Here is a 57,671-nt window from a genome sequence, read left to right on the forward strand (position 1 = left end):
TCTTCCGAAAGGAGCGTCAATTTTATTAGAAAAACCATCATATTTATACTCTCTCAATGTTTTTCAATCAGCAGGAATACGTTTAATTGGAATGCCATTGGATGAGAGAGGGCTAGATGTGTCATATATTGCGAAATATAAGAAGCAATTTAATGCTTCTATTTTATATACAATCCCTTCTTTTCATAATCCAACTAATTTTAGCATGGATACGAAGAAGCGGACAGAAGTGATGGAGATATGCAATGAGATTGGATTGCCTATTATAGAGGACGCAGTGTATCAAGACTTATGGTTTGATGCTCCTATTTCGAAACCTTTAAAAGCATATGATAAAAATGGAATCGTACTACATATTGGAAGTATGTCTAAAGTTATTAGTCCGGGATTAAGAATTGGATGGATTGTTGGGTCTGAGCCTGTTATTCAAAGATTGGCAGACATAAAAATGCAAACAGATTATGGATCGAGTTCTATATCCCAGCAATTTGCAGCGGAATGGTTTACAAATGGATTGTATGATGAACATTTACAGTTTGTAAGAACTAAGTTGAAAAAACGCAGAGATTTTATGTTACAAATGTTAGAGAAATATTGCCATGATATAGCAACTTGGTATGAACCAGCAGGTGGTTTTTATATTTGGTTACATATGAATATCCCCGTTTCAAATCGTAGCTTATTTGACAAAGCTTTGAAAGAAAAGGTTTTATTAAATCCAGGTACTTTGTATGATAGAAGTGCAAATCAATTTTTGCGTTTATCATATTCATACGCAACGTTAGAAGAAATTGAAATAGGTATAAAAAAACTTGCACAACTAATGAAAAAGTAAGAGGAGAAAGTAATGAAACAATATGTAATTTGCCAAATTATCAATGGAGAAAAATATTTAGCTGCTTATGCGGAGACGAAGCAGGAAGCAATTGAAAAAGCAGAATTGTTAGGATTACGAACGGGAAATCGATACACCGTTATTACTGCAGAGGAAGCAGAAGGGTTAACTTATCCTTAAACAACGTATAATAATGATGCAGAAAGTAAATAAGCTTAGTAATATATTATTACTAGGCTTATTTTTTTGAAAGCGTTATGTGTTCTCGTATAAAAGATAATAATATTATGAGTCAAGTTGACGGAAATAACGATTTGATTTTCGATCCTGATTTCCGTTTCTATAGTTATCAATATATTGTCTGAAGTTCCACGATTGTAAAAACTTATTTGCGGCGTTATAACCAGAATTGTATAGCCACTCTTTTTCTTCCATTGTTAACTCAAAGTTTGTACTAGTAATGGACCCTGTTGGGATTGTAATTGTTCTTGCTTTTGATTCCTTGTCTAAATGACGTAAATCATGGGCTTGCATCATTGTTTTAAAAAGTCCTTTGAACATGGAGATCGGCTCGTTGTAGTGGGCTGGCTCAGCTTGAATCTCATCTTTTACGAAATGAAACCCAAAAGTCGGCCAGCGGGGAGAGGTAGGGGAGTCGAAAATCCAAATTGGATAATTGCTTAAAATTCCTCCATCAACCATATAACAAGGCTGCTTCCATTTTGGGGTTCTCCATTTCACCGGTTCAAAAAAGAAGGGGATTGTACTACTCATTCGTACAGCTTTAGCAATAGAGAAGCGATAATTTAAAAATCCGTAGTTTGGTAAATCATCGGGAAAGATAACCATTTTACCATTACTTATATCAGAAGCGATAATTTTAAGCTTATTTAAATCAGGTAAATCTGTAAATAAATGAACTCCTTTTTTTCGAAGTAATTCTTCAATCCATTCTTCTATAAAAATATTAGAGTAAATACCAAGAGTAGTCCATGCGCTTAATCCTTTTCCGATAAATGGGATTCTGTCAATAAAGGTTTTCTTCGTAAATTTATTATAATCAATATTTGTTATAATCGTTTTTAGCTCTGAGCAAGAGTATCCTGCTGCTAGGAGCGCAGCGATAATCGAACCAGCTGATGTTCCAGCTACACGTTCCCATTCATAGCCTTTTTCAGCTAACGCGCAAATTGCCCCTACATGCGCAATTCCGCGTACACCGCCTCCTTCAAAAACACCATCAATCTTCATAAAGCATACTTCCTTTCACATAAAAAATTTGAAAATGGCAAAAAAGCACGTATTGTACGTGCTTTTTTACAATAGTTTTTAAATTTACTAGCAGCCTACAAAGCCGCCCCAACAGCTAGCTCCGATGATGATTAGAAGGATGAATAAAACGATTAATAAAGCGAAACCTCCATAACCACATCCACCACAACTACCGCCGTAACCGCCGTAACCGTAGCCGCCGCAACTATATCCGTAACCCATGTGGAATTCCTCCTTATATTAAAAATAAAAATGAACGAGGGGAAAATGTACTGGAAGAAATAATGAACTATCGTGTTTGTAGGAACAATGTATACTATGCTTTTTTAAACTTGTTCGCGTATGAAGGAAGAGCCCGTTTTTTCGGAGGCTTGTTGTTTTTATAAAGAATGGAGTATAATTTTTGTGCGATGATACAAATAAGTATGTAAATATAAGGAGAATGTATGAATAAACAAATTGAAGTATTAATTGATAAATATGGGCTGACGCATTTAAAAGAGGAACTTATGAATACTGTATTTCCTTGTATAAAAGTTGTGCCAAAGCAGGAGGAAACAGTAGCGATAGGTAGTTCGAAAATGGGAGGGGTTCCTGACTTGCCATTTACATTTGAATATCCAACGCATAAAGGAAATCCGTTACAGTTTATTGCACAATTTAATTTAAAGGATTTACAAAATGTTGGTATAGATCATAATCTTCCTAAGACAGGGATGTTATATTTCTTTAGCGTTGAAAATTACTTTGAAGAAGATGTGAATCCAACCGAAGCGGGACGTGTACTTTATTATGATGTTCCTGTTGAGCAATTACGGAGAGCGGATGAATTGCAAACGGATTATAACCAGTGTGCAACTACTTTTGAACTGACATATAAATTGCCAGAGCTTTTCATTGAAGATGAGAATGATTCAGATCGTTTCTTACAATTACTTGAAGAGCTAATCCCAGATAACTACGATAACCATCAAATATTTGGTGAGCCATTTTCTGTACAAGATGAGGTATTGTACGAAACTGGACAGTATATGGAAATAGACCCGCAGCAAATGACGCTTTTATTCCAAATTGACTCAGATACTAAAAATTGTAATATGATGTGGGGAGATTTAGGGATGCTTTATTTCTGTATTGGAAATGAAGACTTGAAAAATCGACGTTTTGAAAATGCATGTTGTGTATTACAAACTTGTTAAGGAAGAAGGTTGTTCTTATAAAAAGAACAGCCTTTTTACAATGTTAAATATGCATAATCTCATATGACCTATACGAAAAAGTATTGTATACTCTGAAACTATACGATACTTTTTCGTATAGTTATAGAATGTAAGGAGTGACATGATGGGAAAGACAAGTAAGTATGTGACAGCTGCCGCACTTTGTTCAACGATAGTAATGGGAGGCTTACAGGCTTCATCTGTATCTTATGCAGCTACGAATTCAACTGTAGCGACATCACAATCAGATGCAAAGTTGTTAAATGATTTTAGAAAAGAATTAAAAAAACAGGTTGATAATCGAGAAGAAAATATTACAATCACATATAAAACGAAAGATAGAAATGCTAGAAATGTGATGGACCAATTGCACGGCGAGTTTAATAAAGTTGTAGATGCAGATGAGTATGTAAAATATAATGTAGCGTCTACTAAATATTCTATTAAAGGGTTACCAGGAAACTATACGTTTACACTGCAAGTTAAGTACCGTGAATCAAAAGAGCAAACACAATATGTAAAATCCCAGGCGAAAGCGATTATAGGCTCGATTGTAAAACCAGGAATGGATGAGCATGAGAAAGTAAAAGCTATTCATGATTACGTTGTAAAACATGTATCGTATGATACGTCTTATGGAGCATATACAGCATATGAAGCGTTAGCGAATCGTTCTGCCGTTTGCCAAGGATATACGTTATTAACATATGAATTACTAAAAGAAGCGGGTATCCAAAACCATATTGTAACAGGTACAGGAAATGGACAAGCTCACGCATGGAATTTAGTGAACATTGAAAACAAATGGTACCACCTTGATACTACATTCGATGATCCGGTACCGGATAAAGCTGGGCTCGTAACATATTCATATTTTAATATATCTGATGAGCAATTAAGTAAAGATCACGACTGGGATCGTAGTAAATATCCTGCAGCATCTACAAGTTATTTTAATGAATTAACAAACAAAATAAAAGCGGGGAGTTCAAAGACTGCGGCGTATGAACAAATGTTAAAAGAAACAAATTTAAAATATATGTCTACACAATACGGAGCAGAGAATTATAGTGAGTTTAAGAAGAAATTACAGCAACAATTTGCTTCTAAGCCAGAAAAGGTAGAAGTACGATATAAGCAGTCTATGGATGGAACAATGCAAGATATAAAGAAAGTGTTAAATGAAATAAATTGGCCAAAAGGTGCAAAGCGTGTATCTTATCAAGTAGCACCTTATAGTGCGATGGCAGATTATTCATTAGCGACAATTACATTTACGTATTAAGTAATGAAAAAGAGCATCTGTAAAAAGGTGCTCTTTTTACATTTGTTTATCACTTTAAAATATTGGGAATTATGTGATAAAATAACGAGGAGAGGATGTGAATGCTGAATGAACTTCTTCGAAAGTAATATATTTACATTGATATATACTTGTTTAGTAATCGGACTTATCGTTTTGTTTTTCATATCATTTACTTTGTTTATTAGAAGAGTATTACAAAGCAGTGCTGCAAAGAAACACCACGCGATTAATATGAACCAGAAGCTAGATCGAATTATTGAATTGCTTGAAAAAGATAAGAAATAGTGATAAAAGAAGTATGAAAAGGGGAAAGAGAATGGCCAATTATATAAAAGAATTACGTGAAAAAGTAGGACATGATTATGTTTTCTTAAACTTTGCCGGTGGTTGTGTATTTAATAAAGAAGGAGAAGTATTACTGCAAAAAAGAGGAGACTTTAATGCCTGGGGCTTTCCTGGCGGGGCAATGGAAATTGGAGAATCGGCTGCAGAAACTGCAATTCGAGAAATAAAAGAAGAAACCGGGTATGATGTAGAAATAAATGAGCTTATTGGAGTGTATACAAAATATTTTCAATCATATCCAAATGGAGACAAGGCACAGTCAATTGTGATAGTCTTTTCATGCTCAATTGTTGGAGGAGAGAAAAGAACAGACGGTGATGAAACATTGGATTTGCAGTTTTTCCCGTTAGATAAAATGCCGCCTTTATTTTGTAAACAACATGAAGATTGCTTGCAGGATGTATTGGAGAAAAGAGTAGGGGTATATCGTTAACATATAAAAAAGAAGCTAAATGAGATTAGCTTCTTTTTTATGTTTTACTTACTTCCACCAATCATCAAACATAGATGCTGGAACTTGTCTCTTATGTTCGCTCACTGTGTAACGTTTTTCAATTTTTTCTGCAACGTCAGTTGGAACTGCTTTACCTTCTAAATAGTCATCAAGTTGATCGTATGTAATACCTAACTCTGTTTCATCAGCTTGACCAGGTTTTTCATCCAATAAATCAGCTGTTGGCATTTTTAAATAAAGTCGCTCGTCTGCACCTAATTCTTGTAGTAAAGCACGTCCTTGGCGCTTCGTTAATCCTGTTAATGGTAATAAATCTGCACCACCATCTCCGAATTTTGTAAAGAATCCCGTTACAGCTTCTGCAGCGTGATCTGTTCCGATAACAAGAAGGCTGTTTTGTCCACCGATTGCATATTGTGTAACCATGCGGATACGTGCTTTCACGTTACCTTTATTGAAATCTGTTAATGATTCACCTAATAAGTTTTCGTATTGATTTGAGAAAGCATCAACTGTTGAAGCGATATCAAATGCAACAGATTGATCAGCTTGAATAAATTGTAATGCTAATTGCGCATCATCTTCGTCTTTTTGCACTTTATAGGGAAGGCGCACGGCGATAAACGTTGCGTTACCACCTTCATTACGAATTTCTTCAACTGCAAGCTGGGCTAAACGTCCCGCTAATGTAGAGTCTTGTCCGCCACTAATTCCAAGTACAAATCCTTTCGCACCTGTTTTTTTTACATAATCTTTTAAGAAATCAACACGTTTACGGATTTCTGCTTTCGGATCAATTACAGGTTGAACGTGTAATGCTTTCATAATCTGTTCTTGCAATGTCATTATGTTTTCCTCCTATTCATATTAAAGCGATAAATAAGTTTATATGTATATTGGTACATACTTCTATCCTTTATTATTTCGCAAAATTAACGAATATACAATAGGATGTGTGTATGAATATGAATGTAGTCATTATAATGAAACTGCATCGTTTAAGCAATTTTTTTGAAACCTTTCAACAATGTAAGGTTTTTGTCATTTGAATCGATGGAAGCTATTTCCGTATTTTACTAATATAAGAACATAGCTAGTAGAAGGGCGGAGAAGGAATATGAACATTAGAGAACTCGCATACCGAAATGTAACGCGAAATAGACGAACATACTCAGCATATTTTTTAAGTAGTGCATTTGCTATTATGGCTTTTTTTGTTTATTCATTTTTTGCGTTTCATCCGGCGTTAAGTGCTGGAGAATTGGGACAATACGTGTTCATAAGTATGTCGTTTGCACAGTCCATTATTTACTTATTTACATTTTTCTTTATTTTATATTCGATGGGAATGTTTTTAAAAACGAGAAAGCGTGAATTAGGAATTTTAATGATGTTAGGTATGACGAAATATCAATTAAAGCGTCTTATCTTTTTTGAAAATATTATGATTGGGATAGGGGCAATTATTTTTGGAATTCTAGCAGGAATGTTATTTTCTGGAGTATTAATGTTTGTAGCTCCCATGATATTAAAGTTAGATATTTCCTTACCTTATTACATTCCAATGAAAGCCATTGTTGTAACGAGTATTATGTTTTTCGTATTATTTATGATTATTTCATTGTTTAGTGCAGGAATGATCCGGAAGAATAAAATTATGAAATTGTTTAGAGGATCAGCAGAAGCGAAGCCGGAACCGAGAGCATCCATTATTTCTTCTATATTAGCAGTCATATTGCTTAGTGCGGGATATGCAGGAGCGCTTATGTCACACGGTGCAATGGTATTTATCATGATGATTCCTGTTACAACGGTAGTCATTATTGGTACGTATTTGCTGTATAAGCAGTTGAGTGTCTTTATTATTAGACTATGTAAAAAAAGTAAACGTTTCTATTGGACACAGACAAATATTATTACGTTGTCAGATTTAGCTTACCGTATGAGAGATAACGCAAGAATGTTCTTTATTGTAACCATAATTTCAACTGTAGCATTTTCAGCAATAGGTACATTAGTTGGCTTTACATCAATGACAAAGGCGATTATGGAGAGACCAATTGCGTTTCACTATCATTCTAAGCAAGGAAATAGTAATGAATCACAGCATTTGAAAATGATTGACGAAGGATTAAAGAAACATAGTATAGCAGCTTCAAAAACTAATATTTCAACGAAGAAAACGGAAGAGCAGTCGTTAAAAAGCGCCACCTTTATAAAGGAATCAGACTATAAGGAATATGCGAAGTTAACAGGAGAACCCTTTCATGCGGTATCCCAAAAAGAAGTTTTATTTTTGTCAGTCGATATACCAGGACCACCGATAAAGGAAAGAAAAGAAATTACTTTACCACATTTGAGTGAACCTTTACATGTGAAAAAAGTTAATACTTCTTCATTAAGTAAAATATTAAGAGGTAACGTTTATGTAATCTCTAAAAATCAATATGATGCATTACAAGATGGATTTAAAGAGGAAAAAGATTATGTGTACAAAACAGAAGGAACGAAAGATGAAGTTGAGGTTGGTAAAGAACTAACGCATCAGATGAAGCCTTATGAAGAACATACAACGTTTAGTGCAGAAGAGTACGAACAAAACCAAAGTTTACAAATTGCAGGACCAATTCTATTTGTAGGTTTCTTTATTGGTATTGTATTTTTCGTATGTGCAGGAAGCTTCCTTTATTTCCGTTTGTTTTCTGACTTGGAGGATGATACTCGTTTGTTTGAAATGATTCGAAAAGTAGGCTTAACAAGTGGAGAATTATCGAAAGTAGTTACAATTCGATTGGGACTTTTATTCTTCGTTCCAATAGGTGTTGCAACATTACATGGGGCAGTAGCGTTAACTGCACTCGGACAGATGTTTGAGTACTCACTATTTAAAGAAAATGCGATTGTATTAAGTATTTTCATAGGAATTCAAGTTGTATATTTTTTACTGATTCGCTCTCGTTATTTAAAACAATTGAAAGAGAGATTACGTATTCGTTAAATGTGTTTTTTTAACTTGAGTACAAAATTTTCTAAAAAGAGGCAGGTATTACCAAAAAGTGATAAAATGGAAAAAGCGAGGTGAAAAAATTAATAAAAAGTAAGGGAGGAAGTAATATGAAAGCAACAGGAGTTATTCGAAAAGTAGACGAATTAGGACGAATTGTAATTCCTAAAGAATTACGTGATGTATTGGGAATACAAATTAAATCACCGCTTGAAATTTTCGTAGAAGAAGACAAAGTCATTTTACAAAAATATCAACCTTACAATGCTTGTCAAATAACAGGTGATGTTTCAAATCAAAACATATCATTAGCAAATGGAAACATTACTGTTAGTATAGATGGAGCGAAATATTTAATAAAAGAAATAGAAAAGTTTTTAAACAAGAGTGAGGTTTAGTCTTAATTCAAATTATTTTTAAAATTCCATATCATTCTTTAAAAACTATAAAAGGACCATTCAATTGGTCCTTTTATTTATCTCGTAATTTTTCGTTTCTAAAAATTACGAGATAAATAAAGTGAAACTTTAATCAGCCCTCACCAATCGGGCTGCCCATTAAAGCGGGATAAAAGAGTAGTATAAAATTCGTAAGCCTTATTGAGAAACATTTTTAAGGAAGGAAAACGAAACACATAAAACGAATGTTACATGTAAGTGTTTTCAAAAGTGGTCTGAAATGAAAATAATATATTTTCAGGAGGGATTACGATGAATAGTAGTACAGCGAATAAACAAAAAGGTATACAATTGATTCCTTTTACAGTAGATAAGGTGGTTGAACAAGTAAATGAAATTCCGCCAGGTGTACAACTCATTCATGCTCCGCAAGTATGGGAGAAGAGTGCGAAAGGAAAAGATATTGTCGTTGCCGTATTAGATACAGGGTGTGATACGAATCATATAGATTTAAAGGATCGTATTATCGGCGGAAGAAATTTCACGAAAGATTACGAAGGAGATCCAAATATTTATCTTGATAATAACGGACACGGTACTCATGTAGCGGGGACAATTGCAGCGACTGAAAATGGAATCGGTGTTTTAGGAGTGGCACCACTTGCTAAAATGCTAGTGTTAAAGGTTTTAGCAGGGGATGGTTCTGGAAGTTATGAGCAAATTATTGAGGCGATTCATTATGCTGTAAATTGGAGAGGGCCTAATAAAGAAAGAGTTAGAGTCATTTCCATGTCACTTGGTGGCCCGCAAGACGTTCCGGAATTACATGAAGCAATTCAAAATGCGGTAAAGCAAGATGTTCTCGTCGTATGTGCTGCTGGGAATAATGGAGATTGTAATGATAACACGGAGGAACTAGATTTCCCAGGTGCATACTCAGAAGTAATTGAAGTCGGCGCTGTCAATTTAGATCGGAAAATCGCATGTTTTAGTAATTCAAATCAAGAAATTGATTTAGTGGCGCCAGGCGATGAAATATTATCTACGTATCCTGAAGGGAAATATGCGGTATTAAGTGGTACTTCTATGGCGACACCGCATGTCGCTGGAGCACTGGCATTGCTCATAAAGCAGTGTGAAAGGGAATATGGTAGAAAGTTATCAGAACCAGAAATATATGCACAACTTATTAAAAGAACTGTACCTTTAGGATATGAACGTACATCTGAAGGGAATGGTTTATTAGATTTATTAAAAGAATAGAAAATACTAAAAAACATTTCATATTCATATGAGATGTTTTTTAGTATGGTTCTGTCGCATATATAGTGGAATCTAGTCTTGAATTCTTTTTCAAGAAATGTTTGTCGTAGCTACATCTATTTTTTTCGAAGTAGAAGTTATGCATACAATAAAATGGAAAGATTGAGTTACTTACGGGACAATTCTATCGGGATTTTTTTAGACATTCGTCAATTATTACGTATTCTTTGCTCGGTAGTGATATCAAAAAAGTGTGCTTTCGCTAAACTAAAAGCTAATGGAAGTGTATCGTTAGTTTTAATCTCGGAACGAGCGTTAATTCGTGCAATAAAGTTTTGGTTTGAAAGTTTTCCATGAATCATCGTTTCAGCACCTAATAATTCAGCAACTTCTACTGTAATTTCGACTGTGGATTCAGGAGAAGATTGAAGAACGATAGGTTCATCATGAATGTCTTCAGGACGAATACCGAGTATGATTTTTTTTCCATTATACCCTTTTTGCTTTAATGTCTTTAGTTGACCATCTGGTACTTTGAAGCGGATATTTTCCATGTGAAAATAGCTATCTTGTAATGTACCGGTAAAGAAATTCATAGCTGGAGAACCAATGAATCCGCCAACAAATATGTTCTCAGGAGTATCATATACCTCTTTTGGAGTTCCAACTTGCTGGATGAGCCCATCTTTCATAACAACAAGGCGTGATGCCATTGTCATTGCTTCTGTTTGATCATGTGTCACATATATAGTGGTCGTATTTAAACGGCGGTGAAGTTTAGAAATTTCTGAACGCATGCTTACGCGTAACTTTGCGTCTAAATTTGATAGAGGTTCGTCCATTAAAAATACTTTTGCATCACGGACTATAGCTCTTCCTAGTGCAACCCGTTGGCGTTGTCCACCTGATAATGCCTTTGGTTTGCGTTGTAAGTAATCTTCTAGTCCTAAGATTTTCGCCGCTTCCGTTACTCGACGATTAATTTCATCTTTTGGAAGTTTACGTAGTTTCAAGCCAAACGCCATATTATCATAAACAGTCATATGCGGGTAGAGTGCGTAATTTTGAAATACCATTGCAATGTTGCGATCTTTTGGAGCGACATCATTCATACGATCTCCATCAATATAAAACGAACCATCAGAAATGTCTTCTAGACCTGCAATCATACGTAGAGTTGTTGATTTCCCGCACCCAGAAGGACCGACAAATACAATAAACTCTTTATCTTCAATATGTAAATTAAAGTCAGAAACGGCAGTGATTTTATTATCATAAACTTTAAAAATATGATCTAATACAAGTTCGGCCATAAATATTCACTCCTTTTTTATAATTAATAGAATTGTAAGATTATTAAAAGTGTAAGTAAATTGGCGTTGTGCACAAAAAAATAAGAGGCTTTTATGCAAGTTTACAGATTTAAGATACGAGAAAGCTCTTTTAGATATAAGTTCAACTATAGATAAGAGAAATAATGGGAAAGAGTTTCCAAATCATGCAAGAGTGTATATAACGATGTGGCATAAGAAAAATGAATATTGTTTTTCATGAGATATCTAAAGAAAGAAACGCCATATAAACTGCTACTGCACCTTCAAAGGTTTTTATATTAATCCCTGTTTTTTCAATGAATTTATCAATTCGATACTGCAAAGTATTACGATGTAAATATAATTGTTTAGCTGCAAGAGAGACATTTAAGTTACATTGGAAGAATACTTTAACGCTATCTATTAGTTCTTTGTCATTTGAAATATGTGCCAATAATTGATGCGTATATTTTTCTCTTTTTTCTTTCGGTAATGAAATCATTAATTGATAAGGGAGCAGTTGTTCAATGTATGTAATTTTTTTTGATAAATAGGGAGAAAGAACAGAAAATAATGTTCGTTCCCATTGATACAGGTAAGTAAATTCAGTTGTTTGCGTATAACGTCGTCCAACAAAGAAGGATAGGGATATAAAAAAATCTGTTTCTAGTGTATCTAAGGCTGTTTGCAATACAGATTCCGTTATGTTTTCTTCCAAGATGAGAACACCAGCTTGCGAGGTTTCCCATATCATTGTAGTAGTAAAAGAAAACATAGACTGTAAAGCATCTTGAAATTCTTCTCTTTCTACAATAGATTGTGTTGTGAAAAAGTGTAAAAAACGAACGGACCGTATAGGGATGTTGTTATTTCTGTATAATGCTTCATACCACGATTTTTCTTTTTCTGTTTTATAAAATGTATCAGTATGAATGGGTGTTAAGATGGATGAAAGCAATTGATGTTCCCTTTGATGTAATCGAATTTTTCGGATTCCGACTTTGTTTCCTTCAACTAAAAACCAGCTATAATCTTCTGACAACACAGCTTCATTAATTTTTATATCCTCACCATAATATGTTTTTAATTGTTGAATCATAGGAACACTCTCTTTCCAAAATAATAGTAACAATACATTAAAGAAGTATAGGTTAATTGAATGTATCTTTAAATTTTTGCACTAGAATCTAGTTTGTTTTTGCTAGAATTTATAGCGTTTCTGTATTGTGAAGGAGATAGATTTGTTTCTCGTTTAAATGATTGTGCAAAGAATGATTGGGAAGAAAAACCGGTAATGGTTGAAATATTAGAAATCGAATAATTAGTAGTTTCTAGCAAAATTTTACTTTCTCTAATACGAGTTTGAATTAAATATTCAATAGGCGACACACCGACGAATTTCCTAAAGGAATGGGATAGATAATATTTATTAATATGACTAATGCTTGCTAATGTATCTAGGCTAATATTTTCGTGAAAATGCTGCTTAATATAGTTTTTAATAAATTCAATATCTTTATTGATTTTTTGAGTAGATGTTTTCTCTACATTAAAAGATTTTTTTCGCATCATCTTAAGTAATAATATTTCCAGAATATTTTGTATAATCAAATCGTAATCTTCTTGATGGTTTTCCACTTCTTCAACCAATTGCTGAAGGTAGAAGAGGAAGTTTTTTTGATCCTGTTTATAGTTATGAATAGTGACGGGACTGGGATTTTCTATGGATGAAAAGGACAGACCTTGAATGCCAAGTGCAATGTATTCGAGTGGATAATTCGTATCAGACTTTTCCGTGTGCTCGATATTTGGATTGATGATAATTAAATTGTGTTCTTGGACAGGGATTTCTTCTTTATAAAAGATAAAAGTTCCTTTGCCCTTAGTAATATACAATAGCTCTGTAAAGTGATGAGCGTGAATGGTGCTATGCCAATCTTTATCGTATTTTGATTTTGTTATATAAAGAAGTTTAACTGGAAGGTGATTTCGTTGAAACTGCGGAATCTCATATACTTCATTGGACAAATGAATCCCTCCTTCGTAGACTTTTTATCTATTTTATAAAGATTTTAGTGGGATATTCAGTAAAAAGCAAGATATCTAAAAAACAGAACAAGATGTTTATTGTGAAAGCGTTATCTATTTTGTATTCTTTAATTATGAAAGGAAGATTAGGAGATGGGGGTAAATAGAGATGAAAAAAAAGTTATTGTTGTCTGGGATGACAGCTTTGTTATCTTTTAGTTTAATAGCTTGCCAAAGTAATACTACAAAAGTTGATAACGCTAAGGATGGTAAAGGCTCCAGTGAGAAACAAACCCTTTATGTGGCAACACTTGAATCGGCTTATGGTAAAGAGATGTGGAACAAAGTGATTGACGCATATGAGGCTGCTAATCCTAAAGTTGATGTTAAATTGACAGTGGACAAAAATCTTGAGGATGTCATAGGCTCAAATATGAAAGCAGGAAAGTATCCGGATGTTGTGTTGTTGGCAACCGGGAGAAAACAGGCGCTAACAGAAACTTTGATTAAAGATAAAGCATTAGAAGACATTACTGATGTTTTTGATAAAAATGTTTATGGTGAAGATGTTAAAGTCAAAGATAAGTTAGTACCAGGGCTTACTGGTACACCTGCAACTAATCCTTATAATGACGGTAAAATTTATATGGCACCGATGTTCTATAGTCCAACTGGATTATTTTATAATGCTAGTTTATTAAAAGAAAAAGGTTGGGAAGTGCCGAAGACTTGGGACGAAATGTGGGCGTTAGGAGATAAAGCGAAAGCAGAAGGGATTGCATTATTTACTTATCCTACTACAGGCTACTTTGATACATTCTTCTACTCTTTACTACTAGGGGTGGGCGGGCCTGAGTTATTTAATAAAGCTATGAAATATACAGATGGTGTTTGGGAAACTTCTGAAGCAACAAAATCCTTCGAAATTATCGGAAAATTAGCAAAATATACAGAGCCAACTACTGTTGCGAATGCAAATGATAAAGACTACAAGAAAAATCAACAGTTGATTCTCGATAACAAAGCTTTGTTTATGCCAAATGGTACGTGGGTAGTTGGTGAAATGAAAGAAGCTCCTCGATCTAAAGGGTTTGAATGGGGCATGATGGCTTTACCGACAATTGATGCTAATAGCGACCGTTATGCATTTACTTTCTTTGAACAAATGTGGATTCCATCGGCAGCTAAAAATAAACAACTTGCTAAAGATTTCATGACGTTTGTTTATTCGGATAAGGCAGCTGAAATTTTTGCTGAGTCGAGTGCGATCCAGCCTATCAAAGGCCTTTCTAATAAACTGACAGGTGAAAATAAATCATTCTATAGTATCTATGATAATGGAGTGAAAGTGGGAATAGGTGGATTTGCTGCAACGAAAGCTGTTGAAGGTGTAAGTATGCCAGATACATTATTTAGAACGATTGACAGTGTTGTTTCTGGTGATAAAAAGGTGAAAGATTGGCAAAGCTCTGTTGAAAAAGTGAGTGACCAATTACGGTCTGCATTAAAATAAATTCGTTTTCACTATATACAATGGTGAGTCGTCTAGTCTCACCGTTGTACTTATTAACTGAGGTGATAGCATGAATAAGACGACAGAAAAAAGAATTTTTATTTTTGTTTGTACTGCACCAGCACTAATCCTGTTAGCCATTTTTATGATTGTTCCTACGATTGAGGTATTCAGGATGTCTTTATATAAGTGGGGAGGATTTTCTAATAATAAGGTATTTGTTGGGCTCGAAAACTTCAAGATTTTATGGAATGATATGAACTTCTTTCGGTCTCTCCAAAACAGTATAGTCTTGATTGTTATCGTCACACTCATCACGATGGTGATGGCGATCTTGTTTGCCACTTTGTTAACGAGAGAAAAAATAAAAGGAAAAAGCTTCTTTCGAATTATTTTTTATATCCCTAATATTTTATCGGTTGTAGTTATCGCGGGAATATTTTCTGCAGTTTATGACCCAACTACAGGGTTGTTAAATAATTTACTTGCTTTATTTAATCTGGAACACCTACAAAAGATGTGGCTCGGAAATCAAAAAATTGCCATTTACAGCATTGGCGGGGCACTCATTTGGCAAGCGATTGGTTACTATATGGTCATGTATATGGCGGCAATGGCAAGTATCCCGGAAAGTTTTTATGAAGCATCTGCTTTGGAAGGTGCTGGACGGTTCAGACAATTTTTTAGTATTACTTTACCGTTAATTTGGAACAACATTCGGACGACGTTAACTTTCTTCGTTATTAGTACGATTAATTTAAGTTTTCTTCTCGTTCAAGCAATGACTGGCGGCGGACCTGATGGATCGACGGAAGTGTTTTTAAGCTACATGTATAAGCAGGCTTACACAAATTCTTCTTACGGTTACGGTATGGCTATTGGGGTGGTCATTTTCTTATTCTCATTCGCATTATCTGCAATTATCAGTGGTGTTACTAAAAGGGAAGTGTTGGAGTATTAAGGAGGTCCAAAAACGATGGAAACACAAAAAAGAATGACTACAGAAACAGCTTATCGAGATCCAAAAAAGATAGAAACACAAAAAGAAATGACTGTAGAATCAGCTTATCCAGCCCCAAAAACAATGAAAACACAAAAAGGAATGACTACAGAAGCAATGTATCGCTGTTTTATCTACGTAGCACTTATTACGTTAGCGATTTCAATTGTTATTCCTGTTGCATGGGTTTTCTTAGCCTCAGTGAAGCAAAATTCGGAGTTTTATGGAAGTCCTTGGGCCATGCCGAAAAGTTTCTATTTTCAAAACTTTATCGATGCTTTCCAAAAGGCAAACATGGGTACCTATATGTTGAATTCAGTCATGGTAACTGCGTTGCCCCTTCTTATTTTATTGATTGTGGCTTTACCAGCAGCTTATGTGTTGGCAAGATATACCTTTAGAGGAAGCAAATTAATAAATACTTTTTTTAAAGCTGGATTATTCATCAATGTGAACTACATTGTTGTGCCAATTTTCTTGATGTTATTGGACGGAGATAACTTTTTACGAGGCCAACTAGGTGATGGATTGCTACTAGACAATTTATTTATTTTAGCTGTGGTATATGCGGCGACGGCGTTACCATTCACGATTTACTTGCTGTCTAGTTTTTTTCAATCGCTGCCATCCACGTATGAGGAAGCGGCGTTGGTTGATGGTGCTGGATATTTCAAAACAATGATTTCAGTTATGATTCCGATAGCTCGTCCAAGTATTATTGCCGTCATTTTATTTAATTTTCTTGCCTTTTGGAACGAATACATTATTGCATTAACATTAATTCCAGGGCCGAATAAGACGTTACCTGTTGGGTTAATGAACTTGATGGCAGCTCAAAAATCCGCTGCAAACTATGGTCAAATGTATGCAGGAATGGTTCTTGTCATGCTACCAACTTTGATTTTATATATCATTGTTCAAAAAAAATTAACACAAGGAATGACCCTTGGTGGTTTAAAGGATTAGAGGAGGATTTACATGAAAAGGAAAAAAGGTCGAGTTACTTTACCGAGTGAAGAAAATTTTCTTAAGGAAACGAAAGAATTAATGGAACGATGGGGTGCAGATGCGATTCGCGATAGTGATGGAACGAAACTAGATGATGATATTAAACAATTGGATGCGAAAATTTATACGACTTATTTTGTTGCTCGAGCTCACAATGAGTTCGCAGAGAAGCATATGGATGAATGCCAGCAACTTTATTTAATGAGCTTGTTCAATACGGCGCTTACTGACACCCTCGAAATTGATTTTATGAAAGGCTACTTTGAGGAACAATTAAAACCGGATTATGTTCACAGTCCAAAAAAATACTGGGAGGTTATTGATCGGACAACAGGAGAAGTTGTTGACGTTAATGATTGGGAAGTAAACGAAGATCAAAATCGTGTTTTGATTACGAAGGCGATTCCTTGGCATGAATATACGGTTTCATTCCTAGTCTATGCGATTTGGGATCCAACCCAAATGTACAATCATATTACTAATAATTGGGGAGATAAGCCACATGATATTCCTTTTGATGTCAGGCAGCCACATTCTAATGAATTTATGAAAAACTATTTAAAACAATGGCTGACAGAAAATCCGGATACAGATGTAGTCAGGTTTACAACGTTTTTCTATCATTTTACCCTTGTGTTCAATAATCTTGGCAAAGAGAAATTTGTCGATTGGTTCGGATATGGTGCAAGTGTTTCAGTTGCTGCTTTGGATGCTTTTCAAAAAGAAAAAGGCTATCGCTTAAGACCAGAGGACATTGTTGATCAAGGTTATTATAATACTTCGTTTCGAATTCCAACTCCAGCTTTTTTAGATTATATAGATTTTGTTCATAAGTTCGTTGCTGAAGAAGCAAAGAAACTTGTGGATATTGTCCATGAAAGTGGAAAAGAAGCAATGATGTTTCTTGGTGATAACTGGATTGGTACAGAACCATATGGGAAATACTTTGAAAATATCGGATTGGATGCAGTTGTAGGCAGTGTGGGCGGTGGGGCTACATTGCGTATGATTGCAGATATACCACATGTTCGATATACAGAAGGGCGTTTCTTACCTTATTTCTTTCCAGATACTTTTTACGAAGGTAACAACCCGACGATTGAAGCGAATGAAAATTGGCTAACGGCGCGTAGAGCCTTATTGCGTAATCCTGTTGATCGTATCGGCTATGGGGGGTATTTAAGTCTAGCGTATCAATTCCCAGAATTTATCTCCTATATTGAAAAAGTCACTGAGGAATTTCGTGAAATTCATGACACAATCAAAGGTGTGAAGCCATACTGCGGTCTTAAAGTTGCGATTTTGAATTCTTGGGGCAAGTTGAGAACTTGGCAAACACATATGGTTGCTCATGCACTTTGGTATAAACAAATTTATTCTTATTTAGGTGTTTTAGAGTCCTTGAGTGGGGCTGCAGTGGAAGTTACGTTCATTAGTTTTGATGATGTCATGAATGATGGGATATCTGAGGATATTGACGTCATTATTAATGCCGGTGATGTGGGAACAGCTTTTTCAGGAGGTGCTAACTGGATTAATGAAAAGTTAGTCACTACAATCAGAGCTTGGATGTATAATGGCGGAGGATTCATAGGTATTGGGGAACCTACAGCTTATCAGCATGAAGGGCATTATTTTCAATTGGCAAATGTCTTAGGCGTTGACAAGGAACTTGGATTTAGCTTATCAACAGATAAATATTTTATTAATCCTGTCGAAAATCATTTTATTTCTGCTGACAGCATCCAATTTGATTTTGGTGAAGGAATGAAAAATATTTATGCGTTATCAGAAGAAACCGAAATAATTGAATATTCAAATGGTGAAGTTCATCTTTCTGCTCATCCGTTTGGAGAAGGCAGAGCTGTCTATATAGCAGGGCTTCCATACAGTGAAGAAAATACACGTCTGCTGATGCGTGCTTTATACTATGCTGCCCATAAGGAAGAGGAATTTCAAAAGTATCATGCGAGCAATATTTATTGTGAAGTTCATGCATATCCATCTATCCGAAAAATGGCAATTGTTAACAATTCGATGGTCGAACAAATGACGTTTGTCTACGATGGACAAGGAAACAGGATAGAAGTGACGTTGGCACCTAGTGAAATCAGGTGGGAGGATTTTTCAAATGAAGGCTAATATCGTATTCGTTATTAAAATTGTTGTGTTTCTCGTATGCCTATCTTTCATTATCGTCTACCAAAAAACAGCTGGTAAATTTGAACTGGGTATGATGTTGATTGGATTAGCTGGTCTTTTAGGGCTGCTTTATAATTACAATCGGAAATACGTATAAATCAATTAGGGAAAGTGGATTGATCAATGAATCGCAAATATATGTTCAACGATAACAATTGTAGAAAATTGCTCAATACTTTAAATACAAACCTAGGGGTGCAGACAAATGAAAAAGGCAGTCGGCATTGATGTTGGGGGAACGAAGATTGCAGCGGGAGTTATTTCAGATACAGGCGAACTGCTTGAACGTACCGAAGTAAAAAGTGATCCTTTAGACCGGGAAAAAATGTTTGGTAGAGTTGTAGAAGCTGTGGAACAAGTTCTCAGAAAATCATCAATTTCCATCGCTGATATCGAGGGTATTGGTGTTGGAGTACCGGGAAAAGTGGATTGTGAGAATGGAATTGCCGTTTTTCAAAACAATTTACCGTGGAGCCAGTTTCCTATTTCAGTCCGTTTGCAGGAGCAATTTGGAATCCAGCGGATCACGATTGACAATGATGTCTATATGGCGGCTTTTGCTGAATGGAGAGCAGCACATGTAAAAGGAAATGAAACCTTTGTCTACGTGACTATAAGTACGGGAATATCTTGTTCTATCATCCATAAAGGCTCATTTTTTAGGGGAGCAGGGTTTGCTGGAGAACTAGGTTTGATCCCTGTTCTATCGAAGGAGGGGAACAATGAACGATTAGAAAAAATCGCTGCTGGGCCAGGGATCCAGAGAATAGCCGAAAGAGACTTACAGGTAGATACTATTTCAACAAAAGATGTTTTTGCTAGTTATATAAATGGGGTACCAGAATATCAGTCCATTATCAATGAGGTAACTGATTATTTAGCTCAAGGTCTTTATAAGATTTCCTGTTTATTAGATCCGCATAGAATGGTTTTGGGTGGCAGTGTCATTGTGAAAAATCCATTTCTACTAGAGTTGATTAAAGTGAAGCTAAAGAGTTTTCAGCTGCCTGAGCAACAACATCTTTTGGAGCAGATGAGCATCAGTACATTGGCACAAAATAATGGAGTTGTTGGTGCAGGATTACGAGTATTTGAAGGTATGTAATGAGACGGCGCTGGTCTTCTTTTCTTTTATTCCGATTGGTGAGGGCTGATTAAAGTTTCACTTTATGGAGAGAATGATGGCAAATAGGTAGAGGAGTGAACGAATATGTTTACATTAAGTCAAGAAAAATTAGTTTCGTTAGGCGCATCGATAACAACGGCGGAAATAAGACGGCAGCCTGATTTATGGATTGAAACCTTTGCTTTGTATATGGAGAAGAGCGAGAGAATTGATGAGTTTTTGCAAAAAATAGTAACGAAACATAATCGGGTTCGAGTTATTTTTACAGGCGCTGGAACGTCTGCTTATGTCGGTGATACAGTCACCCCTTATGTAATAGAAAAAGTAGATGAACAACAGTGGGAAGTACTAAGTATCCCGACAACTACGTTAGTTTCAAATCCTTACCAATTTTTCAAAAAGGATTTTCCAACCTTACTCGTTTCATTTGCTAGAAGCGGGAACAGCCCAGAAAGTGTCGCTGCCGTACAATTAGCTGAGCAAATAGTAAGCGATTTGTATCAAATCACGATTACTTGTGCGAAAGATGGAAAATTAGCTAAACAGGCCGTGAATAATGACAAAAACTTATTGCTATTGATGCCTGAAAAATCAAATGATCATGGTTTTGCAATGACAGGAAGTTATACTTGCATGGCGTTAACGGCATTACTTGTTTGTGATTCTATATCGACTGAAGAAAAATCAAAGATAGTGAAAGAAATTCATCAAATGGGTGAAAGTGTCATTCAAAGGGAAGACGCTATCCAAAAGATAGTAGATTTGGATTTTGACCGAATTATTTACTTAGGTTCTGGTAGTTTAGAAGGTTTAGCAAAAGAATCACAATTAAAAGTGTTAGAACTGACAGCTGGAAAAATTGTCACCGCTTTTGATTCACCGCTAGGATTCCGGCACGGTCCAAAATCATTTGTAAACGAAAAATCATTAGTTTTTGTGTTTGTTTCTAACAATCCGTATACACGTCAATATGATTTAGATATGTTAAACGAAATGCAACAAGACAACATTGCCAGCTATATATGTGCCATCGAGGTTGATGGAGAAACGAATTACGCTGGGAATAGGTTTGTATTTGGCAGCGAGGCACAGTCTGTACCAGATGCATACTTAGCATTACCTTTTGTAATGATTGGGCAAACAATATCACTGTTAGCCTCCGTGAAAGTAGGTAATACACCGGATACACCTTCACCGACAGGAACGGTGAACCGTGTCGTTAAAGGTGTTACTATCTACGAATATGAGTAACTAGGGTAGGGGAAACATACATGTCTATTTTTATCTTTGCAGATAAGTTTTTTCTTGAGGGGAAGGTCGTAGGTCCTGGTTTTTTGGGAATAAAAGATGGAAAATTCGGTGTTTTTTCGGCAAACAGGCCAGAAGAAGCAGAAGAAATCATCGATTATGCAGGATATTGGATTGCTCCTGGTCTAGTGGATACACATATTCATGGTTTTAGAAATCACGACGTTATGGACAATAATTTTGAAGGACTAAATCAAATATCGGTAGGACTCCTTTCTTGCGGCGTTACATCCTTTTTACCGACAACTTTAACATCCTCAATAGAATCGTTGAATAATGTCGTTGAAATGATTGGTGCCAATTACAAAAAAGTACAGGGCGCAAAAATTAAAGGGATCTTTTTAGAAGGGCCGTTTTTTACTGAAAAGCATAAAGGAGCACAAAACACGAAATATTTTTGTGACCCATCAGTTGATATGTTGAAAGGTTGGCAGAAATTATCAAATGATTCTATTAAAAAAATTGCGATTGCACCTGAAATAAAAGGAGCAGCGGAATTCATTGAATATGCTGTAGGAGAAGAGATTATAGTGGCATTGGCCCACAGTGATGCAACTTATGAAGAAACGAAGCAAGCTAGTGAAAAAGGTGCATCCATTTTTGTTCATACTTTTAATGGTATGAGTCGGCTGCACCATCGTGAACCAGGAATGGTTGGAGCAGCCATGAATTTAAAAGATGTTTTTGCCGAAATCATATGTGATGGACATCATGTTCATCCTGTTGCTTTAAATATTTTAATGAATGTCCGCGGCAGAGAAAAGGTTGTAATGGTATCCGATTGTATGATGGCCGGGGGTATGCCTGAAGGAACGTATCAATTGGGAGAATTTCCTGTGAAAGTAAAAGATGGGATGGCCCGTTTGGAAAGTGGAAGTTTAGCAGGTAGCATTTTGCAATTAAAAGATGCTGTAAAAAATGTCGTCGATTGGGGAATTGCCGCGCCCGAGCAAGCAATTTATATGGCGAGTACGGCACCAGCTAAAAGTATTCAACTAGATGGCGAATGTGGGAAAATCGCTGAGGGATATGTTGCTGACTTTATAGTACTGACGCCAGCGATGGATTTAGCAGCTACCTATCTTGATGGTGTGTGCCGTTTTCAAGCTTAAATATTTTTCTGAAAGAGGGATTTCAAATGATTTTATCTGTCACCATGAATCCATCTGTCGATATTTCCTATTCGACTCATGAATTAAAGTTAGATGTTGTTAACCGTGTGGAAACAGTTCATAAAACTGCTGGTGGAAAGGGCTTGAATGTGGCGCGAGTGATCGCTCAAATGGAAGAAGCTGTTCTAGCGACAGGTGTGATTGGTGGTACGATTGGCGAATACATTGTTCAAGAATTAAATAAAAGCAATATTCCAAATGACTTTTTAAAAATTAAAAAAGAATCAAGAAATTGTATTGCCATTCTTCATGAAGGGATGCAAACAGAGATTTTAGAATCAGGACCGACATTATCCAACGAAGAAGGGGCAACTTTTTTAGAAAAATTTAAATGTCTGCTTACAACAGCTTCACTTGTGACAATTTCGGGCAGTTTGCCGAAAGGGTTACCGAATAACTTTTATTATCAAATGTTAAAAATCTGTAATAACAATGGAATTCCAGTGATTATAGATTCGTCAGGAGAATCTTTGAAAAACGCCTTGGTGCATAAAGAAAAACCATTTGCCATCAAACCAAATAAAGCGGAATTATCTCAGTTGTTGGGCATTAACATGGAAATGGGAATCATAGATTTGAAGCAAGCATTAAACCATGAACTATTTACTGGAATTGAGTGGATTATCATGTCGATGGGTGGTGAAGGTGCTTTAGTTAGGCATGTCGAGGACTATTACAGAGTTACGATTCCGAAAATAGAAGTGATCAATCCTGTTGGGTCTGGTGATGCGACAGTTGCAGGATTAGCTGTGGCATTATATCAAAATCAAACGGTTGAGACTGTTCTTAAAACGGCGATGACTACAGGAATATTAAATACGATGGAAGTTGGTACTGGTTATATTAATATAAATAAGTTTAAACAATACTTTGATCTCATTAAAATTGAAAAAATAGATTGGTAGAGGAGAATGTTGATGTTAGAACTAACCAAGAATAAATTGGAAGCTCTAAAACGTTTATCTGCTGAAAATGGCATAATTGGAGCATTGGCTATTGATCAACGCGGTTCGTTGAAAAAAATGATTGCGTCTGGCGGTGCAAGTCATGTTGGAGATGAGGGCATTATCCGTTTCAAAGAATTGGTTTCTGAGGAATTAACACCATTTGCAACAGCAATTCTTTTGGACCCGGAATACGGACTGCCAGCGGCAAAGATCCGACATAAAGAATCAGGCTTAATAGTAGCGTATGAAAAAACCGGATACGATGCGTCAGAAGTAGGACGGTTACCAGATTTATTATCGGAATGGTCAGTGAAACGATTAAAGGCAGCAGGTGCCGATGCTATTAAATTCTTACTCTACTATGATTTCGATGAAGATGAAAAAATTAATAACTATAAACATGTCTATATGGAACGTATCGGATCTGAGTGTGCTGCTGAAGATATTCCATTTTTCTTGGAGATTGTTACTTATGATGCTGAAAATGATGATGCGAAAAATAAAGAGTACGCAAAAATAAAACCACATAAAGTGATTGAGGCTATGAAGGAGTTCTCGAAACCTCAATACCAAGTAGATGTTTTAAAAGTAGAGGTTCCAGTGGATATGAATTTTGTGGAAGGGTATACGACAGGTGAATTCGTTTACAGAAAAGAAGAGGCTGCTTCTTTTTTTAAAGAACAAAGTGAAGTAACTGAGCTGCCTTTTATCTTCCTAAGTGCAGGTGTAAGTGCTAAATTATTCCAAGAAACATTGAAATTTGCTAAAGAATCCGGTTCTACCTTTAACGGAGTGTTATGTGGTCGGGCAACCTGGAAGGACGGTGTGGCACCTTTTGCTATAAGCGGCGAACAAGCAGGTCGTGATTGGTTAAAAGATACTGGTAAAAGGAATGCTGAAGAACTAAATCTCGTGTTGAAAGAGACAGCCAACTCATGGTTTGCTAAAGTAAAACAAACAGCGGAGCTTCAAAGTTAGTAAGATATCTTTCCTTCTATATGTTCTTTATTTCTTTCTATCTTTAAGTGATAATTGCATCAGAATCAATTTTTAAACGGAATGAAAAATTAAGAGCAGACATTCGTCTGCTCTTTTTTTTAGTGTGTCCAACATGGTGAAAAACCTAGAATGAAAATCGAGAACAGCAAGGACGGTAGTAACTATAGCTTCAGGTAAAGGCATATGGGGACCCTTTATATATAAAGAAAATGGTAAGTACTAATTGCCATGTACAATCAAACTAATTGAATTTTAGCGGGGTTTCGCTAAAAAATACACTTGAAAAAGCTAACAATATCTTTGTATTGTAAGCGTTTTTAAAAAGACAATATACCTAAAAAAAGAAACAATATCTTTATTGTGGAGGCACTTTAAAAAAACTATTCTAAACATAAGTGAAAGCGGTGCCTTTCAGGTTTTTGTTTATTTAAAAATTAATGTGCAGGTATCGTCTTTAACCAAAATTTTAAATTCAAAGGAGGAGAAGAATTGGAAAATAAGCATTTCAAGAGAGTTTTTAATACCCTTCTTGCATGTATGTTGATTGTGCCAACACTTTTAGTAAGCATGATTGTGCCGCTACATGTAGGGGCAAATACGTCTAATCCATGGATTACAATTTCATCTGTTGGAAACGAAATTAATGCATTAATAGAACAAAATGGTAAGTCATATGCAAGGCTTGGAGCAGGTGCTGGCAACGATAATGGGGCTAAAGCTGCAGTTTTTCAAGAGCAGAATAAAGTCGCTAAAGAATCAGGAACGATGGAATATAGTTTTATTCCAGAAACAAAGGGAGAAGATACTAGATTCGGTTTCTATCCTCATTATATTGACAATAATAATTTCGTTTTTGTAGGCTACGACTCACTTGGATGGTTCTACGAATACAAATATCAAGGGAAAGGTGACTGGTTAAAAACTAGACCTAATGTTCCACTTCCAGAGGCTGGAACTTCGCATTCTATTAAAATTGATTATAATAAAACCACTTTGAATATTACATTAGATGGAAAAGATTTATTTGGACCGGTTACCTTATCTAATGATGTAAATAACCTTCTTACAGGTAAGGAAGCGATTAAACTTGGTGCTTATGGAGATAAAAATAGTCAAGTACTCATTGAATTAGGAAAGGCGCCTGGGGATGGAGGCACAGATCCAGGAAATGAAAAACTTGTGGACATTACGGATAATAAATTGGAAGAAGGCGACTTGAAAATTATCTCAGGTGACGGAAAAGTTACCTATAATGAAGATGGTTCAGCCACTTTCGGTGTTACATCTACCCAAAAGAATCGAATTGTCTACAACCAAATGAAGGCGATTAAAAATGGTGTTTTTGAAGCAGATGTTACTACTAATACTGATAAGATGAATCGTTTTGGATTCATCTATCGTGTTCAAAATTCATCTACATACACATATGTGGGAACAGGAGATACGAACGATCAGTATTTTGGAGAAACTTTTGGTCCTATAAACAATTGGACGTCGATGACTTCAAACGTGCCGTTAAAAGTAAAACAAACATACCATTTACGTTTAGTATTCATGGACGATGTTGCGACATTATACATTGATGGTAAAAAGGTAGATTCTTGGACTTTAACAGGTGGTGTAGATCAAGCTGGCTTACTAGGATTTGAAAAAAGCCGAGGTGCTGCCGATATTACGATTTCAAATGTCAAAATAAAGGAATATAGTGCACCAAAGCCTCCAGATACTCAACCAGTAGAAAATATAATAAAGTCAAAGTATATGGACGTCACAATTGACCAAGTATTCCCGCGGATTGTGAAATACAAAGTGGGCGATAAAGTAATGAGCGGACAGGAAGCTCCTGTTTACGGATTGAAAGTAAATGGTGGACTATACTATCCTAAAGTAAACTTTGAAAAGTTAAACGATAGTGAAGCACTATATACATTAAAAGTTGTAGATGAAATGAAAAACCTTGATGCGGTATTTAAGGTATCTGTAAAGGTGAATGATAATAAGGTTATTTATAGCTTCGATGAAATTAAGAATAATGGTAGTGCCAAAATCGAGACGGTTGAGTTTGCTGATATGAACTTTATATCGGTAAATTCGGAACAAAAAGGTGCAAAAGCTAAATTAACGAATATTAGTACAGATGTTAGGAAAACAGGTGATGTAGATGTAAGCGTAGATTCTTCTATGGGAGAAATAGGTACATCTACTAAAAATTATATAGCATTCTTGTCAACTGACGAATTGAGCGCAGGTGTATGGTCTAGTTCAGAAGTGGACGGCTATAAAAATTTAGTTGCAAATCGATATGTAAATAAAAATGGTGCTAAAGCAATGGGAATCGGTTCTAGTGCACTTTATTATCAAAGAGATTTTATGCCAGAACCACAAAAAGATAAACCAACTATTAAAATAGCTATTGCTAAAGATTTGAATAATGATAATAAGGCAGACTGGCAAGATGCGGCGATTGCATACCGTGATATTATGCAAGACATTAAAGGATACCAAGATGTAAACAATAATGTTGGAATGCGTATTGCAATGAATTTCGGCTCACAAGCGCAACAACCATTCTTAAAAACATCCGATAATGTGAAAAAGGTTGCTCTTGCTACAGATGAATTGGGGCAAGCGGTCATATTAAAAGGATATGCAAACGAAGGGCATGATAGTGGTCATCCAGATTATGGTGATGTGGGCGAACGTATGGGAGGCGTTAAAGATTTAAATACGCTTATTAAAGAGGGGCATAAGTATAATACCCAATTTGGTGTCCATATAAATGCTCAAGAAACTTATCCAGAAGCGAAAGCTTTCAATAATGATTTTATTGATCGTCCAAGTTCATTAGGATGGGGATGGTTAGATCAATCTTATACAATTAATAAATTAAAAGATTTGTATTCTGGATCGCGTGCGAAAAGACTAGATGAATTGAAAACGGCTGTTCCTGATCTTGACTTTATTTATTTAGATGTATGGTATCAAAATCAATGGGAATCAAATAGAATAGCAGATCAATTTAAAGATAGAGGTTGGAGATTAACAACGGAATTTGGTGGTTCTATGGCCAATTACTCAACGTGGCAACATTGGGCTACTGATAAAAACTACGGTGGACCGGAAAGTAAAGGGATTAACTCAGAAGTACTGCGTTTTATTAGTAATCACCAAAGAGATTCTCGGGTGTTGAATTGGCCTGAAGTAGGTGGAACTGCTGACCATCCATTACTTGGTGGATTTGAATTAGCTGGTTTCGAAGGATGGCAATCTGATAAGAATTTCGATAACTTTATTCGTATGACATTTGATACGAATTTACCTACTAAATTCCTACAAAAATATTATGTAACGAACTGGACAAATGTAGAAGGGGATAAAAGCAAGACGAACTTAGAAAAGGAAATAAAATTGAAGGACCCAAGCAATGGGGATGTTGTCGATGTAACTAGAAAAGACAATGCTAGAGAACGTGTTATTAAGCTAAATGGAAATGTTATACTTGATGGCCATGCGTATTTAATTCCTTGGGTGAAACAAGACTTTAAAAATCCAACTGCTGATTCAGAAAAATTATATCACTGGAATTTAGAAGGTGGTACAACGACTTGGACACTTCCAGATGAATATAAAAATGCCACTACTGTTTATGTATACAAATTGACAGATCAAGGTAGAACAGATGTGAAAGAAGTAAAGGTCGTAAATAATAAGATAACTTTGACAGCTAGTGCTGCAACTCCTTATGTTGTCGTACCAAAAAGAGATAAGGGTTTGGAAATCCTTGACTACAATTGGGGCAAGGATGCTCATATATATGATGGGGGATTCAATACAGGAAAAGTAAGCGCATATACAACTATTGAGGGTGATAATAAAGCAGTAAGCGTCATCAGAACGAATCAAACTGGAAACAACCGTAATGTAAGTAGTGGAGATTACTACTTAAACATTGATAGTCCATCAAAAGATACAACTGTTTCCCGTGTCCTTACTGGTTTGGAACCGGGTAAAGATTATGTAGCAGAGGTATATGTTGAAAACAATAGTGATGTAAAGGCTGGAATTACAGTAACAGGTGGGAAAGAAGATGCTAGCAATTACACACTTCGCAGCCTGCAAAAGAACTATGTTAAGGCAGATTCACATGCCACAAATGATGGATACAATAGCAAAATGCAAATCATGCAAGTGAGCTTTACAGCTGTATCTAATAGGGCTAAATTAACTCTAAGCCGTAATTCTGGGAAAGGAAACACAAAATTTGATGACATTCGAATCGTTCAAAAGTCTTTAAAAAATAATGTCTCACCGACGGAATTTAAACAAGATTTTGAATCGGTAGTACAAGGTATTTACCCATTTGTTATTGGTAATACAGAAGGTGTAGAAGACAACAGAATTCATTTGTCTGAATTGCATGCTCCATATACGCAAAAAGGGTGGGCAGGTAAAAAATTAGTCGATGATGTATTAGGTGGGAGTTGGTCCGTTAAAGTGAACACTGGAAATAAAGGTTTGCTGTACCGTACTATTCCTCAAAATTATCGTTTCGAACCAGGCGTAACTTATAAAGTATCATTTGACTACCAAACAACAGCAAATGCATTCCGCTTTATTTCAGGGGATCAAGAAATTGATGTTCGAGACATTGCGAGTGCAAAGGGATTGAGTGTGAATAACACTCTTACTGCATCTACTGACACAAAAACAGCAGAGTTTACTGTGACAGGTTCTGAGAATGGTCAAACTTATGTTGGAATTTTCAGTGATGGAACGAATTTAAACGGAGATACCGGAGCGGGTACGTTTATTTTAGATAATTTACGTATTGAAAGGGTGACTTCTGGTGGAGCGTCACAGAGATAAATAATCTAAATTTAAGAAAAAGGTAGTTTTATAGCTAGTGTAATATCGTAAATTAGAGGCCTATCTCGAAGGAGATAGGTCTCATTGTATTCATAAAATCATCGGAAACTGCTTTTGAAAAATGTTCTTTTGTATGTTTTTAGTGAGATAGTAAAAGTGAAAAGCAAGATGTCTAAAAAATACGACAAGATGTTGATTGTAGAAGTGTTTTTACGTACGTATAATGTAACAAAATAGCTTGCTAAACGGGCGATTCTAGTATGCTAATAGCTTCTTCGGAGAAAGCAAAACGTATATTCGAATGGTGGTTATCCCATACGTCCGTTCATAAAATGATAAAAGGTACATAGAACTTGCATCGTAACAACATAAACCGCTATAAGGTTAGAGGAGGTATATACTGATGATATATCAAGCTATCCAGCAGTTAATTGATCGTGCTATTGAAGTTCAATTGATTGAAAAAGAAGATGAAATATATACAAGGAACCAAATCCTTTCCTTACTTCGTTTAGATGACTTTGTAGTGGAAGCGTCAACGCCCACGCCCGCAAAGAAAGTAATTTCGGAGTTATTGGAAGAGTTAATTGAATATGCTTGTATGCATAAAGTCATTGAGGAAGTACTGGAAGAGAAGGAGATTTTAGCAAGTGCAATTATGGATGTATTTATGTCCAAACCGTCCGTTATCAATTCTCTATTTTATGAAAAATACGAACAAAATCCGAAGGCTGCGACAAATTACTTCTATGAATTAAGTAAAAACAGCAATTATATCCAAATGAAGCAAATTGCCAAAAATATAAATTATAAAGTAAATACGGAATATGGTGCCATTGATATAACGATTAATTTATCAAAACCAGAAAAAGACCCTAAACAAATTGCTAAAGAAAGAGTATTGGAAAATACAAATTATCCAAAATGTTTACTCTGTATAGAGAATGAAGGATATAGGGGCAGAATTGGACATCCTGCACGCTCGAATCATCGTATGATTCGAATGAATATTACAGATGAAAGCTGGTTTCTACAGTATTCTCCGTATATATACTTCAATGAACACTGTATTGTATTGTCCTCAGACCACCGGGAAATGAAAATTGATCGTCAAACATTTTTACGTTTATTAAAATTTGTAGAAAAATTCCCGCATTATTTCCTCGGTTCCAATGCAGATTTGCCAATTGTAGGAGGATCTATTCTAACACATGATCACTATCAAGGTGGAAACTATGAATTTGCTATGGCAAATGCAGCGAACGACCTAAATTTTGAACTAACTAAATTTCCAGAAATGCAATGTTCGATTATTAAATGGCCTATGTCAGTTATTCGCTTAAGAAGTAACGACATAGAACAAATAGTAAATGCAGGGGATTACATACTAGAGAGGTGGAAGGAATATAGTGATCCTTCTGTTAATTTATTTGCATTTACGAATGATGTTCCACATAATACGATTACTCCTATTGCTCGTTACCGGAATAATATGTACGAATTGGATCTAGTTTTACGGAACAATCATACAAGTGAGGAGCATCCATTGGGTATTTTCCACCCTCATGCGGAAATACAACATATTAAAAAGGAAAATATCGGTCTGATTGAAGTAATGGGGCTAGCTGTACTTCCTGCTCGTTTAAAAACAGAACTTCAGGAAGTGGAGAAATTCTTACTTAATATTCCAAGTAATATTTCAACACCTCATATACAATGGGCAGAACAATTAAAAATCAAATATGAAAATAGGATGAATGAACAAAATATACAGGAGATTATGAGAGAAGAATTGGGACGGAAATTTATTCAGGCGCTTGAAGATGCTGCTGTTTTTAAACGAGATGAAGAAGGGGTATTAGCGTTCAAACGTTTTATTCAGACTTTAATTTAGGAAGGGACTTGGTAGTTATAGTGAAGAACAAAATCCTCAATGAATAAAGCTTCACAGTATTAAAAGAATAGAAAAACTAAACAACATCTCATATTCATATGAGATGTTGTTTAGTATGGCTCTGTCGCATGTATTATGACATCTAATAAACCGGGGAATCTAGCATTTAAGTCATCTTCACGAATTGAAATGAAACGTTGAGTTCCTTCAAGGCGTGTATACATAACACCGGATTCACGTAAAACTTTGAAATGGTGTGATAAAGTTGATTTCGCGATTGGAATGTTTAACGCGCCACAAGATTGTTCGTTTTTTTCTAGTAGCATAGTTACAATTTGTAAACGAATTTGATCGCTAAGTGCATATAGAACAGAAGAGAATTGAATTTCTTCTCGATTTGGATGATAGAGAGTACGCATTTTTTCACCTGCTTGTATAAGTTAATATATTTGCACTATAACATATAAAGTGGTATATTTCTATTGTTCGAATATATTCGAACAATAGAAATGTAGGGGGAGAAAAAATGAAGTATACAAAATTGCAAAAGGCAGGACTACATATTTCAAAATTGGGGTTAGGAACAAACGCTGTAGGGGGACATAATTTATATGCTGATGTGAATGAGGAAGAAGGAAAACGATTAATAGAAGAAGCTATCGGGCAAGGGATTACATTTTTTGATTCGGCAGATTCATACGGTTTCGGTAGATCAGAGGAATTGGTGGGAGAAGTATTGAAAGGAAAACGCCATGAAGTTGTACTTGCTACCAAAGGTGGAATACAACCGTTATTAAATGGAGAGGTTTATATGAATAATGAACCGAGCTATTTAAGAAATGCTGTAGAAAATAGCTTAAGAAGATTACAAACTGATTATATTGATTTATATTATTTACATTTTACAAACCCAGAAACAAGTTACATAGATTCAATTGGAGAACTTACTCGCCTAAAAGAAGAAGGGAAAATTCGTTCAATTGGAATATCTAACGTAAACGTAGAGCAATTAAAAGAAGCGAATCAGCACGGACACATAGATGTTGTACAATCACCGTATAATATGTTAGATCGTACTGCTAGGGAAGAACTTTTGCCATATTGTATAGAATCAAGTATTTCATTTATTCCTTACGGGCCTCTTGCTTTTGGGATACTAGGTGGTAAATATACAGAAGATTTCAAATTGAATAAAGGAGATTGGCGTCAAAGTGTAAATCTATTTGAAGAGAATACATATAAGAGTAACTTTAAGAAAGTTGAAAAATTAAAAGACTTAGCTAAAGAAAAGGATCTCGAATTATCGCATTTAGCTTTAGCGTGGTTATTAAACCAAAAAGGAATTGATACTGTTATTCCTGGTGGGAAACGAGCGGAGCAAATAAGAGAAAGTGTAAGAGCGGTGGAAGTTTCATTGAATGAAAAAGTCATGAAAGAGATTGAATCTATTTTAGAAGATTAATTGAAAGGGGGATAGTTTCCTCTTTTTATCCCGCTTTAATGGGCAGTAAGACCCCCATCTCAAAATTCAGCGAAAGTAAAGAAGGTAGGTGGGGGGATCAACTGCCCATAAAAGCCCGATTGGTGAGGGCTGATTAAAGTTTCACTTTATATAAAAGGAGAAGATTTAAATGAAAAGAGTACTAGCTGTATTCTTTACAATCATGTTTATGATCGGTACAGATACTTTCTTAATTTCACCACTTTTACCAACTTTACAACAGGTGTATCATATTTCAACTGAGTTGTCAGGGTGGATGGTAAGTTCATATGCTTTAGGATACGCTGTATTTGCACTTATCGCTGGTCCTATATCAGATGGCTTAAATAGAAAAAAAGTGATGGTAATAGGAATGAGTTTTTTTGCGTTAAGTACGTTTTTATGTGGGATGGCACCGAGTTTTCTATGGATGTTAACATTTAGATTTTTAGCAGGTGTGAGTGCAGCTTTTGTATCTCCACAAGTGTGGGCATCTATTCCGCTTCTTATAGAGAAGGAACAAATTGTAAAGGCGTTTGGAATTGCAACAGCAGGGTTATCAATCTCTCAAATTTTAGGGTTGCCAGTTGGATCGTATTTGGCAATGATACACTATACAACACCATTCTTCGTCATCGGTATATTATCAGGATTACTTGTCATTCTTATTTATGTAGCATTACCAGAAATACAACCGGTTCATATAGGTGAAAGTAAAACAAACATCTTAGAGCGCTATAAACAATTACTTACAGATTCAAAAATTTCACTTTCTTATTTTGCATATTTTGTTTTTCAAACTGGTAATTTTGCTGCATTTTCATTTTTCGGTGTGTGGCTGTCTATTCAATTTGGCTTGCGAATTCATGAAATAGGAACAGCTATGCTCGTATTAGGATTAGGAAATTTAACTGGTAATATTTTTGGTCCTAGAATCGTAAATAAAATTGGTTATAACCTTTCTTTCTATGGTGGAATTATATTTACAGCAGTGCTATATGTATTACTTCCTCATGTAAATAACATTATATTTGTGGAGTTATTATTTTTTGTTTTATTTTTTATGACAGGAATTTTGTTTGTATTAATGATGAGGCATTTACAAAACATGTCTAGTATAGCAAGAGGAACAGGAGCCGCTCTAGCGAATGCTTCTATGTATATTGGTCAAATGATTGGAGCGGCAATGGCAGGAATGTTATTTGCAGCATCTCACAATTTTATATTTGTAGGTAGTTTTACTGCGCTATTATATATTATAGCTTTATTTCTGTTTAGAAAAAGTGAAAAGCTTACTGAAAATAGTGAAACAGGAATTGCGTCATAAAGTCTTTACAAATAAAAAAAGAGCCCAAAAATAAAAATCCCTATAGAGATAGGGATTAATATATCGGCATATAGTTCCTTGGAAAAGGATATACTGAGTATAACATATAGGACTACTTATAATTGTGAAATAGATGTGAAAGTAATGTGAAAAATAACATAAGAAAAGCACTGTTTTAGCTAATGAACTAAAACAGTGCTTTTCTTTTTGATTGAACAGTTGCTGCATTTTCATCATGTATGCCTGCATCTTTAATAATTCGTTGTTTTGCTTTATTTAATAGATGGTTTACCGCTTCTCCAAAATAGTTAGCTTCGCTTTTTGTGCGGGCTTCTCGTAAACATTTATAGTTTTCTAGCAGTTCCTCTTTTTCAGTGTTTGTTAAGAAATCTTCTATTTTCTTTTTTGTCATACGAAACACCCTTTCTTCTGACAAACGACGCAATAGAAAATATTTATTGTTTATTATAGCAATAATTTTTAAAGAAAGTACAGACTAACGTCGTAATAATTTGTCAATTTCTTGAATCTTCTCATCAGCTTTCCCAATTTGTTTATTTTTAGCCTGCTCACCACCGAGCGCTTGGTGTAGTAAGAAAGTCTGACCGGAAATAGCAGTCACAATGGATACTTTAATAATTTCTTTTATTAAGGTGACATCGAATAAAACGAGTCCAAGAAGTGCAGCTAGACTACCAGTGAAAATATCAGTCAAAAACCCAAAGTGAAAAAAAGTTTTCAAACGGCGTGGAAGCAATAACTTACCTTGGTTATTGATTAGATGGGAAACGAAACCGGTAATGCCACCAACGAGAACAGCAGTTAGCCATTGATACATTTCCATCGAATCCACTCCTTTTAGTGAATAAGATTCGATTATTTTATATTGATTCCTTTTAATATTTCATAGAAGCATATTGAGAAAGTTTGTTTGGTTTTTTTCTATATTCAATTTAATTGTATCAGAAAAATCTGATATATATGAGTCTATTATATGAAGCAGTTATTCCTTAATATGAATGTAAAAAGGGGTGCGTGATATGAATATAGATTACCGAATAAGAAGTGTGGATGGTTATACAAAAAATATAGGGGAATTAGTCAGCATGCTGGAGCATACAAGGGCTGTAACATTCCTGGAAATAAAAAATCTATCGGTTGAGCAATTAGATTTAATGATACCGAGTGGAGGGAATTCCATTGGAGCGTTACTAAAGCATATAGCAGCTATTGAAAAAGCACATCAGCTTATTTCATTTCAAGAGCGTGACTTTACAAAGGAAGAATTAGAAATATGGAAAGACGCACTCTATTTAGGAGAATCGGGGAAAACGATTCGTGGTCATGAAATAAAATATTATGTCCAACTTCTACAAAGTGTTCGAGAAGAATCACTGAAGTATTTGGGTGAACAAGGTGATGAATGGCTCATGTCAGAAAGAAAGTGGCTTAACGGTGTAGCACATAACCAGTACTATTTGTGGTTTCACGTGCTAGAAGATGAGATGAGTCACCGTGGGCAAATTAGAATGATAAAAAATAAATTATTCGAAAATTAAGTTAAATAAGGTAGCTTTTTGTATGGATATTCCATATAATGAGAGTAATTAAAATGAGAACGGGGTGATGTATTATGGCGAACATAACTTATATGAATAATAAACCAAATACAAAGGTGGATGGAAAGGGCGAGACTGTATAAGTTAGCGCGCGATCCTTCCGCTTAGCTTACACTAGGGAGGATATTAATTTGAACCAAAATATTTTAGAATCGTTCGGCTGGGATTCTTTTTTTGAGGAACAAGCTGTAGAGAACTTTGAAGTAGGGCGTATTTTACTCGAGCATAAGCATATATATCGAATTATTTGTAATGATGGTGAATATATGGCAGAGCTGTCTGGTAAGTTTCGGCATGAAGCAGTAACGAAGGGTGATTATCCAGCGGTTGGTGATTGGGTATATATAAAGAAAATAGAGAATGAAAAGAAAGCAATTATTCATCGTATTTTTCCGAGAAGAAGCTCTTTTTCTAGACAAGAGGCCGGTACTCGAACGGAAGAGCAGGTAATAGCAGCAAATGTAGATTATCTATTTTTAGTGAATGCACTTAACCATGATTTTAACGTAAGAAGAATAGAGCGCTATTTACTATTAGCGTATGAAAGTGGTGCAATGCCTGTTATTGTTTTAACAAAGAGTAGCTTATGTGAGGACGTGGAACAGAAAATCGTTGAAACAGAAGCTGTGGCAATTGGTGTTCCGATCTTCGTTGTTGATAGTTTAGAACATACTGGTATTGAATCGTTGCAGCAATTTGTTTCTTCAGGAAAAACAATTGCTCTAGTCGGATCATCTGGGGTTGGAAAATCCACTTTGTTAAATGCACTTATAGGAATTGAAGTAGCAAAAACGGGTGATATTCGAGAGGAAGATAGTAAAGGGAGGCATACGACAACTCATCGTGAATTGTTCCGATTACCGAGTGGTAGTTTAGTTATTGATACTCCTGGTATGAGGGAGCTACAGCTTTGGGAAGGAAGCGATGCAATTCAAACAACATTTTCTGATATTGAAGAACTAGCAAAAACGTGCCGTTTTAGGGACTGTAAGCATGAAAATGAGCCAGGGTGCGCAGTGCATAGTGCAATTGATAACGGGATTATGACGATAAATCGTTTGCAAAGCTATAAAAAATTACAAAGAGAACTAGCGTATTTCATTAGAAAACAAGATGCTATTCTTGCAAGGGCAGAGCGTGATAAGTGGAAAAAGATTTCTAAACAGCATAAAAAAATGTGAAAAGTCAAAGGGTGGTTCCCTTTGGCTTTTTGTATTTGTAAATTTTATAATAATATTATTCATATATATGGACAAAGGGAAATTAATTGTTTAAACTTTACAAAGTATTCATCATAATAGGTTATGAAAATAATAATTAGGGAATGGGAAATATTTATAATTCGTTAGATTTAACTTTTAAAATTGAAAAGCAGGAGGTTTGTAATGGGTAGACTATTAAATTGGTTTCGTGATATGAAAGTAGCAAAAAAACTATTAATTTCATTTTTTGTTATTTTAATTGCGGCTGTCTCTATTATAGGAGGCATGTCTTATCAAACAGCTAAAAAGAATTTTGAATCACAAATTACGAGCAGTGCTCACGACAATATAAAAATATTAGATAATTTAATCAATCAAATGATTGAGGCGAAATTTAATGATGTAAATAATTTTGCACGGGTGATTCAAGGGAATATGTATCAAGGGGATAATCAAGAGGAATTAAGAAAAATATTATCACAATATATCAATTTGAATAAAGATGTTGAACAAGTATATGTTGCTGGAAACGATAAAAAATTTGTACAAGAACCAAATATACAAATGGCAGCAGACTACGATCCAACAGAACGTTCTTGGTATAAAGATGCAGTAGCAAAACAAGGTGGTATTGTAATTACTGAGCCGTATAAGGCAAAAGGAAATGGACATATTGTCGTAACGATTGCAAAACAAGCAGAAGATAAAAACGGTGTTGTAGCGGTAGATTTAAGTTTAGATAATTTATTAAAAACAACGAAGTTAATTAATATTGGTAAAAAGGGATATGCTTTCATCTTAGATGGGAAACAAAAAATAATTGCACACCCTCAAGAAAAATCAGGAGAAAAAGCAGCCGATTCTTGGGCAAAGAAAATTTATGAAGATAATCATGGGGCTTTTTCTTATACGTATGACGGTAGTGAAAAACAAATGGTATTTGCTACAAATGTAAAAACAGGTTGGAAAATTGGCGGGACTATGTACTCAAATGAAGTAATTGAAGCTGCGCAGCCTGTATTTTATAATATGTTAATTGTTATGTTCATTTCATTAGTTATAGGTGGGGCACTTATTTATTTTGTGACACTTTCTATAACAAAGCCCTTAAAAAGATTAGTTGTCACTTCTAAAGAAATAAGTGAGGGAGATTTAACGCAAACAATTGATATTCATTCTAATGATGAAATCGGTCAACTTGCAAAAGGATTTAATGAGATGACAGATGCATTGCGAACATTAATCGGAAGAATTAATACTTCGGCTGGACATGTTGCAGCAGCATCAGAAGAGCTAACAGCAAGTGTAAGACAGGCGAGTGAAGCGACCGAGCAAATTACGATGGCAATGGACGAAATATCAAGCGGGGCAACAACGCAAACGACAAGTGTAGAAAATGGGGCAATGTTACTATTTGATGTAACAGAAGGCATTCAGCATGTAGCAAATAGTTCATCATCAATTAGTACGGCTTCGGCTCATACTCGTGAAAAAGCAGAAAATGGTGGGAAACTAGTCGGAAAAACAGTAAATCAAATGCAGTCAATTGCAGAATCTGTTTCACAATCAGATGAGGTTATTCAGTTACTAAATAATAAATCAAAGCAAATTGGTGACATATTAGAAGTAATTCAAAATATTGCAGATCAAACAAATCTTCTAGCTTTGAATGCAGCAATTGAAGCTGCAAGAGCGGGAGAGCACGGAAGAGGATTTGCAATTGTTGCAGATGAAGTACGTAAATTGGCGGAGAAGTCTAGCGTATCTTCTAGTGAAATAAGTAAATTAATATGTGAAATACAAGATGACATGAGTAAGACAGTAAAGTCTATGGGTCATGTAAATGAAGAAGTTCAATCTGGACTTGTTATTGCAAATGAAACGAAGCAAAACTTTACTGAGATTTTACAATCTACAAATGAAATTGCCGATCAAATTAAAACGATGGTTGAAACGGCTAACGGGATGTCAAAAGGTGCAAATGAAGTGTCTATTTCGGTAGGACAAATTGCAATGACAGCGCAGAATAATGCGACGAGTACTCAAAACGTTGCAGCATCAGCAGAAGAACAATTAGCGTCCATTGAGGAAATTAGTTCTGCGGCGGGTACATTATCTCAAATGGCTGAAGAGTTACAAGGGTTAATTGAAAGATTTAAAGTTTAGCAGAGGACAGGCAACTCCAAAATAGTAATATGCTATTTGGGAGTTGCCTGTTTTTATTATATAAAAGTAAATGGGGATGGAGAGTATTTTTATAATATTTAAAGGTATATTTTATATAATATTTGTCGAAAAATAGAGGTGTTTGTTAACTTTGTGTATAATAAGAATCATATAGAATACAAATAAAGGAGATAAATATGGGAGTGTACTGGGGTACCAAAAGACATTCTTGGCTTAGTTATGTCTCATTTTGGTTAAGTATTTCGTTTTTCATGGTTTTTCTCATTGAAGTGTTTATTTTAAAAACACTTTCAAATAGTTCGGTGCAAATTGTTAAATACTTTTATTTTATATTTGTACCAGTAAACATCTTTCTTAGTTTAAAGTTACTCTTTAAGAAGAATGAAAAGAAAGCATTACCTATTTTTAGTTTCATTGTATCCTTATTATTTACAATTTTAATACTAGTATTAGCATTAGCAGCTACGGGGAAATTCTTTTAAGGAGAGTGTTATAAGTCACTCTTCTTTTTTGTTGTTGCAAGGAAATAATAAGTGGAGGATGGACAAAGAAAGCATTTCTTTAAGTTTGATATGATTTGAAAGCTTTAGAAGGGTATTAAGAAATGAATTAAGATACAATCCACAAAGTAATACAGAGAATCAGGTGTTTTATATGCAGTTATGAAGCAAATGAATACGGTAAAAACGGCGATATATGGTACAATACATATGGATAGTGATAGAGATAAAGGGTATATAAAATACTCATCGTTTTTTAGTAAGAGAGGGGTTATCTTATGCTATACGAGGATTTGATGACATTGTTTCAAGCAGCTCCGAAAGAAGAAGGTAGAGGCGGCTGGAAATATATAATCCAGGAACGAAATGATAAATATGAAATTGTTAATGAAATGTCGAAAAATCAAATGAGTGTTGAATTGTATTTTAATGAATATGATGAGGTGAAAATCACTTTATATAAAGATGGAATGCCTATTTCGACGATGCAAAGAATTGCGATTTCAAAAGTTGAATTAGACGAAGAAGAAGAAGGGATTCAATTCGTTTTAGAACGTATGCCTAGTCGGATGATTCGGTTGCAATTAAAGCCGTATTTAGCACTCGAAATGGGGCCGTACTGGGAAGTATGTGATGATTGTGAATGAACATATAAAAAAAGCATCCAATAACATGGATGCTTCTTTTATGTTTTTTGAAGTTGTTTAAAAGCAATAATCGGAAGTAAAATGATGCTGACCCACCCGATTATAGGATATAGAATGTGGAGTAATTCACTGTAACCAACGTAACTAAAGCAATAACTTATTAGTAAAATGAAGAAAATAATATTGTTATTTTTCCAGCCAGTGATGGATTGCATTTGTTTTGTCATTCCGAACACATTGCCAACTAAAGTTGTGAATACTTCACCGAAAATGATAAGAACAAAGAAAAAGTGAAAAGTGGCATTGAATTTTCTTATGACTTCAGCCATTGGAATGTTATATTGATAAAATTGGTCGACTGATAAGATAGCTAAATGGCTACATAATAATATTAAAGAAAGTCCTGCCCCACCTAAAATACCGCCCCATAAAATGGCCTTTCGATCTTTTACTTCACTGGCTAACGGGACGAGGACGCTTTGGGCGAGAGAAAGATTTAAGGCGACATATGTAATAGGACTAGTTATCCACTTCATATTCCAGCTTTCTGCAGGAATAGTATTGCTAATAGGAGTTGTACCGTGAAAAAACGTTGTAATAGCAAGTCCGATAATGAAAATCATCATAATAGGTACGACAAGTGTATTAACTTCAAAAACCCCTTGTAACCCGCGACTACCTATAATGAGACAGGCGATTACTGTAATGAAAATACCGAGTTGTCTTGGTAAACGAAGTTGCTCTTCAAATACCGCTCCAGCGCCTGATAACATAACGCTCGTTACACCAAATAATACGAGTAATAATAGTGTATTTACAACATTTCCAAATACATCCCCAAATAAGTATTTGTTAAATTCTTGCGCTGAAAATGCACCGATTTGTGAGGAGAGTAACATCATCTTTGTGCCAAGCCAAATAAAAAAAAATCCACTTACACATATACCAATAGTTCCATAAAATCCGTTCACTGTAAAAAATTCAACAATTTCTCGTCCAGTAGCAAATCCAGCTCCAACGACTGTTCCAATATAAGTAGCAGCCACTTTCTTTGCTACTTGCCATTGTTGATTGTCCATGTTATCCCTCTTTCTACTACGATGAGCTTGATTTACTATTATGCATATGTATGAGCTTGGACAATTAGACGTATGAACTGTTAGAAAACATACATGAATGAAAAGATATTAGGGAAGTATTAAAGGTGTTAAAACTTTGTTACATATGAGCCAATCGTTCGAAAGGATAGGAAAAGTATGGTAATATGTAACTAGGTTCTTAAAAGACAAACATTATGAAATGATAAGAGGAGTGGATTGTATGAGTACGAAAACAAATGTTGTTGAAGTATTAAACAAGCAGGTAGCAAACTGGAATGTGTTATATGTGAAACTACATAATTATCATTGGTATGTGACAGGACCACACTTCTTTACATTACATGAGAAATTTGAAGAGTTTTACAATGAAGCTGGAACGTATATTGATGAATTAGCAGAACGTATTTTAGCATTGGAAGGTAAGCCGTTAGCGACAATGAAAGAATATTTGGCAACATCTAGTGTGAATGAAGGGACAAGCAAGGAATCTGCAGAAGAAATGGTGCAAACATTAGTGAATGATTACTCTGCATTGATTCAAGAATTAAAAGAAGGCATGGAAGTTGCTGGTGAAGCTGGCGATGAAACATCAGCGGACATGTTGTTAGCAATTCATACAACATTAGAACAACATGTATGGATGCTAAGTGCGTTCTTAAAATAAAGTGAAACTTTAATCAGTGGGGGGCTTACTGCCCATTAAAGTGGGATAAATATAAGAATATAAAGAAAAAAGTCATTGAAAAATTCTTTCAATGACTTTTTTGTGATTTTTCAGTTTTCTTTTATGCTATAATATAGTAAAAAGGAGGCGATGCGATGTTTCGCTTTTTCAAAACTGGAAAAGAAGAGCGTGAAATTACGAAAGATGAATTGGAACAAGCGATGGCCAAGTTTTTAGAAAAGAATGCTAATATCGTTTATACAGTATTAGTAAATGATGATTATACAGTGAATTATGATTTGTTAAAGCCGTATTTACCTGCATTTCCAACAAACCATTTTCTTATTACGAAGGAAACGCTTGAGGTATTTGAACATACAGAAGAAAACTTAAACTTAGTGAAAGAAATTGATATCGTACAAAAGGCAGTAGATCAGTATGTAACAGAAAAAGAAATGTTTCCAATTGTAGAAGGTAGTGAAGATCGCCTCATATGCGGAATGAAACTAGGACCTTACTTAGATCGTATATTAAAAAGAGACTTATATATTTCAGAAAAACATTATTTAGTTTCAAGTAAACCAGATAGAAAAAAACAAAAGAGTGGGTAGATGTATTGAGAACAACAATAAATATATTGTTGTCTTTTTTTGTGTGATGAACTATTAAAAGAAGCTATTAAATATATAGAAGACAAAAGTAATAAGTAGTAAGAAAGGGAGATGCATCATAATGGATGTATCTCCCTTTTATCCTTATAAATGAAAAGCATTCGCTAGTAAGCGATAAGAATTTAATTTATCTTCAAATCGATGAGTAATTGTGACAATCATAAATTCATCAGTATTGTACGCTTTGCTTAAGTTTACGATTTGTTCTTTCACAGAAGAGGGATCACCGACGATCATACGTTGACGATTCTCTTTTATACGGAATAAATCATAGGCGCTGTATGAATAATTTTGTGCAGTTTCAATAGAAGGTGTACCAGTTGTACGCTTTCCTTGTTCTAGTAATAAGATTGATAAATCTAAACTAGAAGCAATTTTTTCCGCCTCTTCAGTTGTTTCACCGCAAATAACAAAAATAGCGACGATTGATTTTGGTTTATCTCCTAAATAGGAAGGTTGGAATTGTTTTTGATAGGCCTCCATTACCTCGGGTCCACCGTATCCGTTTATGAACTGTGCGAATGCAAAAGAAGCACCTTGTTGTGCGGCAATCTTTGCACTCTCTCCGCTAGAGCCAAGCAACCACATGTCAGGAGATGTGGGAATTACAGGAGTAGCCTTTAAATTTGCATAATGATGGTTTTCTGGTACTTGATCATGTAAGTACATTGCAACATCTGCAATTTGCTCTGGATATTGATCAAGTGAGACCATTTTTCCTTCTTGAAGTGCGCGAGTTGCAATGGGCATACCACCAGGTGCTCTGCCGACACCAAGGTCAATACGATTTGGATAAAGCGCTTCTAAAACACGGAAATTCTCAGCAACTTTATACGGACTATAGTGTGGCAACATGACACCACCCGAACCGACTCTCATCCGCTCTGTTTTCGCTGCAATATGAGAAATAAGTATTTCTGGACTTGAGCCAGCAAGGCTTACAGAATTATGATGTTCTGATACCCAAAAGCGTGTATAGCCGAGTTTTTCAACTTCTTGCGCAAGCGTAACTGTATGTGAAAAAGCTTGGGCTGCCGTACTACCATCTGAAATAGGGGATTGGTCTAATACACTTAATTTGATCATAGAATATACCTCTCAATCTTAATGTACATCCTATTATATATTTACTTACGAAAAATGCGTAATGAAATGCTCAAAATAAAAAGTGGATAAATTACATATCCACTTTTAACGTGAAAATCCTCGTTCATAATGATTCATTTCGACTACATTTAGAATATATTCGTAGTTATCAATCTCAAGTTTTAGTTGTTCACGTTCTTTTTTAGATAGATGCATATTACTAAGTTTGTTGCATAGCTGTTGTTTCTTTTCTTCTAAATACTTCTTTGTAGCATTGTAGTCGTAAGTTGGTTTCATATTCAACCACTCCTTATTTGCTGTTGCTATATTATACGAAGCGTAAAGAGATGTGAGAGCGATCTCTTATGTATTTTTAGTGAATATTTAACTTGCTCTGTTGTTATGTTTATAGAAATTTATGAATAAAATGCACTAAACGACTAATGCCCATTTGATGAAGTAAGGGGTGGAATTGTGCAGAAAGATATAATGTATAACACGGAGATGGATGAAACGTTAAAAATTATAGATAAAGGATTAAAGGAGACGACGAGCCCGAAACAAATTATTGTAGTAGGGGCTGGCATGGCTGGATTAGTTTCGGCATCTTTATTAAAAGCTGCGGGACATGAAGTGAAGATGTTTGAAGCAAACAACCGGGTAGGTGGCCGCATAGAGACAGTTAGAATGGAAGATACCGGTTTATATTTGGATGTAGGGGCAATGAGAATTCCGTATTCGCATACATTAACGATGGCATATATAAGAAAATTTGGGCTACAGGTAAGCCCTTTTATTAATAGGAATGAGACTGATATTATTTACGTAAACGGCCGAAAAACGACATTAAAACAATATGAAAAAGATCCAAATATATTAAAGTATCCTGTGGAAATGAATGAAGTTGGGAAAACGTCTGAGGAGCTATTATTGTTAGCGGTGCAGCCTATTATAAATTTTATTAAAAAGAACCCAGAGAAAAATTGGGATGTTGTAGTAAAGGATTTTGGGAGATACTCTACAGGGCAATTTTTAAAATATCACCCTTATCAATATAATACTTACTTTTCACCAGTAACAATTGAGATGATTGGCGTTTTGTTAGATTTAGAAGGTTTTTTAGAAAGGTCATTCGTTGAGACATTACGTTTTTTATACATTATGCAAGAGGAGAGCGGATTTTGTGAAATAATAGGCGGGAATGATAGATTGCCAAAATCTTTTTTACCACAATTAGAGGAAGATATTATATATAATCAAAAATTAATGAAGCTACATCAACATGATAATGGTGTGACAGCTTTCTATCGAAACGAAGAAACGTTTGAATATAGTAGTATTACAGGGGACTTAGTTATTGTGACCATTCCATTTTCAACAATGCGGTTTGTAGAAGTAGATCCATTTGATTCTATATCGCATGAGAAATGGAAAGCAATTCGTGAATTGCATTATATGCCTGCGACAAAAATAGGAATTCAATTTAAAAGTCGATTTTGGGAAGAACAAGGACAATTAGGTGGCAGAATTATAACGGATTTGCCAATTCGTTACGCCTATTATCCAAGCTATGGAATTGGAGGAAAGGGACCAGCAATGATGTTAGGAAGCTATACGTGGTCATATGATGCGTTGTTATGGGATGGATTATCAAAGGGAGATCGTATTTATTACACATTACAAAACTTAGCAACGATATTAGGTGGTCAAGTATATGATGAATTCTTATCTGGTATATCAAAAAGTTGGACGTTGGATCCATATGCACTTGGAGGGTTTGCTCTATTTCAGGCAGGTCAAGAATCAGAGTTGCAACCAGCGATTGTCAAACCAGAGGGAAGAATATTCTTTGCTGGAGACCATACAACGTTATATCACGGATGGATACAAGGGGCAATTGAATCTGGCGTTCGTGTTGCGGTAGATGTAAATGAATTAAATGTATAAAATTCAGAAATTTCTTTACTGTATAGTTTGAGATGGATATTATTATATATAAAAGAATTATAGGGAGTGTTGAAAGTGAATCCGTTATTATTCGATTTTCCTTCTGAATTTTATACTGAAAGGCTATTGATTCGAATGCCGAAACCGGGTGATGGTAAAGCTGTATACGATGCCATTCAAGCTTCTATGAAAGAATTAAAACCATGGATGGTTTTTGCACAAAAAGAGCAAACAGAGGAAGAAGTAGAAGTGAGCATTAGAAAGTCACATATTCAATTTTTACAGCGTGAGGATTTAAGGTTACTAGTATTTTCGAAAGAAACAGGCGAGTTTATCGCATCTAGCGGATTGCATCGCATTAATTGGGATATACCACAATTTGAAATCGGGTATTGGATTGATTCGAGGTTTAGTGGAAAGGGTTATATGGTCGAGGCTGCAAAGGGGATAAAAGATTATGCTTTTTCTGAACTGAAAGCAAACCGTGTAGAAATTCGTTGTGATGCTTTAAATAAGAAGAGTAGAGCGATCCCTGAAAAATTGGGCTTTAAATTAGAAGGTACGTTAGAAAGTGCGAGTGTTGCAGTAGATGGAAATGGATTAAGGGATATGTGTGTATTTGCGATGACTAGAAATACATATGAAAAAGAAGAGCTGTAGAGAAACGGCTCTTCTTTTTGTGCATTATGGTACAGGATGTCCGTTAGAGCTTTCGAAAATTGTAAACCATTGTTGACGGTCTAAGTTAACTTTTGTAGCAAGAGCGGCTGTTTTAACACGATCTAATTTACCTGAGCCGATGATTGGCAACATTTTAGCTGGATGTGCAAGTAACCAAGCATACATAACCGTATCGATACTAGAAACACCTAGCTCAGTAGCAACTTTTTGCACAGTTTCACGTACACGTACAGCACGTTCTGATTGACCAGTAAAGATTTCTCCGCCAGCAAGAGGTGACCAAATCATTGGATTGATTCGTTTTTCCTGACATAAATCAAGTGTTCCTTTTTCAAAATGCTCAAGTTGCAGAGCTGATACTTCAATTTGGTTCGTAATAAGCGGGAAATCTAAGTATGAACTTAACATATTGAATTGGGAAGGTAAAAAGTTAGATACACCAAAATGACGAACTTTTCCTTCTTGTCTTAAGCGAGAGAACGCTTCTGCCACCTCATTTGGATCCATGAAAGGATCAGGACGATGGATAAGTAATACGTCAATATAATCTGTATGTAAATTTTTAAGTGAAGCTTCTGCGCTTTGAATAATATGTTCTGCACTAGTGTTGTAGTGAGCAACATAACGCTCTGGAAATTTCGGTGATGGGGGAGCGATTCCACATTTTGTGATGATTTGCATGTTTTCGCGTAAGGAAGGCTTTAGTTGTAATGCCTCTCCGAACAGTCCTTCACACGTATAACCGCCATAAATATCAGCGTGATCAAAAGTAGTAATTCCCATATCCATACAATCTTCAATGAAAGAAAGTAACTCTTGTTTCGTCATATTCCATTCTGCTAAACGCCAAAACCCTTGAATAATACGAGAAAATTCTAGCGTTTCGGCCATTTGAACTCGTTCCATTATAAGTACCCCCTTGATGAATGATTATTATTTTGAAAAGGCTTTCTTACTACATATTATTATATAGTTTGAGGGGCGTACAAACAATAAATATGTTTTGCTATAAAAACGATTTTTTCTATATGCTATAATGTAGAAACATATAGCTATAAGGAGATGTAAGGCATGATTCCAGTAACAATATTAACTGGTTTTCTTGGATCAGGGAAAACGACATTATTAAATCGTATTTTATCAGAGAATCACGGTCAGAAATTAGCGGTGATCGTAAATGAAATCGGGCAAATTGGTATTGATAATCAGTTGATTATGAATGTTGAAGAAGAAATTATGGAAATGACAAACGGCTGTTTGTGCTGTACTGTACGTGAGGATTTACTCGTTGCGTTAAAACAATTACTGGACGTAAAAGCAGAAGGGAAAATGGACTTTGATGGATTAGTAATTGAAACGACTGGTCTTGCAAATCCAGGTCCTATTATTCAAACATTCTTTTTAGATCCTGTTATTCAATCTGCATACCAAATTAACGGTGTTGTAACAGTAGTAGATAGTTATCATATACATAAACATTTTGAAAAAGGGCTAGAAGCAAAAGAACAAATCGCATTTGCTGATGTTGTATTAGTGAATAAGTTAGATTTAATTGAAGAGAGTGAAAAAGAAAATCTCTTCCATGAACTTCAAGGAATAAACCCGACTGCAAAGTTAATTCAGTCGACTAATTGTGATGTGGATATTCCATCGTTACTACAAATTCAAACGTTTAAAACGAAAGATACGTTACAAATTTATCCTCATACAGAGCATAATCATTTAGAAGGTGTAAAATCGTTTGTACTACGCGAAGAGCGTCCGTTAGATTTACAAAAACTAAATGAGTGGATGTCAGCTGTCGTTCAAGAACTAGGAGAATACTTATATCGCTACAAAGGAATTTTATCGATTGATGGAGTGGATAAACGTATCGTTTTCCAAGGTGTACATACGTTATTTGCTGCTTCGTATGATAGAGAGTGGCAAGAGGGCGAAGATCGAGTAAGTGAAGTTGTTTTCATCGGAAAAGATATTAATAAAGAATGGTTCCAAGCACATTTCGAGGAGTGTGTGAAATAAGTCTGCGCATATTGCAGGCTTATTTTTTGGATTAACTAAGCACTTTGTAGAAAAATGCTAGATTGCAAAAAATGAAGGATAATAAAAAAGCCTGTTTTCACAGGCTTGTATGTTCATCTAAAAGTAACTCCATTACAACACCGACAACAGGGCCTTCATCATCAATATCGCCATTTAAACGGAATCCAAATGATTCATATAATCCCATTGCAAGTTTGTTATCTGGATGTAAACTTAAATAAATTGTTTTACATTCAAATTTATTTTGTAAGAATTGAATGAGCAAGCGAAGGAAACGTTTTGCGTATCCTTTTCCTTGATATTGTTGGTCAATCATAAAGCGATCTAACCATACGCTTTTACGTTTTTCACAATACCATCCATACATTGCATATCCTACAAGTGTTTCTCCATCATATAAACCTACTGACGTTCCGTTTCCCTCATATAATGATTCTGCTAAAGAAAACGCATTGCTTTCAATAAATTGCTGCTGGTCTTTTGCGACGTTTAAAGCAGCTACCGAACGCCAATTTTTTTCTGTTACTTCACAAATGTGAAGAGTCATAATTCCAACTCACCTTCTAAAATGATATAGCTTGAAAGCTAATATGGATAATTTTACTTGTTATTTTGGTCAAGTCAAGCAGAAACACATAAAAAAGAAGCTGAATGTCGTATTCAGCTTCTTATCAAAAGTTGGTTAGTTAGTAGCTTCTTTCAATGTGTTTACGTTTTCTTCCATTAAAGTGAAGTAATCTTTATTATTTTTCGCATCGTCTTCAGAAATAGTAGCTAAGTGATTTAAGCGTAAAATCTTTGTACCTGTTTCTTTTTGAATAACGGATGCTACTTTTGGAGTAGAAAATGTTTCAAATAAAATATATTTTAGATTATGTTCTTTTACTGTTTTTGTAATGTCAGCAAGTTGTTTTTGAGATGGTTCATCAGAAGCTGAAATACCGGCGATAGCAATTTGTTTCAGGCCATAGCGTTGTTCCCAGTATCCATAAGCCGCATGAGAAACTAAAATATCTTTCGTTTTTGCATTCGCAACTGCTGCTTTAAACTGATCATCTAAATCAGTAAATTTTGTTTGAAGTGCTGCGAAGTTTTTTTCGAACTCTTGTTTATGGTCAGGTTGTAATGCTACAAGTGCATTTTTAATTTTTTCTGCCTGTTTCATTGCTAGAGTAGGGTCTAACCAAATGTGTGGGTCTTTATCGTGATGATGTTCATCCTCTTTATGGCCGTCTCCGTGATCATGATGCTCTTCTTCAGTAGAAGTACGCAGTTCAATACCTTTTGATGCATTTACAATTTTAACGTTTTCTTTTTGTAATGTTTTTTCCATTTTTTCAGCAAATGGTTCTAATTCAGCGCCGTTATAAACGAATAAATCGGCTTTTGCAACTTGTACTGTTTGTTTCTGACTTGGTTCAAATGTATGAGAATCTGCACCAGGTGGGTAAATTGCTTCAACAGTTACATAGTCACCACCAATTTTTTTTGCAAAATCTGCAAGAGGAAAAATAGTTGTATAAACAGTTAGCTTTCCGTCTTTCTTGGCATTACCTTCTTTTGTATTTGAGCAGCCAGTAAAAATTAAAGTGAAAATAAGTAAGAATGAAAGTATAGTCAATCTTTTAGGCATGAAGTTCTCCTCTTTTCTTTTTTTACGGATATATTTTCCCCAATTATAGAAGAAAAATATCATTTTAATACAAAACGGAATAATTACGTTTTAGTTTGCAAACTTAGTATAATACATCTTTTATAAAGTTGCAATAAATAATAATCATTCCGATTTGATTTTGTTATAAAGTTGTCAAATATAGATGTGTTATTTTTGCAAATACATGCATATGTGACAACGCAGTGTTCATATATATGAAAGGAGGGTATAGAGGGGGATGAGTGTTTGGGTTACTTAATGGAAGCTATTTTATTGATATTAGCGGTAGTACTACCATTAGCCGTAGTCTTAATTTTTTTAAGAAGATTAATAAGTAATTTAGGAGATGCATCAACCGTAACAAAATTACGAGAGAAAGATGAGAAAAAAGAGTGAGTAAAGCACTATGCGTACGCATAGTGCTTTACTTGTGGTAAAATGAGAGAAGGAAACTCCTAAAAGTTGTATGTTACTAAAGGAGAGAAAAGTAAAATAAGAGGTATATGCATATATGAATAAGCGAACAGCGTTAGTACTTGGTGCAAGTGGTTTAGTTGGGCAAGAGATAACGCGTCTATTACTTGAATCAGATTACTACGATTCGGTTACTATTTTTGTAAGAGAACCAATGCAATGGCAACATGAAAAGTTACAGCAAAAGCAAGTAGATTATTTGGCATTAGAGGAATATAAAGAGTTCTTTGCTGTAGATGACGTATTTAGGTGTCTAGGAACAACAATCAAAAAAGCAAAAACGAAAGCTAATTTCAAAAAGGTAGATTATGAATATACGTTACGAGCGGCTTGTTTAGCTGAAAAACAAGGGGTGCAAAATTTCCTTGTTGTGTCCTCAATGGGAGCGAATCCTAAATCGTTTTTCTTTTATTCACAAGTGAAAGGAAGAATGGAAGAGGAATTGCAAAAGTTAGTAATCGGTGGTATTCACATTTTTAGGCCATCTTTATTAGTAGGAAATCGACAAGAATTTCGCTTTGGTGAACGAATGGCGGAAAAATTATCTCGTATGATTCCTTTTATATTTAAAGGAGCCTTCAAAAAGTATAAACCAATTTCAGCTAAAGATGTGGCAAAAGGGATGTATATAACTGCATTGCGAGAAGAATCAGGTATCCACATTTATAATTCGAATGAAATTACAACGATAGAATAAATAAAACCGAGAAGAAAAGCTTCTCGGTTTTATTTATTGGTACTGATTTTCCCAGGCGCTCGCTCGTATTGATACGGTTCTTCTAACTCAAAGCCAAGTTCATTGGCGGCTATTCGTGGGAAGTAAGGATTGCGAAGTAACTCACGTCCGATAAAAATTAAATCTGCTTCGTTATTATTTAAAATTTGCTCTGCTTGTGCCCCAGTCGTAATCAATCCAACTGCACCAGTTGCAATGTTAGCATGTTCTTTAATATGTTTAGCATATTGTACTTGATACCCAGGATAAACATCGATGCGTGCAGGTACAACAGCCCCAGAGCTACAATCGATTAAATCTACTCCTTGTTCTTTCATCCATTTCGTATACTGAACATAATCTTGAACTGTTAACCCGTCAGGATGATAATCATTTGCTGAAATACGGACAAATAACGGTCCGTTCCAAACTTCATTTATGGAGTCAATGATTTCGCGTAAGAAACGATAGCGGTTTTCAGGTGAACCACCATATTCATCAGTCCGCTTATTGGTAAGTGGAGAAAGAAATTCATTAATAAGATAACCGTGAGCACCGTGTATTTCAATAACGTCAAATCCAGCTTGTTTGGATCGTACTGCAGCTTGCTGAAAAGCTAATACAGTATCTTTAATTTGGTGTTTGCTCATCTCTATTGGCATTTTCATTGTTTCATTAAATGGAATGGCTGAAGGAGCTAACGCATCTGTTTCTAATTCTGCTTTTCTTCCAGCGTGAGCGAGTTGGATGGCAGCTTTTGCACCATTATCGTGTATAAAAGTTGTCGTTTTATGTAAGCCTTCAATTAAACTGTCATCCCAAATGCCTAAGTCTTTATTTGAAATTCGACCTTCAGGTAACACGGCTGTTGCTTCAATCATAACTAAACCAACTTGACCGGCAGCTCTTGTTCCATAATGAATGAGATGGAAATTCGTTACTTGGCCATCCCCGTTTTCCGATGAATACATGCACATAGGTGACATAACAATCTGGTTTTTTAATGTAACATCTTTAATTGTATAAGGTGAAAAAAGTTTGTAATTCATCCAATAGCCTCCTAGATTGAATTTTCTTACATTGTATCATTCTCATTTTTGTTTCTCGAATAAAACGCTTATACGAAAAATTTTGTCTATTCGTGTTACAATAATGAATATGAATTGAATTGGAGGATGACATATGTACCAAGCTTATTATGAAAGTGAATTAGGCTTGCTAGAAATTACAGCGAACGATAAAGGAATTACGTCTGTTATATTTGTTGATGAGAGACAAGAAGAACATATAAATGAAATGATAGATCAATGTATAAATGAGCTAGATGAATATTTTAAGGGGAATAGAAAAGAGTTCACAGTCCCGTTGTCTGCTGAGGGAACAGCATTTCAAAAAAAAGTATGGGATGCGCTCTATACGATTCCTTATGGCGTAAGTGCTTCATATTTAGATATTGCAGAGAAAGTAGGAAATACGAAAGCTGTACGAGCCATAGGAGGAGCAAATAGTCGCAATCCGATTTCAATAATCGTTCCGTGTCATCGTGTAATAGGAAAGAGCGGGAAACTTGTTGGGTATGCGGGCGGTTTATGGAGGAAAGAGTGGTTATTAAAACACGAAGGTATTTTGAAATGACGTATGGATGGGAAGAGGGATTGTTTTGAAATGTATAAATTGTGGGCAACTTTGCGAGGGAAATCAGTTAAATTGTGAAAGTTGCCAGCGGACTTTGCATACTGAACAGAGTGAAGGAAGTTCGCTAATAGACAAGGAATTAGAAGTATATGTAGGGAGACAATATCCGTATTACAAAAGGAAATGGGAGCTTGAGGAAAAGCGGATTGCTAGGTGGAGCTGGAATGGTTGGGCAGCTATTTTCAATGTAGGTTGGCTCGGATATCGTAAGTATTATTTACCTGCAGCTTTATTTGTATCGTTATTATTAGCGTGTGATGCGTTTTCTTATTATATGGGCTTCAACGTAGCATTGCCGATCATTAATATGGTGCCTCTTACGTTTCTATTACTCGTTTTTATTTTATTTGGAATGGCGATTTTTGCGAATGGATTATATTATCAATTTGCAGAAAGGCGTATATATCGAATAAAAGCACGAGAAATTCAAGATGAATTGGTTGAAAAGTACCTCATTCGTGATAGTGGTGGAACGAGTAAAATGGGAGCAACAATTGTTACGATTTTAGCGGTTGCTAGTATTTTTATCAGCCATTTCTTTTTTCCGACTGATCGAGATATTATTCAAAAAGTGCGTACAAGCTCGCTATATGAATATCCATTCTTTTCAATTGGTGAATCGTTTGAAAATTATTTTAGAAATCCGGGTTGGGCATATTATCGTGGCACTGAAGGATTAGAATTGGTAGAGTTCCAAGGGGATAGTCCGGATATGTCGAAGAAAAAGGTTACGATCCAATTTGTTGTTGATTATAAATTGGGTGAGATCGAGCCATACTCACTTATGATTAATGGCGAATCTAAAAATGAGGAAGAATTTTTAAAGATAATGGACGAAATATTTAAAGTTCAAAATCCATTTGACATAGAGGATGGATTACAAGTAAAAGAAATAGAAAAAGAAGTGGATAGTAGAGCTCTCTATCCGCTTCTTTTTTTGTATATACGAAAATAATATTTGAAATAATCTGAATCTTTTGTATAATAATATGTATTATACTGGCTTTCATTTATCCCGCTTTAATGGGCAGTAAGACCCCCACCTCAAAATTCAGTCAAAGCAAAGAAGTTAGGTGGGGGGCAACTGCCCATAAAAGCCCGATTGGTTCAACTAATAATCAGTGGGGATGAATACCCCCCACTGATTAAAGTTTCACTTTATACATATAGATTGGGGGAAGGAACAATGAAGAGAAAGGCAACAACGATTGCTGCAGTTGCATTATCGACTAGCGTATTAGTTGCAGGTTGCGGAAATGGGGAGAAGGCATCTACAACGAAGAAAGAAGCAGGTAAGGGGGTAGCAGATAAGCAAGTATTAAACTTACTAGAAACAGCAGAAATTCCTTCAATGGATACGTCAAAATCAACAGACTCTGTATCATTCCGTGCCTTTGTAAATGCAATGGAAGGATTATATCGCTTGGATAAGGATAATAAACCAACTCCAGGTATGGCAAAAGACGTGAAAATTAGTGAAGATAAAAAGACATATACATTTGAATTACGTGATGCGAAATGGTCAAATGGTGATCCAGTTCGAGCACAAGATTTTGTATATGCATGGCAACGTACATTAGATAAAGCAACGGCAGCTGAGTATGCATTTATTTTATTTGATGTGAAAAATGCACAGAAAGTAAATAAAGGAGAGTTACCGTTAGATCAATTAGGAGTGAAAGCGAAGGATGATAAAACGTTAGTAGTAGAATTAGAACAACCAGCACCATATTTCCTTGAGCTTACTTCATTCCCAACATTCTTCCCTTTAAATGAAAAATATGTGAAAGAACAAGGAGATAAATACGGATTAGAAGCAGATAAATTATTATATAATGGACCGTTTACGATGAGTGAATGGAAACATGAAAGAAGTTATCAGTTAAAGAAAAACCCTAATTATTGGGATAAAGATACTGTGAAGTTAGAAGAAATTAATGTGAATATTGTGAAGGAAACAAGCACAGGAGTAAATTTATATGATAGTGATCAAGCGGACCGTGTTATTTTAACTTCTGAATTTGTTGATAAATATAAAAAGAATAAGCCAGATGAATTTAAAACGAAGTTAGATCCACGTATGTATTTCTTACGATTTAACCAAAAAAATGCAACTTTTAAAAATCAAAAAGTTCGTGAAGCAATTGACCTAGCATATGATAAAAAAGGAATTGCAAATGTTATTTTAAATGACGGATCATTGCCAGCATATTTCTTAGTACCTGAAAAATTTACGACAGGACCAGATGGGAAAGATTTCCGTACTGTAAATAAAAATTTCCGTGACAGTAAAGATAATGCAGCAAAAGCGAAAAAGTTATGGGAAGAAGCAAAGAAAGAACTTGGCCAAGATACAATTACAGTCGAATTACTAAATGATGATAACGGTAGTCGTAAAAAAGTAGGAGACTTTATTAAAGAAGAGTTAGAGAAAAATTTACCTGGTATTAAAGTGAATTTAAAACAACAGCCATATAAACAGAAGTTAGATTTAGAAAAGAAATTTGAATATGAATTCTCTTTATCTGCATGGAGTCCAGACTATCCAGATCCAATGACTTATATTGATATGTTTGTTACTGGAAGCTCATTTAATGAAATGGATTATTCTAATCCGAAGTATGATGAGTTAGTAGCGAAGTCAAAAGGAGAACTATTAAAAGATGATAAAGCACGCTGGAATGCACTTGCAGAAGCGGAAAAAATCTTAATTGGTCAAGATGCTGCCATTTCTCCTACGTATCAACAAAGTACAGCATATTTAGAGAAACCGTACGTAAAAGGTATTGCGAATCATACGTTTGGTGGGGACTTCAGTTATAAGTGGGCATATATTACAAAAAAATAGTATAATAAAAGATGAGTGAATTTTCGCTCATCTTTTATTTGTATAGGAGGAATTATAGTTGTTAAACGGAATCAATCATCTTTGTTTTTCAGTATCTAATCTAGAAGATTCTATTGAATTTTACGAAAAAGTATTGGAAGGAGAATTATTAGTTAGAGGAAGAAAACTTGCATATTTTAATATATGTGGAGTATGGGTAGCACTTAATGAAGAAATACATATTCCGAGAAATGAGATTTATCAATCTTATACACATATTGCGTTTTCTGTTGAACAGAAAGACTTTGAAAGTCTACTGCAGCGATTAGAAGAAAATGATGTTCATATTTTAAAAGGAAGAGAACGTGATGTAAGGGATTGTGAATCTATCTATTTTGTTGACCCAGACGGGCATAAGTTTGAATTTCATTCAGGGACATTGCAAGACAGACTTAATTATTATAGGGAAGATAAACCTCATATGACATTTTACTAAGGAGGAAAAGAAGTTGCATGCGCTAGTAATTGGTGGAACAGGAATGCTAAAGAGGGTGTCTATGTGGCTTTGTGAGCAAGAGTTTCATGTTTCTATTATTGGAAGAGATGAAGTGAAATTAGAAAATGTTAAACGAGAGAGTGCTATACCAGAAAATATCACATGCCTTCCGTTAGATTATCATAATGATGACGATGTAAAGGTAGCTATTAAAAGCACAATTGAGCGGAATGGCCCAATAACATTAGTTGTCGCATGGATACACTCAAGTGCAAAAGATGCGTTATCACTTATTTGTAGAGAATTAGACTTGTCGTCTGAAACATACGAAGTTTTTCATATTTTAGGCAATAAAGCATCGAGAATAGCCTCACAAAAAATAGGCGGTACGCGATGTAGCTATCATAGAATAATTTTAGGTTTTATATTAGAAGATACATACGCAAGATGGCTTACTCATGAAGAAATATCGGATGGGGTAATAAAAGGAATTGAAAGTAAATGTAATGAATGGATTGTAGGACGAGTAGAACCGTGGGAATTGCGGCCAACATGGTAAGGGGGAATTGAAGTGAAGACAACGGTATATGTAACAAGGCATGGTGAAACGGAATGGAATGTAGCGAAGCGAATGCAAGGACGGAAAAATTCTGCTTTAACTGAAAATGGTATACTGCAAGCTAAGCAATTAGGAGAGCGAATGAAAGATTTATCTATTCATGCGATCTATAGTAGTCCGAGTGAAAGAACCCTTCATACTGCAGAGTTAATAAAGGGAGAACGTGATATACCAATAATCGCGGATGAGCATTTCTATGAAATTAGCATGGGTATATGGGAAGGACAGACCATTGATGATATAGAAAGGCAATACCCAGACGACATACAGTTATTTTGGTATGAACCACATCTTTTTCAGTCAACATCAGGAGAAAATTTTGAGGCTGTTCATAAAAGGGTAATTGAGGGGATGCAGATTCTTTTAGAAAAGCATAAAGGAGAAAGTATATTAATTGTTTCTCATGCGGCAGCGGCAAAGCTACTTGTAGGACATTTTGCAGGTATTGAAATAGAAAATGTGTGGGATGATCCATTTATGCATAGTGCTAGTTTGAGTATTATAGAATTTGAAGAAGATAAAGGTGAAGTGAAGCAATTTGCAGATATAAGTCATTTTCAGTAA

The 57,671-nt window shown here is 35.2% G+C and carries 57 protein-coding genes (1 of these 57 only partly in view); 41 read left to right on the forward strand and 16 right to left on the reverse strand.

The features are described 5' to 3' along the window. Together PDQ68_RS00285 and PDQ68_RS00290 are read left to right on the forward strand one after the other, a co-directional pair. Positions 1 to 835 carry the 3' portion of an aminotransferase-like domain-containing protein gene (locus PDQ68_RS00285; RefSeq protein ID WP_142238280.1) on the forward strand. The gene continues 611 nt to the left of window position 1, outside the view, so the window shows 835 of its 1,446 coding nt (coding positions 612-1,446); the start codon falls outside the window, past its left edge; its stop codon occupies positions 833 to 835. Positions 836 to 847: 12 nt separating this feature from the next. Continuing rightward, positions 848 to 1,015, forward strand: coding sequence for a DUF3933 family protein (locus tag PDQ68_RS00290; protein ID WP_000816383.1), 168 nt, complete (start codon positions 848 to 850; stop codon positions 1,013 to 1,015). 105 nt (positions 1,016 to 1,120) lie between these two features. Here the strand turns inward: PDQ68_RS00290 and PDQ68_RS00295 are convergent, their stop codons facing one another. Then, positions 1,121 to 2,086 (reverse strand): patatin-like phospholipase family protein, encoded by a 966-nt coding sequence (locus PDQ68_RS00295; RefSeq protein WP_061183133.1) that lies wholly within the window; start codon positions 2,084 to 2,086, stop codon positions 1,121 to 1,123. Between the two features lie 87 nt (positions 2,087 to 2,173). Further along, positions 2,174 to 2,329: a YjcZ family sporulation protein gene (locus PDQ68_RS00300; protein ID WP_000540426.1), complete on the reverse strand. Its 156-nt coding sequence runs from the start codon at positions 2,327 to 2,329 to the stop codon at positions 2,174 to 2,176. A gap of 224 nt (positions 2,330 to 2,553) precedes the next feature. Here PDQ68_RS00300 and PDQ68_RS00305 point away from each other — a divergent pair, with 224 nt between their 5' ends. From PDQ68_RS00305 to PDQ68_RS00320, 4 genes are all read left to right on the forward strand, one after another. Further along, positions 2,554 to 3,306 carry a YwqG family protein gene (locus PDQ68_RS00305; RefSeq protein ID WP_001041264.1) on the forward strand — a complete coding sequence of 251 codons (753 nt, stop codon included), beginning with the start codon at positions 2,554 to 2,556 and terminating at the stop codon, positions 3,304 to 3,306. 145 nt (positions 3,307 to 3,451) lie between these two features. Beyond that, positions 3,452 to 4,612, forward strand: a complete 1,161-nt coding sequence (locus PDQ68_RS00310) for a transglutaminase domain-containing protein (RefSeq protein ID WP_061183132.1) — start codon at positions 3,452 to 3,454, stop codon at positions 4,610 to 4,612. A 108-nt stretch (positions 4,613 to 4,720) separates the two neighbouring features. Further along, a complete protein-coding gene (locus PDQ68_RS00315) occupies positions 4,721 to 4,918 on the forward strand; it encodes a DUF4083 domain-containing protein (protein WP_014893815.1) in 198 nt (65 codons plus the stop codon). A gap of 31 nt (positions 4,919 to 4,949) precedes the next feature. Continuing rightward, positions 4,950 to 5,411, forward strand: coding sequence for an NUDIX hydrolase (locus PDQ68_RS00320; RefSeq protein WP_014893814.1), 462 nt, complete (start codon positions 4,950 to 4,952; stop codon positions 5,409 to 5,411). 48 nt (positions 5,412 to 5,459) lie between these two features. On the opposite strand, the gene nadE is transcribed toward PDQ68_RS00320, so the two are convergent. After that, positions 5,460 to 6,278: an ammonia-dependent NAD(+) synthetase gene (gene nadE, locus PDQ68_RS00325; RefSeq protein WP_000174882.1), complete on the reverse strand. Its 819-nt coding sequence runs from the start codon at positions 6,276 to 6,278 to the stop codon at positions 5,460 to 5,462. 271 nt (positions 6,279 to 6,549) lie between these two features. On the opposite strand from nadE, the gene PDQ68_RS00330 reads away from it, so the two are divergent. The 3 genes from PDQ68_RS00330 to PDQ68_RS00340 all read left to right on the forward strand — a co-directional run bounded on the left by PDQ68_RS00330 (position 6,550) and on the right by PDQ68_RS00340 (position 10,097). Next, the gene (locus tag PDQ68_RS00330) at positions 6,550 to 8,430 is read left to right on the forward strand and encodes an FtsX-like permease family protein (RefSeq protein WP_016717249.1); all 1,881 of its coding nucleotides are present in this window, start codon (positions 6,550 to 6,552) and stop codon (positions 8,428 to 8,430) included. A 116-nt stretch (positions 8,431 to 8,546) separates the two neighbouring features. Next, positions 8,547 to 8,834: an AbrB/MazE/SpoVT family DNA-binding domain-containing protein gene (locus PDQ68_RS00335; protein WP_000648331.1), complete on the forward strand. Its 288-nt coding sequence runs from the start codon at positions 8,547 to 8,549 to the stop codon at positions 8,832 to 8,834. A 312-nt stretch (positions 8,835 to 9,146) separates the two neighbouring features. Then, positions 9,147 to 10,097, forward strand: coding sequence for a serine protease (locus PDQ68_RS00340; RefSeq protein ID WP_001089044.1), 951 nt, complete (start codon positions 9,147 to 9,149; stop codon positions 10,095 to 10,097). A gap of 209 nt (positions 10,098 to 10,306) precedes the next feature. On the opposite strand, the gene PDQ68_RS00345 is transcribed toward PDQ68_RS00340, so the two are convergent. From PDQ68_RS00345 to PDQ68_RS00355, 3 genes are all read right to left on the reverse strand, one after another. Further along, positions 10,307 to 11,410 carry an ABC transporter ATP-binding protein gene (locus tag PDQ68_RS00345; RefSeq protein WP_016717250.1) on the reverse strand — a complete coding sequence of 368 codons (1,104 nt, stop codon included), beginning with the start codon at positions 11,408 to 11,410 and terminating at the stop codon, positions 10,307 to 10,309. Positions 11,411 to 11,645: 235 nt separating this feature from the next. After that, positions 11,646 to 12,509, reverse strand: coding sequence for a PucR family transcriptional regulator (locus PDQ68_RS00350; RefSeq protein ID WP_016717251.1), 864 nt, complete (start codon positions 12,507 to 12,509; stop codon positions 11,646 to 11,648). A 68-nt stretch (positions 12,510 to 12,577) separates the two neighbouring features. Continuing rightward, a complete protein-coding gene (locus PDQ68_RS00355) occupies positions 12,578 to 13,438 on the reverse strand; it encodes an AraC family transcriptional regulator (RefSeq protein ID WP_016717252.1) in 861 nt (286 codons plus the stop codon). A 169-nt stretch (positions 13,439 to 13,607) separates the two neighbouring features. On the opposite strand from PDQ68_RS00355, the gene PDQ68_RS00360 reads away from it, so the two are divergent. The 12 genes from PDQ68_RS00360 to galT all read left to right on the forward strand — a co-directional run bounded on the left by PDQ68_RS00360 (position 13,608) and on the right by galT (position 31,473). After that, a complete protein-coding gene (locus tag PDQ68_RS00360; RefSeq protein WP_061183131.1) occupies positions 13,608 to 14,951 on the forward strand; it encodes a carbohydrate ABC transporter substrate-binding protein in 1,344 nt (447 codons plus the stop codon). 70 nt (positions 14,952 to 15,021) lie between these two features. After that, a complete protein-coding gene (locus PDQ68_RS00365; RefSeq protein WP_001044589.1) occupies positions 15,022 to 15,912 on the forward strand; it encodes a carbohydrate ABC transporter permease in 891 nt (296 codons plus the stop codon). Positions 15,913 to 15,927: 15 nt separating this feature from the next. Next, positions 15,928 to 16,917: a carbohydrate ABC transporter permease gene (locus tag PDQ68_RS00370; protein WP_080444115.1), complete on the forward strand. Its 990-nt coding sequence runs from the start codon at positions 15,928 to 15,930 to the stop codon at positions 16,915 to 16,917. A 12-nt stretch (positions 16,918 to 16,929) separates the two neighbouring features. Next, on the forward strand, positions 16,930 to 19,101 hold the full coding sequence (gene gnpA / locus PDQ68_RS00375) for a 1,3-beta-galactosyl-N-acetylhexosamine phosphorylase (RefSeq protein ID WP_016717255.1): 2,172 nt from the start codon (positions 16,930 to 16,932) through the stop codon (positions 19,099 to 19,101). Then, positions 19,091 to 19,258, forward strand: a complete 168-nt coding sequence (locus PDQ68_RS00380) for a DUF6903 family protein (RefSeq protein ID WP_000646587.1) — start codon at positions 19,091 to 19,093, stop codon at positions 19,256 to 19,258. Before gnpA ends, PDQ68_RS00380 begins: the two co-directional genes overlap by 11 nt. A 108-nt stretch (positions 19,259 to 19,366) precedes the next feature. Continuing rightward, positions 19,367 to 20,266 carry an ROK family protein gene (locus tag PDQ68_RS00385; RefSeq protein WP_016717256.1) on the forward strand — a complete coding sequence of 300 codons (900 nt, stop codon included), beginning with the start codon at positions 19,367 to 19,369 and terminating at the stop codon, positions 20,264 to 20,266. A gap of 105 nt (positions 20,267 to 20,371) precedes the next feature. Further along, a complete protein-coding gene (locus PDQ68_RS00390) occupies positions 20,372 to 21,538 on the forward strand; it encodes an SIS domain-containing protein (protein WP_061183130.1) in 1,167 nt (388 codons plus the stop codon). Between the two features lie 20 nt (positions 21,539 to 21,558). Next, the gene (gene nagA / locus PDQ68_RS00395; RefSeq protein ID WP_061183129.1) at positions 21,559 to 22,707 is read left to right on the forward strand and encodes an N-acetylglucosamine-6-phosphate deacetylase; all 1,149 of its coding nucleotides are present in this window, start codon (positions 21,559 to 21,561) and stop codon (positions 22,705 to 22,707) included. Positions 22,708 to 22,733: 26 nt separating this feature from the next. After that, the gene (locus PDQ68_RS00400) at positions 22,734 to 23,672 is read left to right on the forward strand and encodes a hexose kinase (RefSeq protein ID WP_061183128.1); all 939 of its coding nucleotides are present in this window, start codon (positions 22,734 to 22,736) and stop codon (positions 23,670 to 23,672) included. 12 nt (positions 23,673 to 23,684) lie between these two features. After that, positions 23,685 to 24,692 (forward strand): tagatose-bisphosphate aldolase, encoded by a 1,008-nt coding sequence (lacD, locus tag PDQ68_RS00405; protein WP_016717260.1) that lies wholly within the window; start codon positions 23,685 to 23,687, stop codon positions 24,690 to 24,692. Between the two features lie 510 nt (positions 24,693 to 25,202). Continuing rightward, positions 25,203 to 29,579: an endo-alpha-N-acetylgalactosaminidase family protein gene (locus PDQ68_RS00410; protein WP_061183127.1), complete on the forward strand. Its 4,377-nt coding sequence runs from the start codon at positions 25,203 to 25,205 to the stop codon at positions 29,577 to 29,579. 403 nt (positions 29,580 to 29,982) lie between these two features. Then, positions 29,983 to 31,473, forward strand: coding sequence for a UDP-glucose--hexose-1-phosphate uridylyltransferase (gene galT / locus PDQ68_RS00415; RefSeq protein WP_016717262.1), 1,491 nt, complete (start codon positions 29,983 to 29,985; stop codon positions 31,471 to 31,473). A gap of 110 nt (positions 31,474 to 31,583) precedes the next feature. Here the strand turns inward: galT and PDQ68_RS00420 are convergent, their stop codons facing one another. Then, positions 31,584 to 31,892 carry an ArsR/SmtB family transcription factor gene (locus PDQ68_RS00420; protein WP_001259915.1) on the reverse strand — a complete coding sequence of 103 codons (309 nt, stop codon included), beginning with the start codon at positions 31,890 to 31,892 and terminating at the stop codon, positions 31,584 to 31,586. Between the two features lie 107 nt (positions 31,893 to 31,999). Between PDQ68_RS00420 and PDQ68_RS00425 the strand changes: the two genes are divergently transcribed. Both PDQ68_RS00425 and PDQ68_RS00430 read left to right on the forward strand, forming a co-directional pair. After that, a complete protein-coding gene (locus tag PDQ68_RS00425; protein ID WP_061183126.1) occupies positions 32,000 to 32,935 on the forward strand; it encodes an aldo/keto reductase in 936 nt (311 codons plus the stop codon). Between the two features lie 169 nt (positions 32,936 to 33,104). After that, on the forward strand, positions 33,105 to 34,280 hold the full coding sequence (locus tag PDQ68_RS00430; protein ID WP_000832304.1) for an MFS transporter: 1,176 nt from the start codon (positions 33,105 to 33,107) through the stop codon (positions 34,278 to 34,280). Positions 34,281 to 34,467: 187 nt separating this feature from the next. Here the strand turns inward: PDQ68_RS00430 and PDQ68_RS00435 are convergent, their stop codons facing one another. Continuing rightward, positions 34,468 to 34,692 carry a hypothetical protein gene (locus PDQ68_RS00435; RefSeq protein WP_000162606.1) on the reverse strand — a complete coding sequence of 75 codons (225 nt, stop codon included), beginning with the start codon at positions 34,690 to 34,692 and terminating at the stop codon, positions 34,468 to 34,470. 84 nt (positions 34,693 to 34,776) lie between these two features. Further along, on the reverse strand, positions 34,777 to 35,124 hold the full coding sequence (locus PDQ68_RS00440) for a DUF4257 domain-containing protein (RefSeq protein WP_000426318.1): 348 nt from the start codon (positions 35,122 to 35,124) through the stop codon (positions 34,777 to 34,779). Positions 35,125 to 35,320: 196 nt separating this feature from the next. Between PDQ68_RS00440 and PDQ68_RS00445 the strand changes: the two genes are divergently transcribed. The 5 genes from PDQ68_RS00445 to PDQ68_RS00465 all read left to right on the forward strand — a co-directional run bounded on the left by PDQ68_RS00445 (position 35,321) and on the right by PDQ68_RS00465 (position 40,435). Next, complete coding sequence (locus tag PDQ68_RS00445; protein ID WP_014893813.1) at positions 35,321 to 35,839, forward strand: DinB family protein; 519 nt, start codon at positions 35,321 to 35,323, stop codon at positions 35,837 to 35,839. Between the two features lie 191 nt (positions 35,840 to 36,030). After that, the gene (rsgA, locus tag PDQ68_RS00450) at positions 36,031 to 37,080 is read left to right on the forward strand and encodes a ribosome small subunit-dependent GTPase A (protein ID WP_001073055.1); all 1,050 of its coding nucleotides are present in this window, start codon (positions 36,031 to 36,033) and stop codon (positions 37,078 to 37,080) included. A gap of 204 nt (positions 37,081 to 37,284) precedes the next feature. Then, positions 37,285 to 39,267, forward strand: a complete 1,983-nt coding sequence (locus PDQ68_RS00455; protein ID WP_000533117.1) for a HAMP domain-containing methyl-accepting chemotaxis protein — start codon at positions 37,285 to 37,287, stop codon at positions 39,265 to 39,267. A gap of 197 nt (positions 39,268 to 39,464) precedes the next feature. Further along, positions 39,465 to 39,770, forward strand: coding sequence for a hypothetical protein (locus PDQ68_RS00460; RefSeq protein WP_000539578.1), 306 nt, complete (start codon positions 39,465 to 39,467; stop codon positions 39,768 to 39,770). Positions 39,771 to 40,066: 296 nt separating this feature from the next. Next, the gene (locus PDQ68_RS00465; RefSeq protein ID WP_061182992.1) at positions 40,067 to 40,435 is read left to right on the forward strand and encodes a DUF3979 family protein; all 369 of its coding nucleotides are present in this window, start codon (positions 40,067 to 40,069) and stop codon (positions 40,433 to 40,435) included. A 38-nt stretch (positions 40,436 to 40,473) separates the two neighbouring features. On the opposite strand, the gene PDQ68_RS00470 is transcribed toward PDQ68_RS00465, so the two are convergent. Continuing rightward, positions 40,474 to 41,514: a YkvI family membrane protein gene (locus PDQ68_RS00470; protein WP_000370194.1), complete on the reverse strand. Its 1,041-nt coding sequence runs from the start codon at positions 41,512 to 41,514 to the stop codon at positions 40,474 to 40,476. A gap of 241 nt (positions 41,515 to 41,755) precedes the next feature. On the opposite strand from PDQ68_RS00470, the gene PDQ68_RS00475 reads away from it, so the two are divergent. Both PDQ68_RS00475 and PDQ68_RS00480 read left to right on the forward strand, forming a co-directional pair. Continuing rightward, on the forward strand, positions 41,756 to 42,199 hold the full coding sequence (locus tag PDQ68_RS00475) for a Dps family protein (RefSeq protein ID WP_000105198.1): 444 nt from the start codon (positions 41,756 to 41,758) through the stop codon (positions 42,197 to 42,199). Positions 42,200 to 42,354: 155 nt separating this feature from the next. Beyond that, complete coding sequence (locus tag PDQ68_RS00480; protein ID WP_000488187.1) at positions 42,355 to 42,810, forward strand: DUF3939 domain-containing protein; 456 nt, start codon at positions 42,355 to 42,357, stop codon at positions 42,808 to 42,810. A 144-nt stretch (positions 42,811 to 42,954) separates the two neighbouring features. On the opposite strand, the gene PDQ68_RS00485 is transcribed toward PDQ68_RS00480, so the two are convergent. Together PDQ68_RS00485 and PDQ68_RS00490 are read right to left on the reverse strand one after the other, a co-directional pair. Beyond that, positions 42,955 to 43,956: an LLM class flavin-dependent oxidoreductase gene (locus PDQ68_RS00485; protein WP_000594053.1), complete on the reverse strand. Its 1,002-nt coding sequence runs from the start codon at positions 43,954 to 43,956 to the stop codon at positions 42,955 to 42,957. Positions 43,957 to 44,061: 105 nt separating this feature from the next. Further along, positions 44,062 to 44,253, reverse strand: a complete 192-nt coding sequence (locus tag PDQ68_RS00490) for a DUF3896 domain-containing protein (protein WP_000805517.1) — start codon at positions 44,251 to 44,253, stop codon at positions 44,062 to 44,064. A 177-nt stretch (positions 44,254 to 44,430) separates the two neighbouring features. On the opposite strand from PDQ68_RS00490, the gene PDQ68_RS00495 reads away from it, so the two are divergent. Both PDQ68_RS00495 and PDQ68_RS00500 read left to right on the forward strand, forming a co-directional pair. Beyond that, positions 44,431 to 45,903, forward strand: coding sequence for a flavin monoamine oxidase family protein (locus tag PDQ68_RS00495; RefSeq protein WP_061182991.1), 1,473 nt, complete (start codon positions 44,431 to 44,433; stop codon positions 45,901 to 45,903). Positions 45,904 to 45,978: 75 nt separating this feature from the next. After that, a complete protein-coding gene (locus PDQ68_RS00500) occupies positions 45,979 to 46,563 on the forward strand; it encodes a GNAT family N-acetyltransferase (RefSeq protein ID WP_001068760.1) in 585 nt (194 codons plus the stop codon). A gap of 24 nt (positions 46,564 to 46,587) precedes the next feature. On the opposite strand, the gene PDQ68_RS00505 is transcribed toward PDQ68_RS00500, so the two are convergent. After that, positions 46,588 to 47,490: an aldo/keto reductase gene (locus PDQ68_RS00505; protein WP_061182990.1), complete on the reverse strand. Its 903-nt coding sequence runs from the start codon at positions 47,488 to 47,490 to the stop codon at positions 46,588 to 46,590. A 165-nt stretch (positions 47,491 to 47,655) separates the two neighbouring features. Here PDQ68_RS00505 and PDQ68_RS00510 point away from each other — a divergent pair, with 165 nt between their 5' ends. Beyond that, entirely contained in the window at positions 47,656 to 48,606 is a 951-nt protein-coding gene (locus tag PDQ68_RS00510; protein WP_061182989.1) for a CobW family GTP-binding protein, read from the forward strand. Positions 48,607 to 48,703: 97 nt separating this feature from the next. On the opposite strand, the gene PDQ68_RS00515 is transcribed toward PDQ68_RS00510, so the two are convergent. Both PDQ68_RS00515 and PDQ68_RS00520 read right to left on the reverse strand, forming a co-directional pair. After that, a complete protein-coding gene (locus tag PDQ68_RS00515; protein WP_000172424.1) occupies positions 48,704 to 49,174 on the reverse strand; it encodes a GNAT family N-acetyltransferase in 471 nt (156 codons plus the stop codon). A gap of 135 nt (positions 49,175 to 49,309) precedes the next feature. After that, positions 49,310 to 50,260, reverse strand: a complete 951-nt coding sequence (locus PDQ68_RS00520; protein ID WP_001126183.1) for a metal ABC transporter substrate-binding protein — start codon at positions 50,258 to 50,260, stop codon at positions 49,310 to 49,312. Positions 50,261 to 50,527: 267 nt separating this feature from the next. On the opposite strand from PDQ68_RS00520, the gene PDQ68_RS00525 reads away from it, so the two are divergent. Continuing rightward, a complete protein-coding gene (locus tag PDQ68_RS00525; RefSeq protein WP_000540927.1) occupies positions 50,528 to 50,677 on the forward strand; it encodes a hypothetical protein in 150 nt (49 codons plus the stop codon). A gap of 115 nt (positions 50,678 to 50,792) precedes the next feature. Next, a complete protein-coding gene (locus tag PDQ68_RS00530; RefSeq protein WP_270786557.1) occupies positions 50,793 to 51,452 on the forward strand; it encodes an oxidoreductase in 660 nt (219 codons plus the stop codon). 29 nt (positions 51,453 to 51,481) lie between these two features. On the opposite strand, the gene namA is transcribed toward PDQ68_RS00530, so the two are convergent. Beyond that, positions 51,482 to 52,519, reverse strand: a complete 1,038-nt coding sequence (namA, locus tag PDQ68_RS00535) for an NADPH dehydrogenase NamA (protein ID WP_061182988.1) — start codon at positions 52,517 to 52,519, stop codon at positions 51,482 to 51,484. 133 nt (positions 52,520 to 52,652) lie between these two features. Here namA and PDQ68_RS00540 point away from each other — a divergent pair, with 133 nt between their 5' ends. From PDQ68_RS00540 to PDQ68_RS00565, 6 genes are all read left to right on the forward strand, one after another. Continuing rightward, complete coding sequence (locus tag PDQ68_RS00540) at positions 52,653 to 53,105, forward strand: methylated-DNA--[protein]-cysteine S-methyltransferase (RefSeq protein ID WP_000283887.1); 453 nt, start codon at positions 52,653 to 52,655, stop codon at positions 53,103 to 53,105. Positions 53,106 to 53,130: 25 nt separating this feature from the next. After that, entirely contained in the window at positions 53,131 to 54,120 is a 990-nt protein-coding gene (locus PDQ68_RS00545; protein WP_061182987.1) for a DUF2628 domain-containing protein, read from the forward strand. A 231-nt stretch (positions 54,121 to 54,351) separates the two neighbouring features. Further along, positions 54,352 to 56,013, forward strand: coding sequence for a peptide ABC transporter substrate-binding protein (locus PDQ68_RS00550; RefSeq protein WP_000823005.1), 1,662 nt, complete (start codon positions 54,352 to 54,354; stop codon positions 56,011 to 56,013). Between the two features lie 58 nt (positions 56,014 to 56,071). Then, positions 56,072 to 56,488: a FosBx1 family fosfomycin resistance bacillithiol transferase gene (gene fosB / locus PDQ68_RS00555; protein ID WP_000931692.1), complete on the forward strand. Its 417-nt coding sequence runs from the start codon at positions 56,072 to 56,074 to the stop codon at positions 56,486 to 56,488. Between the two features lie 13 nt (positions 56,489 to 56,501). Next, a complete protein-coding gene (locus PDQ68_RS00560) occupies positions 56,502 to 57,047 on the forward strand; it encodes a short-chain dehydrogenase (protein WP_000543148.1) in 546 nt (181 codons plus the stop codon). Between the two features lie 12 nt (positions 57,048 to 57,059). Then, positions 57,060 to 57,671 (forward strand): phosphoserine phosphatase 1, encoded by a 612-nt coding sequence (locus PDQ68_RS00565; RefSeq protein ID WP_000859178.1) that lies wholly within the window; start codon positions 57,060 to 57,062, stop codon positions 57,669 to 57,671.

The organism is Bacillus cereus group sp. Bc010 (assembly GCF_027716745.1).
Taxonomy (GTDB): Bacteria; Bacillota; Bacilli; order Bacillales; family Bacillaceae_G; genus Bacillus_A; species Bacillus_A pacificus.

Excerpts from the sequence above, each read along its gene's own strand:
- PDQ68_RS00480 (WP_000488187.1), top strand. The coding sequence starts at position 42,355 with ATGTTTCGCTTTTTCAAAACTGGAAAAGAAGAGCGTGAAATTACGAAA.
- PDQ68_RS00505 (WP_061182990.1), bottom strand. The coding sequence starts at position 47,490 with ATGGAACGAGTTCAAATGGCCGAAACGCTAGAATTTTCTCGTATTATT.
- PDQ68_RS00400 (WP_061183128.1), top strand. The coding sequence starts at position 22,734 with ATGATTTTATCTGTCACCATGAATCCATCTGTCGATATTTCCTATTCG.
- galT (WP_016717262.1), top strand. The coding sequence starts at position 29,983 with ATGATATATCAAGCTATCCAGCAGTTAATTGATCGTGCTATTGAAGTT.
- PDQ68_RS00515 (WP_000172424.1), bottom strand. The coding sequence starts at position 49,174 with ATGACTCTTCACATTTGTGAAGTAACAGAAAAAAATTGGCGTTCGGTA.
- PDQ68_RS00475 (WP_000105198.1), top strand. The coding sequence starts at position 41,756 with ATGAGTACGAAAACAAATGTTGTTGAAGTATTAAACAAGCAGGTAGCA.
- PDQ68_RS00420 (WP_001259915.1), bottom strand. The coding sequence starts at position 31,892 with ATGCGTACTCTCTATCATCCAAATCGAGAAGAAATTCAATTCTCTTCT.
- PDQ68_RS00365 (WP_001044589.1), top strand. The coding sequence starts at position 15,022 with ATGAATAAGACGACAGAAAAAAGAATTTTTATTTTTGTTTGTACTGCA.
- nagA (WP_061183129.1), top strand. The coding sequence starts at position 21,559 with ATGTCTATTTTTATCTTTGCAGATAAGTTTTTTCTTGAGGGGAAGGTC.
- PDQ68_RS00390 (WP_061183130.1), top strand. The coding sequence starts at position 20,372 with ATGTTTACATTAAGTCAAGAAAAATTAGTTTCGTTAGGCGCATCGATA.
- PDQ68_RS00520 (WP_001126183.1), bottom strand. The coding sequence starts at position 50,260 with ATGCCTAAAAGATTGACTATACTTTCATTCTTACTTATTTTCACTTTA.
- PDQ68_RS00315 (WP_014893815.1), top strand. The coding sequence starts at position 4,721 with ATGAACTTCTTCGAAAGTAATATATTTACATTGATATATACTTGTTTA.
- PDQ68_RS00300 (WP_000540426.1), bottom strand. The coding sequence starts at position 2,329 with ATGGGTTACGGATATAGTTGCGGCGGCTACGGTTACGGCGGTTACGGC.
- PDQ68_RS00550 (WP_000823005.1), top strand. The coding sequence starts at position 54,352 with ATGAAGAGAAAGGCAACAACGATTGCTGCAGTTGCATTATCGACTAGC.
- PDQ68_RS00530 (WP_270786557.1), top strand. The coding sequence starts at position 50,793 with ATGAATAAGCGAACAGCGTTAGTACTTGGTGCAAGTGGTTTAGTTGGG.
- PDQ68_RS00435 (WP_000162606.1), bottom strand. The coding sequence starts at position 34,692 with ATGACAAAAAAGAAAATAGAAGATTTCTTAACAAACACTGAAAAAGAG.
- PDQ68_RS00335 (WP_000648331.1), top strand. The coding sequence starts at position 8,547 with ATGAAAGCAACAGGAGTTATTCGAAAAGTAGACGAATTAGGACGAATT.
- PDQ68_RS00430 (WP_000832304.1), top strand. The coding sequence starts at position 33,105 with ATGAAAAGAGTACTAGCTGTATTCTTTACAATCATGTTTATGATCGGT.
- PDQ68_RS00370 (WP_080444115.1), top strand. The coding sequence starts at position 15,928 with ATGGAAACACAAAAAAGAATGACTACAGAAACAGCTTATCGAGATCCA.
- namA (WP_061182988.1), bottom strand. The coding sequence starts at position 52,519 with ATGAATTACAAACTTTTTTCACCTTATACAATTAAAGATGTTACATTA.
- PDQ68_RS00470 (WP_000370194.1), bottom strand. The coding sequence starts at position 41,514 with ATGGACAATCAACAATGGCAAGTAGCAAAGAAAGTGGCTGCTACTTAT.
- PDQ68_RS00360 (WP_061183131.1), top strand. The coding sequence starts at position 13,608 with ATGAAAAAAAAGTTATTGTTGTCTGGGATGACAGCTTTGTTATCTTTT.
- PDQ68_RS00310 (WP_061183132.1), top strand. The coding sequence starts at position 3,452 with ATGGGAAAGACAAGTAAGTATGTGACAGCTGCCGCACTTTGTTCAACG.
- PDQ68_RS00385 (WP_016717256.1), top strand. The coding sequence starts at position 19,367 with ATGAAAAAGGCAGTCGGCATTGATGTTGGGGGAACGAAGATTGCAGCG.
- PDQ68_RS00455 (WP_000533117.1), top strand. The coding sequence starts at position 37,285 with ATGGGTAGACTATTAAATTGGTTTCGTGATATGAAAGTAGCAAAAAAA.
- PDQ68_RS00460 (WP_000539578.1), top strand. The coding sequence starts at position 39,465 with ATGGGAGTGTACTGGGGTACCAAAAGACATTCTTGGCTTAGTTATGTC.
- PDQ68_RS00540 (WP_000283887.1), top strand. The coding sequence starts at position 52,653 with ATGTACCAAGCTTATTATGAAAGTGAATTAGGCTTGCTAGAAATTACA.
- PDQ68_RS00340 (WP_001089044.1), top strand. The coding sequence starts at position 9,147 with ATGAATAGTAGTACAGCGAATAAACAAAAAGGTATACAATTGATTCCT.
- lacD (WP_016717260.1), top strand. The coding sequence starts at position 23,685 with ATGTTAGAACTAACCAAGAATAAATTGGAAGCTCTAAAACGTTTATCT.
- PDQ68_RS00320 (WP_014893814.1), top strand. The coding sequence starts at position 4,950 with ATGGCCAATTATATAAAAGAATTACGTGAAAAAGTAGGACATGATTAT.
- nadE (WP_000174882.1), bottom strand. The coding sequence starts at position 6,278 with ATGACATTGCAAGAACAGATTATGAAAGCATTACACGTTCAACCTGTA.
- PDQ68_RS00305 (WP_001041264.1), top strand. The coding sequence starts at position 2,554 with ATGAATAAACAAATTGAAGTATTAATTGATAAATATGGGCTGACGCAT.
- PDQ68_RS00380 (WP_000646587.1), top strand. The coding sequence starts at position 19,091 with ATGAAGGCTAATATCGTATTCGTTATTAAAATTGTTGTGTTTCTCGTA.
- gnpA (WP_016717255.1), top strand. The coding sequence starts at position 16,930 with ATGAAAAGGAAAAAAGGTCGAGTTACTTTACCGAGTGAAGAAAATTTT.
- PDQ68_RS00295 (WP_061183133.1), bottom strand. The coding sequence starts at position 2,086 with ATGAAGATTGATGGTGTTTTTGAAGGAGGCGGTGTACGCGGAATTGCG.
- PDQ68_RS00290 (WP_000816383.1), top strand. The coding sequence starts at position 848 with ATGAAACAATATGTAATTTGCCAAATTATCAATGGAGAAAAATATTTA.
- PDQ68_RS00345 (WP_016717250.1), bottom strand. The coding sequence starts at position 11,410 with ATGGCCGAACTTGTATTAGATCATATTTTTAAAGTTTATGATAATAAA.
- PDQ68_RS00510 (WP_061182989.1), top strand. The coding sequence starts at position 47,656 with ATGATTCCAGTAACAATATTAACTGGTTTTCTTGGATCAGGGAAAACG.
- PDQ68_RS00330 (WP_016717249.1), top strand. The coding sequence starts at position 6,550 with ATGAACATTAGAGAACTCGCATACCGAAATGTAACGCGAAATAGACGA.
- PDQ68_RS00465 (WP_061182992.1), top strand. The coding sequence starts at position 40,067 with ATGCTATACGAGGATTTGATGACATTGTTTCAAGCAGCTCCGAAAGAA.
- PDQ68_RS00425 (WP_061183126.1), top strand. The coding sequence starts at position 32,000 with ATGAAGTATACAAAATTGCAAAAGGCAGGACTACATATTTCAAAATTG.
- PDQ68_RS00440 (WP_000426318.1), bottom strand. The coding sequence starts at position 35,124 with ATGGAAATGTATCAATGGCTAACTGCTGTTCTCGTTGGTGGCATTACC.
- PDQ68_RS00490 (WP_000805517.1), bottom strand. The coding sequence starts at position 44,253 with ATGAAACCAACTTACGACTACAATGCTACAAAGAAGTATTTAGAAGAA.
- PDQ68_RS00350 (WP_016717251.1), bottom strand. The coding sequence starts at position 12,509 with ATGATTCAACAATTAAAAACATATTATGGTGAGGATATAAAAATTAAT.
- PDQ68_RS00445 (WP_014893813.1), top strand. The coding sequence starts at position 35,321 with ATGAATATAGATTACCGAATAAGAAGTGTGGATGGTTATACAAAAAAT.
- PDQ68_RS00485 (WP_000594053.1), bottom strand. The coding sequence starts at position 43,956 with ATGATCAAATTAAGTGTATTAGACCAATCCCCTATTTCAGATGGTAGT.